55 protein-coding genes, 1 tRNA gene and 1 pseudogene (2 of these 57 cut by a window edge) are annotated in these 55786 nt (G+C 61.9%); 34 read left to right on the top strand and 23 right to left on the bottom strand.

Going from position 1 to position 55786, the window contains the following annotated elements; all coding sequences use genetic code 11:
- The 3 genes from NKH21_RS00575 to NKH21_RS00565 form a co-directional block, all read right to left on the bottom strand.
- Window positions 1-116 carry the 5' portion of a hypothetical protein gene (locus tag NKH21_RS00575; protein WP_352862886.1) on the bottom strand. It extends 259 nt beyond the left edge of the window, so the window shows 116 of its 375 coding nt (coding positions 1-116); its start codon is at window positions 114-116; its stop codon lies beyond the left edge, outside the window.
- A gap of 115 nt (window positions 117-231) precedes the next feature.
- Window positions 232-762 carry an O-acetyl-ADP-ribose deacetylase gene (locus NKH21_RS00570; RefSeq protein ID WP_352862691.1) on the bottom strand — a complete coding sequence of 177 codons (531 nt, stop codon included), beginning with the start codon at window positions 760-762 and terminating at the stop codon, window positions 232-234.
- 1 nt (window position 763) lies between these two features.
- Window positions 764-2371 (bottom strand): carboxyl transferase domain-containing protein, encoded by a 1608-nt coding sequence (locus NKH21_RS00565; RefSeq protein WP_352862690.1) that lies wholly within the window; start codon window positions 2369-2371, stop codon window positions 764-766.
- Between the two features lie 236 nt (window positions 2372-2607).
- Here NKH21_RS00565 and NKH21_RS00560 point away from each other — a divergent pair, with 236 nt between their 5' ends.
- On the top strand, window positions 2608-3021 hold the full coding sequence (locus NKH21_RS00560) for a hypothetical protein (protein WP_352862689.1): 414 nt from the start codon (window positions 2608-2610) through the stop codon (window positions 3019-3021).
- A gap of 17 nt (window positions 3022-3038) precedes the next feature.
- Here the strand turns inward: NKH21_RS00560 and NKH21_RS00555 are convergent, their stop codons facing one another.
- From NKH21_RS00555 to NKH21_RS00545, 3 genes are all read right to left on the bottom strand, one after another.
- The gene (locus NKH21_RS00555) at window positions 3039-4202 is read right to left on the bottom strand and encodes an isovaleryl-CoA dehydrogenase (protein WP_352862688.1); all 1164 of its coding nucleotides are present in this window, start codon (window positions 4200-4202) and stop codon (window positions 3039-3041) included.
- A gap of 46 nt (window positions 4203-4248) precedes the next feature.
- Window positions 4249-4911, bottom strand: coding sequence for a TetR/AcrR family transcriptional regulator (locus NKH21_RS00550; protein ID WP_352862687.1), 663 nt, complete (start codon window positions 4909-4911; stop codon window positions 4249-4251).
- A gap of 149 nt (window positions 4912-5060) precedes the next feature.
- Entirely contained in the window at window positions 5061-5339 is a 279-nt protein-coding gene (locus tag NKH21_RS00545; protein ID WP_352501806.1) for an acylphosphatase, read from the bottom strand.
- 202 nt (window positions 5340-5541) lie between these two features.
- Between NKH21_RS00545 and NKH21_RS00540 the strand changes: the two genes are divergently transcribed.
- The gene (locus tag NKH21_RS00540) at window positions 5542-6042 is read left to right on the top strand and encodes a MarR family winged helix-turn-helix transcriptional regulator (RefSeq protein WP_352862686.1); all 501 of its coding nucleotides are present in this window, start codon (window positions 5542-5544) and stop codon (window positions 6040-6042) included.
- A 32-nt stretch (window positions 6043-6074) separates the two neighbouring features.
- Here NKH21_RS00540 and NKH21_RS00535 read toward each other — a convergent pair whose 3' ends face one another.
- Complete coding sequence (locus tag NKH21_RS00535; protein WP_352862685.1) at window positions 6075-7181, bottom strand: pyridoxal phosphate-dependent aminotransferase; 1107 nt, start codon at window positions 7179-7181, stop codon at window positions 6075-6077.
- A gap of 122 nt (window positions 7182-7303) precedes the next feature.
- On the opposite strand from NKH21_RS00535, the gene NKH21_RS00530 reads away from it, so the two are divergent.
- Complete coding sequence (locus NKH21_RS00530; RefSeq protein ID WP_352862684.1) at window positions 7304-8956, top strand: tetratricopeptide repeat-containing sulfotransferase family protein; 1653 nt, start codon at window positions 7304-7306, stop codon at window positions 8954-8956.
- Window positions 8957-9192: 236 nt separating this feature from the next.
- Window positions 9193-10845 carry a tetratricopeptide repeat-containing sulfotransferase family protein gene (locus NKH21_RS00525; protein ID WP_352862683.1) on the top strand — a complete coding sequence of 551 codons (1653 nt, stop codon included), beginning with the start codon at window positions 9193-9195 and terminating at the stop codon, window positions 10843-10845.
- Between the two features lie 256 nt (window positions 10846-11101).
- On the opposite strand, the gene NKH21_RS00520 is transcribed toward NKH21_RS00525, so the two are convergent.
- A complete protein-coding gene (locus NKH21_RS00520; protein ID WP_352862682.1) occupies window positions 11102-12253 on the bottom strand; it encodes a porin in 1152 nt (383 codons plus the stop codon).
- A 449-nt stretch (window positions 12254-12702) separates the two neighbouring features.
- Here NKH21_RS00520 and NKH21_RS00515 point away from each other — a divergent pair.
- The 3 genes from NKH21_RS00515 (at window position 12703) to NKH21_RS00505 (ending at window position 15866) form a co-directional block, all read left to right on the top strand.
- Window positions 12703-12793, top strand: a tRNA-Ser gene (locus tag NKH21_RS00515).
- Window positions 12794-13380: 587 nt separating this feature from the next.
- Window positions 13381-14568 (top strand): porin, encoded by a 1188-nt coding sequence (locus NKH21_RS00510; RefSeq protein WP_352862681.1) that lies wholly within the window; start codon window positions 13381-13383, stop codon window positions 14566-14568.
- Between the two features lie 239 nt (window positions 14569-14807).
- A complete protein-coding gene (locus tag NKH21_RS00505; protein WP_352862680.1) occupies window positions 14808-15866 on the top strand; it encodes a tyrosine-type recombinase/integrase in 1059 nt (352 codons plus the stop codon).
- Between the two features lie 258 nt (window positions 15867-16124).
- Here NKH21_RS00505 and NKH21_RS00500 read toward each other — a convergent pair whose 3' ends face one another.
- Window positions 16125-17033, bottom strand: coding sequence for an alpha/beta fold hydrolase (locus tag NKH21_RS00500; protein WP_352862679.1), 909 nt, complete (start codon window positions 17031-17033; stop codon window positions 16125-16127).
- Between the two features lie 235 nt (window positions 17034-17268).
- Entirely contained in the window at window positions 17269-19308 is a 2040-nt protein-coding gene (locus NKH21_RS00495; protein WP_352862885.1) for a lytic transglycosylase domain-containing protein, read from the bottom strand.
- A gap of 227 nt (window positions 19309-19535) precedes the next feature.
- Here NKH21_RS00495 and dapA point away from each other — a divergent pair, with 227 nt between their 5' ends.
- From dapA to NKH21_RS00470, 5 genes are all read left to right on the top strand, one after another.
- Window positions 19536-20417, top strand: a complete 882-nt coding sequence (gene dapA / locus NKH21_RS00490; protein WP_352490891.1) for a 4-hydroxy-tetrahydrodipicolinate synthase — start codon at window positions 19536-19538, stop codon at window positions 20415-20417.
- 25 nt (window positions 20418-20442) lie between these two features.
- Window positions 20443-20922 (top strand): SsrA-binding protein SmpB, encoded by a 480-nt coding sequence (gene smpB / locus NKH21_RS00485; RefSeq protein ID WP_023768487.1) that lies wholly within the window; start codon window positions 20443-20445, stop codon window positions 20920-20922.
- Window positions 20923-21028: 106 nt separating this feature from the next.
- Window positions 21029-21757, top strand: coding sequence for a GH25 family lysozyme (locus NKH21_RS00480; protein ID WP_352862678.1), 729 nt, complete (start codon window positions 21029-21031; stop codon window positions 21755-21757).
- A 162-nt stretch (window positions 21758-21919) separates the two neighbouring features.
- Window positions 21920-22147: a hypothetical protein gene (locus NKH21_RS00475; RefSeq protein WP_352862677.1), complete on the top strand. Its 228-nt coding sequence runs from the start codon at window positions 21920-21922 to the stop codon at window positions 22145-22147.
- A gap of 110 nt (window positions 22148-22257) precedes the next feature.
- Window positions 22258-22779: a hypothetical protein gene (locus NKH21_RS00470; protein WP_352862676.1), complete on the top strand. Its 522-nt coding sequence runs from the start codon at window positions 22258-22260 to the stop codon at window positions 22777-22779.
- Window positions 22780-22805: 26 nt separating this feature from the next.
- Here the strand turns inward: NKH21_RS00470 and NKH21_RS00465 are convergent, their stop codons facing one another.
- Window positions 22806-23483, bottom strand: coding sequence for a uracil-DNA glycosylase (locus NKH21_RS00465; protein WP_352862675.1), 678 nt, complete (start codon window positions 23481-23483; stop codon window positions 22806-22808).
- A complete protein-coding gene (locus tag NKH21_RS00460; protein ID WP_023677774.1) occupies window positions 23480-24061 on the bottom strand; it encodes a LabA-like NYN domain-containing protein in 582 nt (193 codons plus the stop codon). Before NKH21_RS00460 ends, NKH21_RS00465 begins: the two co-directional genes overlap by 4 nt.
- Window positions 24062-24340: 279 nt before the next feature.
- On the opposite strand from NKH21_RS00460, the gene rpoZ reads away from it, so the two are divergent.
- The 9 genes from rpoZ (at window position 24341) to era (ending at window position 31846) form a co-directional block, all read left to right on the top strand.
- Window positions 24341-24742, top strand: coding sequence for a DNA-directed RNA polymerase subunit omega (rpoZ, locus tag NKH21_RS00455; RefSeq protein ID WP_023677773.1), 402 nt, complete (start codon window positions 24341-24343; stop codon window positions 24740-24742).
- A 111-nt stretch (window positions 24743-24853) separates the two neighbouring features.
- Entirely contained in the window at window positions 24854-27082 is a 2229-nt protein-coding gene (locus tag NKH21_RS00450; RefSeq protein WP_352862674.1) for a RelA/SpoT family protein, read from the top strand.
- Window positions 27083-27171: 89 nt separating this feature from the next.
- Window positions 27172-27750, top strand: coding sequence for an orotate phosphoribosyltransferase (pyrE, locus tag NKH21_RS00445; RefSeq protein ID WP_352862673.1), 579 nt, complete (start codon window positions 27172-27174; stop codon window positions 27748-27750).
- A 13-nt stretch (window positions 27751-27763) separates the two neighbouring features.
- Complete coding sequence (locus NKH21_RS00440; protein WP_352862672.1) at window positions 27764-28144, top strand: VOC family protein; 381 nt, start codon at window positions 27764-27766, stop codon at window positions 28142-28144.
- 230 nt (window positions 28145-28374) lie between these two features.
- Window positions 28375-28956, top strand: coding sequence for a DUF2062 domain-containing protein (locus NKH21_RS00435; RefSeq protein ID WP_352862671.1), 582 nt, complete (start codon window positions 28375-28377; stop codon window positions 28954-28956).
- Complete coding sequence (gene acpS / locus NKH21_RS00430; protein ID WP_023719885.1) at window positions 28953-29366, top strand: holo-ACP synthase; 414 nt, start codon at window positions 28953-28955, stop codon at window positions 29364-29366. The genes NKH21_RS00435 and acpS overlap by 4 nt, the downstream gene beginning before the upstream one ends.
- Before the next feature lie 77 nt (window positions 29367-29443).
- A complete protein-coding gene (gene lepB / locus NKH21_RS00425) occupies window positions 29444-30193 on the top strand; it encodes a signal peptidase I (protein WP_352862670.1) in 750 nt (249 codons plus the stop codon).
- 4 nt (window positions 30194-30197) lie between these two features.
- Window positions 30198-30923: a ribonuclease III gene (gene rnc / locus NKH21_RS00420; RefSeq protein ID WP_352862669.1), complete on the top strand. Its 726-nt coding sequence runs from the start codon at window positions 30198-30200 to the stop codon at window positions 30921-30923.
- Window positions 30920-31846: a GTPase Era gene (gene era / locus NKH21_RS00415; protein ID WP_352862668.1), complete on the top strand. Its 927-nt coding sequence runs from the start codon at window positions 30920-30922 to the stop codon at window positions 31844-31846. Before rnc ends, era begins: the two co-directional genes overlap by 4 nt.
- Before the next feature lie 44 nt (window positions 31847-31890).
- Here era and NKH21_RS00410 read toward each other — a convergent pair whose 3' ends face one another.
- Window positions 31891-33387, bottom strand: a complete 1497-nt coding sequence (locus NKH21_RS00410; RefSeq protein WP_352862667.1) for a winged helix-turn-helix domain-containing tetratricopeptide repeat protein — start codon at window positions 33385-33387, stop codon at window positions 31891-31893.
- A gap of 107 nt (window positions 33388-33494) precedes the next feature.
- Window positions 33495-34298 (bottom strand): CPBP family intramembrane glutamic endopeptidase, encoded by an 804-nt coding sequence (locus NKH21_RS00405; protein ID WP_352862666.1) that lies wholly within the window; start codon window positions 34296-34298, stop codon window positions 33495-33497.
- Window positions 34299-34318: 20 nt separating this feature from the next.
- Here NKH21_RS00405 and NKH21_RS32745 point away from each other — a divergent pair.
- Window positions 34319-35331, top strand: a pseudogene (locus NKH21_RS32745) (antitoxin Xre/MbcA/ParS-like domain-containing protein).
- Here NKH21_RS32745 and NKH21_RS00395 read toward each other — a convergent pair.
- Window positions 35264-35650 (bottom strand): hypothetical protein, encoded by a 387-nt coding sequence (locus tag NKH21_RS00395; RefSeq protein WP_352862664.1) that lies wholly within the window; start codon window positions 35648-35650, stop codon window positions 35264-35266. The pseudogene NKH21_RS32745 and the gene NKH21_RS00395 overlap by 68 nt on opposite strands.
- 41 nt (window positions 35651-35691) lie before the next feature.
- On the opposite strand from NKH21_RS00395, the gene NKH21_RS00390 reads away from it, so the two are divergent.
- The 8 genes from NKH21_RS00390 (at window position 35692) to NKH21_RS00355 (ending at window position 45186) form a co-directional block, all read left to right on the top strand.
- On the top strand, window positions 35692-36780 hold the full coding sequence (locus NKH21_RS00390) for a porin (protein ID WP_352862663.1): 1089 nt from the start codon (window positions 35692-35694) through the stop codon (window positions 36778-36780).
- Window positions 36781-36895: 115 nt separating this feature from the next.
- Window positions 36896-37684 (top strand): DNA repair protein RecO, encoded by a 789-nt coding sequence (gene recO / locus NKH21_RS00385; RefSeq protein ID WP_352862662.1) that lies wholly within the window; start codon window positions 36896-36898, stop codon window positions 37682-37684.
- 250 nt (window positions 37685-37934) lie between these two features.
- The gene (locus NKH21_RS00380) at window positions 37935-40652 is read left to right on the top strand and encodes a DUF2339 domain-containing protein (RefSeq protein ID WP_352862661.1); all 2718 of its coding nucleotides are present in this window, start codon (window positions 37935-37937) and stop codon (window positions 40650-40652) included.
- Window positions 40653-40805: 153 nt separating this feature from the next.
- On the top strand, window positions 40806-41318 hold the full coding sequence (locus NKH21_RS00375; RefSeq protein ID WP_292657948.1) for a sigma-70 family RNA polymerase sigma factor: 513 nt from the start codon (window positions 40806-40808) through the stop codon (window positions 41316-41318).
- Window positions 41319-41320: 2 nt separating this feature from the next.
- Window positions 41321-42115, top strand: a complete 795-nt coding sequence (locus NKH21_RS00370; protein ID WP_352862660.1) for an anti-sigma factor family protein — start codon at window positions 41321-41323, stop codon at window positions 42113-42115.
- A gap of 208 nt (window positions 42116-42323) precedes the next feature.
- The gene (locus NKH21_RS00365; protein WP_352862659.1) at window positions 42324-43430 is read left to right on the top strand and encodes a peptidase C39 family protein; all 1107 of its coding nucleotides are present in this window, start codon (window positions 42324-42326) and stop codon (window positions 43428-43430) included.
- Window positions 43427-44890: a RimK family ATP-grasp domain-containing protein gene (locus NKH21_RS00360; protein WP_352862658.1), complete on the top strand. Its 1464-nt coding sequence runs from the start codon at window positions 43427-43429 to the stop codon at window positions 44888-44890. Before NKH21_RS00365 ends, NKH21_RS00360 begins: the two co-directional genes overlap by 4 nt.
- 23 nt (window positions 44891-44913) lie before the next feature.
- Complete coding sequence (locus NKH21_RS00355; protein ID WP_352566187.1) at window positions 44914-45186, top strand: DUF3303 domain-containing protein; 273 nt, start codon at window positions 44914-44916, stop codon at window positions 45184-45186.
- A gap of 73 nt (window positions 45187-45259) precedes the next feature.
- On the opposite strand, the gene NKH21_RS00350 is transcribed toward NKH21_RS00355, so the two are convergent.
- The 3 genes from NKH21_RS00350 to ygfZ all read right to left on the bottom strand — a co-directional run bounded on the left by NKH21_RS00350 (window position 45260) and on the right by ygfZ (window position 48955).
- Complete coding sequence (locus NKH21_RS00350) at window positions 45260-47398, bottom strand: putative bifunctional diguanylate cyclase/phosphodiesterase (RefSeq protein WP_352862657.1); 2139 nt, start codon at window positions 47396-47398, stop codon at window positions 45260-45262.
- 64 nt (window positions 47399-47462) lie between these two features.
- A complete protein-coding gene (locus NKH21_RS00345) occupies window positions 47463-48095 on the bottom strand; it encodes an HD domain-containing protein (protein ID WP_352862656.1) in 633 nt (210 codons plus the stop codon).
- On the bottom strand, window positions 48095-48955 hold the full coding sequence (gene ygfZ / locus NKH21_RS00340; protein WP_352862884.1) for a CAF17-like 4Fe-4S cluster assembly/insertion protein YgfZ: 861 nt from the start codon (window positions 48953-48955) through the stop codon (window positions 48095-48097). Before ygfZ ends, NKH21_RS00345 begins: the two co-directional genes overlap by 1 nt.
- An 82-nt stretch (window positions 48956-49037) precedes the next feature.
- Between ygfZ and NKH21_RS00335 the strand changes: the two genes are divergently transcribed.
- Complete coding sequence (locus tag NKH21_RS00335; protein ID WP_352862655.1) at window positions 49038-50369, top strand: dihydroorotase; 1332 nt, start codon at window positions 49038-49040, stop codon at window positions 50367-50369.
- 34 nt (window positions 50370-50403) lie between these two features.
- Here the strand turns inward: NKH21_RS00335 and NKH21_RS00330 are convergent, their stop codons facing one another.
- From NKH21_RS00330 to NKH21_RS00315, 4 genes are all read right to left on the bottom strand, one after another.
- Window positions 50404-51207 carry a hypothetical protein gene (locus NKH21_RS00330; protein ID WP_352862654.1) on the bottom strand — a complete coding sequence of 268 codons (804 nt, stop codon included), beginning with the start codon at window positions 51205-51207 and terminating at the stop codon, window positions 50404-50406.
- 81 nt (window positions 51208-51288) lie between these two features.
- Window positions 51289-51546, bottom strand: coding sequence for a hypothetical protein (locus NKH21_RS00325; protein WP_023677749.1), 258 nt, complete (start codon window positions 51544-51546; stop codon window positions 51289-51291).
- 375 nt (window positions 51547-51921) lie between these two features.
- Window positions 51922-52299, bottom strand: coding sequence for a TIGR02301 family protein (locus tag NKH21_RS00320; protein ID WP_352667309.1), 378 nt, complete (start codon window positions 52297-52299; stop codon window positions 51922-51924).
- Window positions 52300-52347: 48 nt separating this feature from the next.
- On the bottom strand, window positions 52348-52773 hold the full coding sequence (locus NKH21_RS00315; protein ID WP_352862653.1) for an NUDIX hydrolase: 426 nt from the start codon (window positions 52771-52773) through the stop codon (window positions 52348-52350).
- A 123-nt stretch (window positions 52774-52896) separates the two neighbouring features.
- Between NKH21_RS00315 and NKH21_RS00310 the strand changes: the two genes are divergently transcribed.
- A complete protein-coding gene (locus NKH21_RS00310; protein WP_352862652.1) occupies window positions 52897-53658 on the top strand; it encodes an SOS response-associated peptidase in 762 nt (253 codons plus the stop codon).
- 57 nt (window positions 53659-53715) lie between these two features.
- Here NKH21_RS00310 and NKH21_RS00305 read toward each other — a convergent pair whose 3' ends face one another.
- Window positions 53716-53865, bottom strand: coding sequence for a hypothetical protein (locus tag NKH21_RS00305; RefSeq protein WP_023677745.1), 150 nt, complete (start codon window positions 53863-53865; stop codon window positions 53716-53718).
- A gap of 413 nt (window positions 53866-54278) precedes the next feature.
- Here NKH21_RS00305 and cysS point away from each other — a divergent pair, with 413 nt between their 5' ends.
- Both cysS and NKH21_RS00295 read left to right on the top strand, forming a co-directional pair.
- A complete protein-coding gene (cysS, locus tag NKH21_RS00300; protein ID WP_352862651.1) occupies window positions 54279-55748 on the top strand; it encodes a cysteine--tRNA ligase in 1470 nt (489 codons plus the stop codon).
- A protein-coding gene (locus NKH21_RS00295; protein ID WP_352862650.1) for a VOC family protein crosses the window boundary here: on the top strand, window positions 55745-55786 show its 5' end (the start). 345 nt of this gene lie beyond the right edge of the window; 42 of the gene's 387 nt are visible here — the first part of the coding sequence; it begins with the start codon at window positions 55745-55747; its stop codon lies off the right edge, out of view. The genes cysS and NKH21_RS00295 overlap by 4 nt, the downstream gene beginning before the upstream one ends.

Below are 55786 nucleotides of genomic sequence, written 5' to 3'. Positions count from 1 at the left end.
CGGGTCTCGCCCTTGCTTCCTGCCAACGACTCCGCTGCGCCGATGCCAGGGGTCACTAATATAAGCAACCCTGCAAGTAAATGCACAGTTGTTCTCTGAAGAACCCGCCGCCTCATCTTCGCCCAATCCCCATTGGTATTTGCGATGATCAATAGCCGCGATTCTTTCGTCTGGCCAGATCAAGAAGCAAAAAATAGTTATGGAGATGTGGACGGGGCCGCCGGCGCAGGGTCACACCCTGCCGAGTGCAGCAACGACCCGCCGATACAATTCGGCCGTCGGCTCGTCGAAGCAGCAGAAAATGACGATTTCCGGAACCGCGTGCTGGCCGATGAAGGCGCTCACGGTGCCAACGGCGATCTGCGTCGCCTGATCCTTCGGATAGCGGTAGGCCCCGGTCGAGATCGCTGGAAACGCCACCGTCCGGCAGTCCTTTGCGGCGGCGATTTCGAGCGACCGGCGATAGCAGGAGGCGAGCAGTTCGCTCTCTCCTTTGCTGCCGCCTTGCCAGACCGGCCCGACCGTGTGGATGACGTAGCGCGCGGGCAGCCTGTAGCCCTTGGTGATTTTTGCGTCGCCGACCTTGCAGCCATTCAAGGTCCGGCATTCTGCCAGAAGCTCGGGACCGGCCGCGCGGTGAATGGCGCCGTCCACGCCACCGCCGCCCAGCAGCGAGGTGTTGGCGGCGTTGACGATGGCATCGACCGCCAGCTTCGTGATGTCGCCGGTTTGAATGCGAATCCTCTGGCCGGTTTCGCTCATCTCACATCCTGAACACGCCGAAGCGTGTCTCCTCGATCTCGGCGTTGAGCGCGGCCGAAAGGCTGAGCGCCAGCACCTCGCGGGTCTTGGCCGGGTCGATGATGCCGTCGTCCCAGAGCCTTGCCGACGAATAGAGCGGGTGGCCTTCGTGCTCGTACTTCATCAGGATCGGCTTCTTGAATTTCGCTTCCTCCTCGGCGCTCCATTCGCCGCCCTTGCGCTCGATGCCTTCGCGCTTGACCACGGCCAGCACCGTTGCCGCCTGCTCGCCGCCCATCACCGAAATGCGGGCATTCGGCCACATCCACAGGAAGCGTGGCGAATAGGCGCGTCCGCACATGCCGTAATTGCCCGCGCCGAACGAGCCACCGATGATCATCGTTACTTTCGGCACCTTGGCGGTGGCGACCGCCATCACCAGCTTGGCGCCGTCCTTGGCGATTCCGCCGGCCTCGTATTTTCGCCCGACCATGAAGCCGGCGATGTTCTGCAGGAAAATCAGCGGCACCCTGCGCTGGCAGCACAGCTCGATGAAGTGCGCGCCCTTCAGCGCGCTTTCCGAAAACAGCACGCCATTGTTGGCGACGATGCCGACCGGCATGCCGCTGAGGTGAGCGAAGCCGGTGACCAGCGTGGTGCCGTAATTCTGCTTGAACTCATCGAACTCGGAGCCGTCGACGATGCGGGCGATCACCTCGCGCACGTCGTAAGGCTGGCGCAGATCCGTAGGCACGATGCCGTAGAGTTCATGTGGATCGTGAAGCGGCGGAATCGATTTCTGCAAGGCCAAGCTTACATTCTTGTTCCGATTCAGGTTTTTGACGATACGCCGGCATATGGCCAGCGCATGCTCGTCGTCGAGCGCATAATGGTCGGCAACGCCGGAAAGCCTTGTGTGCACGTCGGCGCCACCGAGGTCCTCGGCGGTGACGTCCTCGCCGGTGGCCGCCTTCACCAGCGGCGGCCCGCCGAGAAAGATGGTTGCCTGGTTGCGCACCATGATTGTCTCGTCCGACATCGCAGGCACATAGGCGCCGCCGGCCGTGCACGAACCCATGACGCAGGCGATCTGCGGAATGCCGGCGGCCGACATGTTGGCCTGGTTGTAGAAGATGCGGCCAAAATGATCGCGGTCGGGAAACACCTCATCCTGATTGGGCAGATTGGCGCCGCCGCTGTCGACCAGATAGACGCAAGGCAGATTGTTCTGTAGCGCGATCTCCTGTGCACGCAGATGCTTCTTCACCGTCAGCGGATAGTAGGTGCCGCCCTTCACCGTGGCGTCATTGACGACGACCATCACTTCGGTGCCTTCGACGCGCCCGATGCCGGCGATGAGGCCGGCCGAAGGGACGTCCTCGCCATACATCGACCAAGCGGCGAACTGGCCGATCTCGAGGAAGGGCGAGCCGGTATCCAGCAATTGGGCGAGGCGTTGCCGCGGCAGGAGCTTGCCGCGCGAGACGTGCCGTTCACGCGCTTCCTCCGAGCCACCGCGTTCGATGGCGGCAGCTTTTTCCGCAATATCGGCGACCAGCGCCCGCATGCGCTCGGCATTGGCGCGGAAGGCGTCGGAGGCGGACGAGATCTGGGTTTGCAGCGGGGCCATTGCTCTATCGTTTCCTAAAAATCCTTGATGCCGCTAGGTAATCAGTATATCAGCCGGCCCCTACCGTCGCGTGCCAAGCTCGGCATAGTTCGGTCCGGCGTCAATGACACTCTCAGGAGGCAGCGATGAAAGGCATGTACATGCATTTCGCAAGATGTCTCCCTTCGGCCATGGCCTGACGCCGCCGAAGGGCGGCCTTCCACATCCCGAATTTGAGCAAGAGGAACGCGGTTCGCGTGAGCACCGCGGGTGTCATCATGTATGTGCGGTTTGTCACGCCGCTGATCCATCCGGCGAGCCGTGTGGAGACCGGCTTCTTCCGGGCGTCCTGGTATCTGTACCGGAACGGCTGCCCGAACTGGATTCAAAGCGAACTGGAAGATCAGTTCGACTGGTTCAACCACCACCTGCCCAGTCCGGGAAGAGTTGGCCGGCATTTCAAGCGCCGCAACTCCATCTGGGGCGTCTGCTGGTTCAATCCGGACGCCAGAGAGGCGATCAGCCGGGCGCGCTATTGCGCCTGGTTGATCGAAGAAGGCGGCTTGCCGGTGCGGTCGATTACGTCTTCGCGCCAGCGCGAGGTTCTGTGGCGCGACGCGCACCAGATTGTTGCCAAGCCGACCGCCGATCTGCCGAAGGCATTCGTCTGAGAGGGGGGAGCGGAGCATCACACCCCCTCCGCGATGATTTCCCGCCCGATGAGCCAGCGACGGATTTCGCTGGTGCCGGCACCGATCTCGTAGAGCTTGGCGTCGCGCAGCAGCCGGCCGGTCGGGTAGTCGTTGATGTAGCCGTTGCCGCCCAAAAGCTGGATGGCGTCGAGCGCCATCAGCGTCGCCTTTTCGGCGGCGAAGAGAATACAGCCGGCAGCATCCTTGCGGGCCGTCTCACCGCGATCGCAGGCGGCGGCTACGGCATAGACGTAAGCACGCGCCGCGTTCATCGTCGCATACATATCGGCCAGCTTGCCTTGCACCAGCTGGAATTCGCCGATCGGCTGGCCGAACTGCTTGCGTTCATGCACGTAAGGTATCGCCACGTCGAGGCACGCTGCCATCAGCCCGATCGGGCCGCCGGCCAGCACGGCGCGTTCGTAGTCGAGGCCCGACATCAGCACCTCGACGCCGCGCCCTTCCTCGTGCAGCACATTGTCGAACGGCACTTCGACATTCTCGAACACCAGCTCGCCGGTGTTCGAGCCGCGCATGCCGAGCTTGTCGAGCTTTTGCGCCACCGAAAAACCGGCAAAGGCCTTTTCGACGATGAACGCGGTGATGCCGCGCGAATTGAGTTCCGGATCGGTCTTGGCGTAGACGACCAGCGTCTCGGCATCCGGCCCGTTGGTGATCCACATTTTGGTGCCATTGAGCACATAGCGATCGTTGCGCTTTTCAGCGCGCAGGCGCAGCGACACGACATCGGAGCCGGCACCCGATTCCGACATCGCCAGTGCGCCGACCTTCTCGCCGCTGCAGAGCGAAGGCAGATATTTTTCCTTCTGCGCCTGCGTTGCCCAGCGGTTGATCTGGTTGACGCAGAGGTTGGAATGGGCACCGTAAGAGAGGCCGACCGAGGCGGAGGCGCGCGAAATCTCCTCCATCGCGACAACATGGGCGAGGTAGCCCATGCCGCTGCCGCCGAAATCGGGATCGGCGGTGATGCCGAGCAGGCCGAGCCCGCCGAGCTCCGCCCACAGATATGCCGGGAATTCGTTCGAGCGGTCGATCTCGGCGGCGATCGGTGCGATCTTTTCCTGGGCAAAGCGCCGCACCAGGTCGCGCAGCGCCTCGATGTCTTCGTCAAGCCCGAAGTTGAGCGTATGCGTGTACATGCCGTTCCTCCCGGCGCACGACCCGAAATCGGGATCATGCGCGAAATCAAAGTGCTAGAGCGTCCTTTGCGCGCCCGAATAGAGGCGCGGCGTCGTAGCTCGTTGTCGCGCCGTCGTTCTTTGCTCCAACAAGGCGCATTGTCATTGCTAGATATGTAGCGGTGACTTCGGCGATCGACAGCCGTTCGCCTGGCCGGAACCAGACGATGACGCCGGTCATCATTTGGATCAGCGCCATGGCGGTGAGCCGGGTGTCTTCGATGCTGAACAAGTCCGCTTCGACGCCGTCGCGCAGGATGGCGCGCAACTCCTTCTCGTAGGCCGTGCGCATGCGCAGGATCTGCGTGAGTTTTTCATGCGACAGGCTGCGTAGCTCCATGTTCGAGACATGGGTGGAGTGGCGGCGTTCGATATGGAAAGCGATGTGGTTTTCGACATAGGCGGCGAGCCGCGTCGCCGGATTGGCGCCGACAGGGCGTGTTGCGCGCCACGCCTCGATCAAGCCTTCCATATGCTCGCGCATCAGCGTGAACAGAAGGTCCTGCTTGGTCGGGAAGTAGCGGTAAAGCGCCGCTGCCTGCACGCCAACCTCGGCTGCCAGCTGGCGCATCGACATCGCCTCGTAGCCGAGACGCGCAATCAGGCTGACCGCCGCCTCGCGGACCGCAGCTTCGGTCTTCTCTCCGTCGGAGCCGGTCGTACGCGCCATGACAAGCCGCCTTTTTGTAGACAATAAAACAAACGTTCAATTAATTCAAGGACGGAGGTATGTCGGGGCAGGGCGTTGGCTTCAGGTTTTCTCTATCTGCACCCTGGAGATTTTGTGCGATGGAAGTGAATGAGCAGGATCATGCCTTGCTAGGCAACAATCCTGAAATCGGCCGACGTGTCGCGAGCCTCGATCTCCTCGACATCTACTTTCGAAACCGCTGCCCCTGGCGGCCCTTGCCAAAGCCGTTCGATCATCGTCGAGACCGCCGCACCGGTCCCTGCAATCAAGGCTGTCACCGAGCCGTCAACTTCGTTGCGCACCCACCCGGCAAGGCCAAGCGCCGACGCCTCGCGCCGCGCCCAAACCCGGTAGCTGACGCCTTGCACCTTGCCATATATGCGTACCTGCACCGTCCGGTCGGTCATCGCGCTCTCCATCCTCTGAATCGAGTCTGGCGCATCGCCGTGCAAATTCAACCGCCGATACGTGCATCGAAGGTCTCTCTGCCGATCGCGGTCCGTGAGCTTCGCATGGCGAGATAGGCGGTGCCCTTCATCAAATGATTGACTAAGTCAAATAAATGGCGATCATGGTCCTTACGGAGCGATCAGCCCGAAGGAGGTCGACATGCCGGCCGAACGGAATGCCCTTGTCGCGGAGATCCGTGGCTTCAATCGCTTCTACACGCGCCTGATCGGGCTCCTCGGCGAGACGGTGACACATAGCGCCTATACGCTGGGCGAGGCGCGGCTGCTGTTCGAATTGGGCCGCCGATCCCGTGCTGCCGCCAATAGCGGCGGTGAGGCAGGGTTTCCGGCGCGGGCATTCCACCTCGATCTCGGGCCGGCGGCCGCCGAAATCGCCGCCGAGCTCCGGCTCGATCCGGCCCATGTCATACGCGTCCTGAGGGGGTTCGCCGCCGCCGGCCTGACCGAGATACGCACTAACCCAGCCGATCGGCGCAGACGCATCCTGTCGCTGACCGCTCGCGGAAGTGCGGAGCTCGCCAGGCTTCAGGCTTCGGCGGATCGCGACCTCGCGCGGCTGACGGCCGGCCTCGCCGATGAAGCGGCTGCCGAATTATCGGACGCCTTGAAGCGCGTCATGCGCCTGCTCGGGGAGAAATAGCGGGCAGCACCGGGATCCCGGCGTTGCGCTCTTCAATTCCCCCGCGCTGCTGCCAGTGCGCTAGGCAGTTCCTCGGCAAAGATGTCGAGTTCGTGGTCGAGGCCGACGCTGACGCGGATGCAGCGGTCGAGCACCGGCACCATCGGCTTGCGGATGAAGACGTCGCGCGACAACAGCGCCTGCAGCACTTTTAGCGCGAAAGCGCCGTCGCGGCCGCAGTCGATGGTGACGAAATTGGTCGCCGAAGCCAGCGGCTTCAGCCCGTTCGCCTCGGCTGTTCCGGCGATGCGCCGGCGCCCGGCGGCGACCCGCGCCACCACGCTCTCCAGCCAGGCCTGATCGGCAAGCGCCTCGACACCGGCGATCTGCGCCATGCGGCTGACGCCGTAATGATTGCGGATCTTTTCGAAATCGCGAATCACCTGGGCCTCGGCCACCGCATAGCCGCAGCGTATGCCGGCCAGCCCATAGGCCTTGGAGAAGGTGCGCATGCGGATGACGTTCGGCCGCGCGACATCGATCGGCGGCAGCGCTGAGGCTGGCCCTAATTCGCCATAGGCTTCGTCGAGCACCAGCATTGTGGTCTCCGGCAAGGCCTCGATGAAGCGGCCAAGCTCGGCGGCTTCCCACCAGCTGCCCATCGGATTGTCCGGATTGGACAGGTAGACCAGTGGCGCCTTTTCCCTGGCCACGGCCGCCAGCAGGCCGTCGAGGTTTTCCCGATCGTTCTCGTAGGACACTGCGACCAGCCGGCCGCCGACGCCGGCAACATGAAAGTTGAAGGTCGGATAGGCGCCGAGCGAGGTCACCACCGCGTCGCCGGGCGCCACATACATGCGCGCAACCAAGCTGAGCAGCCCGTCTATGCCTTCGCCGATGACAACATTTTCGGTGCCGACGCCGAGATGCCTGGCTACGGCTACCTTCAAATCGTGATTATCGGGGTCGCAATACATCCACATGTCGCCGGCAATCTCGGCCATGCGGGCAACGACGCGCGGCGAGGGGCCAAAGCTGCTCTCATTGGCGCCGATGCGGGCGCGAAAGGCGCGGCCGCGGTCGCGCTCCTGCGCCTCCGGGCCGACAAACGGCACCGTAGAGGGAAGCGCGTCGATGAGCGGCGTAAGGGGAGGGCGCATGGCAAAGGCTCGTTCAAAAAAGGGGCCTTCTTGCTAGCCTGCCGGCTTGGCCGGCGCAAGTTCCACGGCCGGCGGCAACAGTCAGGCTGGATTCTCCCGGACCATTTTGCTAGCGAGGCATGATGAGCAACCGACTGCCGCCCTCTTGGTCCAAACATATAAAGTCCCGTTCGGCGCCGAACGTGCAACCGCCGAAAGCGAAGCCGCCGTCGCGCGCGCAGGCCGACGATGCGCTGCTGAAACAGGCGTATGACTTGCAGCAGGCCAAGCGGTTGGCCGAGGCTCAGGAACTGTGCCGCCGCGTGCTGGAGCGCACGCCCAACCATCCCCTGGCTTTGTATATCATGGGCACGCTGTTCATCGCGCTCGACGATGAAATGGCCCTGCGATATTTGGCCAGAGCCGTCGGCGAGGAGCCTCAAAACCCCTTTTATCACCTTAGTTTGGGTGAAGTTTATTTAAAAGTCAGCGAATATTCGCCCGCAATCAGGCATATTCAGCAAGCATTGAAGTTGAAGCCCGATTTGCTGGAAGCGCTTTGCGCGTTGGGACGCGCTTACGTCGAATTCGACAAGGCTGACATGGCTCTGCCGGTTTACGAGAGAGCGCTCAAGATCAATCGCGATCATCCCCGTGTTCGGGCGGGATTGGCCAGCGCACTCATCGGTCTCGGCCGCATGGACGAAGCCGAAATCTATCTGAAAGAGGCGATCGAACGTCGCATCGCCATGCCCGCCGCCTATAATGAGCTTGTGCGCACGCGCAAATTCACTGAAGAGCCGGCGGAACTTAAGTCCATCCTGCGCGAGCTTGGCAACCCAAAGCTTGATCCGGACAGTGCGATGACACTTCATCACGCTGCCGGCAAGGTGCTGAACGACCTTAAGCGCTACGAAGACGCGATAGATCATTTCAAGAAAGGCAAGCAGGCCGCCGGCTATAAGTTCGATCTGGAAACCTATCGCCGCTGGGTCGACTCCACGATCGAGTTCTTCAACCCGGATATGTTGGCTGCCAAGGCAGGTTATGGAAGCCCATCGGAAGTGCCCGTGTTTGTATTGGGCATGCCCCGCTCGGGGACCACCCTGACCGAGCAGATTTGCGCGAGCCACCCGGATGTTCACGGCGCAGGAGAACTTAGCAAGCTAAGACGAACCGCAAATGCTATCGGCCTTACGAGGCTTTCGGCACAGGGCTTGAACCAATCGATCGTGCCGATCACCCCCGACCTAGCCAAGATGCTGACCGAGGGGCACCTGTCCTACCTTCGTGAGCGTGCGCCGACCGCACTTCGCATAGTCGACAAGATGCCCCAGAATTTCGAACTGATCGGTCTCATAGGCCTTCTTTTCCCCAACGCGCCGATTATTCACTGTCGCCGCGACGCCATCGACAATTGCCTCTCATGCTTTTTCCTGAATTTCTCCAAGGGACACAGCTACATCACCGACCTGCGGACACTGGGGCTGTACTATCGTGAATATGATCGACTAATGCGACATTGGGACAAGGTTTTTCCGGGACGCATCTTCGAAAGTCGCTATGAGACGCTGGTTGCGGATCAGGAGGCACAATCGCGCCGTCTGATCGATTATCTTGGATTGCCCTGGGACGATGCCTGCCTGCGCTTCTTCGAGAATGACGGTTCGGTCAACACGGCCAGTCGCTGGCAGGTTCGGCAACCCATCTATAACTCGTCCATCAAGCAATGGAAAAATTATGAGAGCAAGATCCAGCCGCTGATTGACGCCTTAGGCGACCTGGCCGAACTTTGAACAAGTAGGTGCGACACGGCCTGTTGGCACGAGCGCAAGCAGAGCATGCCGCCGACGCCGGCAATAAGAAAATTGAAGGTCGGGTATGCGCCGAGGTCACCGCCGTGTCGCGGGGCGCCCATACAAGCGCGCCACCAGGCTGCTTGCTAGCCGCCAGCCTGGCCTGCGCAAGTTCCGCGGCGCGTGGGGAATTCGTCAGGCTGGATTCTCGCGGATCATTTTGCTAGCGAGACATGATGAGCAACCGACTGCCACCCGCCTGGTCCAAACACATAAAGTCCCGCTCGGCGCCGAAAGTGGAACCGCCGAAAGCCAAACCACTGTCGCGCGCGCAAGCCGACGATGCACTGCTGAGGCAGGCGCTCGAACTGCAGCAAGCCAAGCGGTTCCCAGAGGCCGAGGAATTATGTCACCGCGTTCTCACCCGCACGCCCAACCACCCCCTTTCGCTATACATCCTCGGAACGCTGGGGCTTGATGTCGACGACGAACTGGCTCTCAAATATTTTGCGCGGGCAGTAAGCCAGACGCCTCAAAATCCATATTTCCACCTTAGCCTGGGAGAGGCCGGTCTGAAGCTTGGCGACAGCTTGCTTGCGATCAGGCACTTGCAGCGCGCCTGCGAATTGAAGCCCGATCTGGTGGAAGCGCTTTGCGGACTAGCGCGTGCCTACGTCAACTTCGACAAGGCCGAGATGGCTTTGCCCCTTTACGAGAAGGCACTAAAGATCAACGGCGACCATCCCATGGTCCGGATTGGTCTGGCCGGTGCGCTCACCAGCCTCGGCCGCATGGACGAAGCCAGAGCCTATCTCGATCAGGCAATAGAACGTCGCGTCGATGTTGGGGCAGCTTACAATTACCTGGTCGACACGCAAAAGTTCACCGAAAAACCTGCCGAGCTCGACTCTATCCTGCGCGAACTCTCCAATCCCAGGCTCGAACCCGTTGCTGCATCGCAGCTCCATCACGCCGCAGGCAAAGTGCTGAACGATCTTCAGCGCTATGAAGAGGCGATGGATCACTTCAAGAGGGCGAAAAAGGCCGCTGGTCACGATTTCGACCTGGAGTACTACCGCCGAAGCGTCGATTCTATGATCGAGATATTCAGCCCGTCACTATTGGAAGCCAAGGCTGGCCACGGCAGTCCGTCCGAAGTGCCTGTGTTTGTGCTGGGCATGCCCCGGTCGGGGACGACGCTGACGGAGCAGATCTGCGCGAGCCATCCGGATGTCCATGGCGCCGGGGAGCTTACGAAGCTGCGGCGAATCGCGAACTCGATGGGCTTTAGGACACTGTCGGATGAGGACCTGCGCAGTTCGATCATGTCGATGACGAGGGATCAGTCGAGGGCGCTGGCCGAAGAATACCTGTCTTATCTGCGCCAGCACGCGCCTGCCGCGCTCCGCATCGTCAACAAGATGCCGCACAACTTCGAGTTTATCGGCGTGATTGGAATTCTCTTTCCCAACGCGCGCATCATTCATTGCAGGCGCGATGCCATCGATAATTGCGTCTCCTGCTTCGTCTTGCATTTCACCAAGGACCACGGCTACAACGCCGACCTTGAGACACTCGGGTTGTACTACCGCGAATATGATCGCTTGATGCGGCACTGGGACAAGGTCTTTCCCGGACGTATTTTCGAAAGCCGCTATGAGACGCTGGTTGCGGATCAGGAGACGCAATCGCGCCGTCTCATCGATCATCTCGGCTTGCCTTGGGACGATGCCTGCCTGCGCTTTTTCGAGAGGAGCGGGTCGGTCAATACCCCCAGCCGCTGGCAGGTCCGGCAGCCGATCTATAGTTCATCCGTCAAACGCTGGAAAAAGTACGAGAGCACGATCCAGCCACTGATTCACGCCTTGGGCGACTTGGCCGAACTTTGAACAAGTAGGATGCGCCCGATCGGCCGAGGTCGATCGTGACTTGCTGTCGAGATACATTGATCCGGCAGGCCAGCTCTTCAGATCGGCCCAAGTTTTTCTTTTGCACGAACAAGCCTGCCGAGCGAGCATTGCATTCGACCAGCCCTGCGATCGGCTGCTCAGCAGCAGCCTGCATCGAGAGTTGACAGCTGCGTCGCGCCGATACGAAAAACCCGGCGGTTGCCCGCCGGGTGCAATCTCAATCTAGCTCGGACTGTTAGAATGAGCGCTGGAAGCGGAGCATGCCGCCGATGCTGTCCTTGTCGTCGGCATTGGTCCAGTTGCGATCGTAGGCTTTATCAAACTGACCGTCGTGGGCCCAATCGACTTCGGCGGTGATCGTGAAGCCGGGAACGATATCATAGGCGACGTTCGCGGCGACGCCGTAGTTCTTGTCGTCGTCAACCGACGCCTGGAGGTTGAGCGAGGTCTTCTCGTTGATGGTGTAGGTGCCACCACCCCAGACTGCCCAGTTGCCGCCCCACGGCTTGTAGAAGTTGCGGTCGATGTTGTCGTCCGAACCGTAACCGGCCATGAGGAACAGCGTCAGGTTCTGTATCGGCGTAACGTCGACGCGAACCTTGCCGGCCCACTCTTCCCAGGTGCTGTCGTAGGCGGCGACGCCGGTGATCGAGCCCCAGCCCTGCGTGTATTTGATACCGCCGACCACATACGGGACATAACTGTCGATGGAATCATTGCCGCTGTTACTGTCCTGGAAAATGCCAGGAGCCGCGGCGGCACTGCCCGAACCGGTTTCCAACGAAGCCACGGCCGAGAAGCCGTTTCCGGCATCGAAGTAATACTGGACGACATTGGTGTCGAAGCCGCCGTAGGGGACCAGCGTATCCTGGATGACGTTGCCGGCGTAGCCGATGAAGGTATCGAAGGCCGATTCGTCCTTACCGACGCGCAGACCACCGAGCTGGATCCAGGCAAAGTTCAGCGAAACGCTCGTACCGCCATTGAAGTTGTCATCAAGGTAATCGTTGTGGTTACCCCAGTTGAAGCGGGTCTCGGTGTAGGTCTTCAAGGTGCCGAGTTCGGTTTCCTGGCCGGTCCAGGTCTTTAGCGTGAAGCGGGCGTGCTTGTAGTAGGTATCCTGCGAGTCGCCGTCCTGCTGATCGGTGGTCTTTGCTCCGTCGAATGAGCCGACGTCGCCGATGCCGATGTCATAGCGAACATAGCCGCCGATGCGCAGGCAGGTTTCGGTGCCGGGGATGTAGTAGTAGCCAGCGCCGTAGACGTCGCAAATCTTGACGTATTCAGCGGGTTCCGGCTCGGCGACGACGACGGCGTCGGCGGCGCGCGCACCGGAAACTGCGACCAGTGCCGCAGCGGAGCCGAGAAGCAGGCTCTTGATGTTCATTTTCTGACCTCCAGTCAAAAGTTAAAAAACGGGTCTGGGTATTCTTTGCTGAAGGACAGCGTTCCCTGCCCCATCCCCACTACCGAAAAAGATGCGCACCGCGCCGCTCCTTCAAACCCGACATTACCCATGACACGGCTGCGTTCAACCACGTTCGTACCGGCAAAAGGTTTGTGTTGGCGCTATACCCCGGCGTTGTTGCACAAATGACACGATTTGGCCTCACTCCGAAAGCTCCCGTTAACCAACAGCCCTTCGCAAGCCGTTGCAAACAACGGATTCCGGCGATGGTCCGCCCGAAATGTGACTATTGCCCGAGTCGCGAACCAGGGAATTGCCGCAGAATCGCCACATCGCCGGGCGGCGCTTTGGCGAAGGGTCGATTTTTCAAGGATAATAGCGCCAGCTTGTTGATTGTGCCGGCGCTTTTCTTTATCCACCGGCGCAACGGAGAGGTGGCCGAGTGGTCGAAGGCGCTCCCCTGCTAAGGGAGTAGAGGTCAAAAGCTTCTCGTGGGTTCGAATCCCATCCTCTCCGCCACCCTACGCCCTGCGGGCTTCGGGTGGCAGGCCATCCTGCTTCGCGCTGCGCGCTTCGCAGGACAAGTCCAGCGAAAATCTCGCAAAAACAGAGGCTAACCGCCTTCGGGGCTTAGGCCGGGCAAGTTCACTCAAGCGTTAGGCAATGATCCTGTGGCGCTGAAGGTTAGCGAAATCCTTTGAGAGGGTATCCTTCTCCCCGTCACTATACGGGGAGAAGTGCCCGGTAGGGCGATGAGGGGCAGCGCAACCTGACGTGATTGCTCTGTTGGAAGCTCAGGGTTTCAGACAAGAGTCACTTCTGGATTATGCTGGAACGGCTAATTTTAGAGGCCGGCGCCGCCCCTCATCTGCCTGCCGGCATCTTCTCCCCGTATAGTGACGGGGAGAAGGGGCTGGCCGTGAGCTGGCACCCTCTTGCCGTTTTTTCACGCCCCGATTTTTGGCGTTGTCTCAAAATCCGAATCCGGCATGCTTTTGCCAGCAAATAGCTATCGTCCAAAATAACAACGCAATCTCAGCTACTTACTACAGAAACACACGGCGCCAACTCCGCTCTTTTGTTCGATTCTGACTGGAGGTCAGAAAATGAACATCAAGAGCCTGCTTCTCGGCTCCGCTGCGGCACTGGTCGCAGTTTCCGGTGCGCGCGCCGCCGACGCCGTCGTCGTCGCCGAGCCGGAACCCGCTGAATACGTCAAGATTTGCGACGTCTACGGCGCTGGCTACTACTACATCCCCGGCACCGAAATCTGCCTGCGCATCGGCGGCTATGTCCGTTATGATATCTCCGCCGGCCAGGCTGGCTCGTTCGACGGCGCCAGGTACGAGGACCTTAAGGATGCGTTGAATGGCGAAGACAACGACAACGACGGCTACTACAAGCAGGCTCGCTTCACGCTGAGGACCTGGACCGGCCAGGAAACCGAGATGGGCACCTTGAAGACCTATACCGAGACCCGCTTCAACTGGGGAACCGGTTATCAAACCGTGCCTGGGTTCGACGAGCACTTTTCGAACTTTGGTAGCAGAGGCGTTTCGCTGAACTTCGCCTGGATCCAGCTCGGTGGTCTCCGCGTCGGTAAGGACGAAACAGCCTTTAACACGTTCACCGGCTACGCCGGCAACGTCATCCAGGATACGCTGGTCCCCTACGGCGGCTTCGACACCAACGTCGTCCAGTACTACTTCGATGCCGGCAACGGCTTCTCGGCCGTGGCTTCGTTGGAAACCGGTGAAGGCTTTATCCTTAACGGTGCTAACACTGCCACCCATCTCGGCCACGACTCGATCGACAGCTATGTTCCGTATGTCGTTGGCGGTCTCAAATACACGCAGGGCTGGGGCTCCATCAGCGGTGTTGCTGCCTATGACAGCAGCCTGGAAGAATGGGCTGCCAAGGTTCGCCTCGACGTGACGCCGATGCAGAACCTGTCGCTGTTCTTGATGGCCGGCTACGGCTCCGACGACAATCTCCCGCGCAACTTCTATAAGCAGTGGGGCGGTAACTGGGCAGTCTGGGGTGGTGGCACTTACACCATCAACGAGAAGACCTCGTTCAACATCCAGGCGTCGTATGACGAAGCCAAGGAAGCTGGCGTCGCGGCCAATATCGCCTACGACATCGTTCCCGGCTTCACGATCACGGCCGAAGTCGACTGGGCTCATAACAGCCACAAGGCGGGCCCCCTCGGTACTGTATACAACTGGACGGGCATCCCGGGCGACAAGAAAAACGCCGTTGGTGGTATCCTCCGCTTCCAGCGCTCGTTCTAAGGGCTGGACTTAAAGCAAATGAAATCCAGCCCGGGCGCTTAACCGCCCGGGCTGTTTTTGTTTTCGCGACTGGTAGCAAACAGAAGGAAAAGGGGGTTCGGTAGCTGAACAGGGTTGTGGAACGATGTCGTTGGGATCCGCCAAGTGGTGGATGAGATCGGCCGCAGCGCTTAAAACTCTTGAAAGGGCACCGCCAAGCAGGTAGGTCTAGGCCTATCCACTCGGGGGTGTGGCGAATAATGACGAACGATGCGATTCAAGAGGGAGGAACCTCTGATCATTTTTCGATGTTTTCTTCTCAAGCTTCAAAAATAAAATACAGTTACAACAAGATACGAGAAGTAAAGTCGCACAGGATCGGAGAACTGTTTTCAGCATACCGGGACATACTTTGGGATGATGGGCGGCATAAATACAATGTCAGCTCCTTCATCGGCGAGATAGACGAGATCCTCCTTGGGGAGCGTTTCAGCGCCTTTGACCAAAGCACCCTCGACAATCTTATCGGCACCTTGCGCCAGCGCGGCAACAGCAACGCAACCATCAACCGGAAGATGGCTGCCCTCAGCAAACTGCTGCGCAAGGCTCACAAGATGGGAGATATCCACAGCCTGCCCGAGTTCCGCCGCCAGAAGGAGCGGGCGGGACGGATTCGTTTCCTCGAAAGAGACGAGGAGGCCCGGCTGTTCGCCGCCATCAAGAGCCGCAGCGAGGACGCTTATCGGCTTTCCGTCTTTCTCGTCGACACCGGCTGCCGCCTCGGCGAAGCGCTGGGCTTGATCTGGAACGATATCCAGGAGCACCGCGTCAGTTTCTGGATCACCAAATCCGGCCGCAGCCGTACCATCCCGATGACCGAGCGGGTAAAAGAGGTGATCAAGCTGCCGGCCACCGAGGGCCGCCGGCCCAAAGGCCCGTTCACCAAGCTCAGCCAGGCACAGTTTCGCGCCATCTGGAACGATGCCAAGGCCGAGGTCGGGCTTGGCGCCGACGATCAGGTCGTGCCGCATATATTGCGCCATACTTGCGCCTCGCGTCTCGTCCAGGGCGGCATCGATATCAGGCGTGTGCAGATGTGGCTCGGCCATCAGACGCTGTCGATGACCATGCGTTACGCCCATCTGGCCACCAACGACCTCGACGGCTGTGTCACCGTGCTGGAGACGCCGCGGTGCAGTGGCTCGGACAGCGGCGGTGCAAGCGCTTTGTCTCCTCCACCTCCGGCAAGGCGGCAACCAAAAAGCGAGCCGGCCGCAAGCAAGGCCCCTAAGCCTGCGAAGAGAAGCGCCAAATCCTGATGGTTTGAGTGAATCTGGCAGGCCAATACATCATGTCGGCGCTGCCCCTCACCCTTCCCCTCTCCCCGTGAAAAACGGGGAGAGGGGAGTTCGTCAGCGTTGCGGCCAGCCGCTTCTCCCCGTCACTACACGGGAGAAGGTGCCGGCAGGCGGATGAGGGGCGGCGCCGACATCCAACAATTATTCGCCGGAACGTCAGAGGAGCTGTTAGTCGCTGCCATAATGCTTCACATGTACAAGATAGGCCTACGATTTACTTCAACCTCCTGTGGCTTTACTTCCAGCCACCCGTCGCTCTGCCCGATCGAAAAAACCAGCGATCCTGTCCGGCAGGCCGCCGGTTTCGAGAAACGGGGCATGCCCCTGGTCGTCGGCGGTGATCGTCTCGATATCGGTATGACGCGTCCGCATCTGCTCGAGCGTTTCGGCGGACAGCAGCTTCGAGTTGGCGCCGCATATGACGAGCAAGGGGATCGCGGTCAGTGCGTCGAACTGCGGCCACAGATCGGGCAGCGGCTGGGTGAGGTCTAGGCCCGCCAGCGTCTCAACCAGTCTCGGGTCGAAATCAGGCAAAAATCCCTCCTCGGTCTTGCGGTAGAGGGCTGACGCCATCCGCTCCCAATCCGCATCTGTCAGCGCCGAAAAATCCGCGCCATGGGTGCTGCGCAGGTCGCGGACCACCTCTGCGTACGTCTTCGGCCTCGGCGCGGGGTCGAGGTAGGAGCGGATATGGGTGAGACCTTGCGACTCGATCACCGGGCCGATGTCGTTGAGGACGATGGCCTTCAGCACGGCCGGCCGCATCGCCCCAAGCACATGGATGATCAATCCACCGCGCGATGTGCCGATGAAGGCAGCCTGCTCGATGCCAAGTGCTGCCAGCCCGGCGAGAATATCGCCGGCTTCGATGCCGATATTGTAATGGCCGATATCGGCATCGTAGGCGGATTGCCCGCGCCCGCGATAGTCGAAAGCAACAACCTTACGCCTCGCCTGCGTCGACAGATAAAGCGCCAAATCGTGAAAATCACGGCAATTGCGGGTCAGGCCGGGAAGGCAAACGACTGGCCAGCGGCCGGAATTCGCTTCGCCGTAGATGCGGGCGTGCAGGGACAGCCCGTCCGGCGCGGCGTAGAAGAAATCGGAAAAACCCTGCTCGGTTGGCATGTACACTCGATTCCCTGCTGCTTGTCGGATCGTTTGCGACTGCTACAGGCGAGGGCAGGAGCGGTCAAATCGGGGGCTTTCCTTCTCCCCTTGTGGGAGAAGGTGGATCGGCGCGTTAGCGCCGAGACGGTTGAGGGGTGTTGGACGGAGCGCTGTCGGAACCAGGCTGGAGCACCCCTCATCCGACCGAGCTTCGCTCGGCCACCTTCTCCCACAACAAGGGGAGAAGGAAAGGCTAACCCCGGCCGTTCACCAGGTCTCCGACAATATCGTACTTGCCGGAGATACGCATCTTGTAGACCTCGTAATTCTCCATCACGCGCTGAACGTAACTTCTTGTTTCCGTATAGGGAATCCGCTCGATCCAGTCGACGACGGCGTCGACGTCCTTGCCGCGCGGGTCGCCGTATTTCGCGACCCACTGGGCAGCGCGGGCGGGGCCGGCATTGTAGCCGGCGAAGGTCAGCACGTAGGAGCCGTCGAAACGGCCGAGCTGCTCGCCGAGAAAGGCGGCCCCCAGCGTTGCATTGTAGCCGGCATCGGTGGTCAGCCGGGCTTGAGAAAATGTCATGCCGGCCTTCTTCGCCAATTGCTTGGCGGTGCCTGGCATCAGCTGCAGCAGTCCGCGCGCGCCGGCGCTGGAGACGGCGCCGATGTTGAACTCGCTTTCCTGGCGGGCAATCGCATAGGCCAGCGCCTTGCCCGAGCCGGAGACGTTGGCGGTGTCGGGAATGACGCCGAGCGGATGCGACAGCGCGCCTACGTCGATGCCGCGGGCGCCGGCGATCTTGCCGACCTTCAGCGCCATGAAATGGTTGCCTTGTCTTTCCGCCAGCGCCGCAAGCAGCGCCAGTTCGCCGGGGCTGTTCAGCTGCCCGGCAAGGTCACGGTAGAGTGTTTCGGCATAGCGGTCATAGCCGGCCTCCTGCAGCCGCTTGATGGCGCTGACTGCCTCGCGGGTGGCAAAGTTCTGGCGATCGGCGGCGCTTGGCTGCGGGTAGACGATGTTGAGGGTCTGCCGGCCGACACGCTCGCCGGCGAGCTGGCCGTAAAAGGTCGTGCCGTAGCTGGCGGCACGGCTGAAATAATCCTTGGCACTGCCGGGACCGCCGACTTCGGCGGCGCGGCCGAGCCAGTAATAGGCGCGCGACAGCGACATCGGTCCTTGGGCGAGCTCCGCGATTCGTGCAAAATGCTTGGCGGCGGTGCTCGGGTCGTTGAGGCCGCGCAGCGCGTACCAGCCTGCATGGAATTCCGCCTCGGCAGCATTGGCGGGACTTTCGGCAGCATGCGCGGCGACTATTCTGTAGGCGGTCTTCATGTCGCCCTGGTCGACCAGCTCGCGCGACAGCACCCGGCGTTCGACCCACCAGGCGTCCGGATCGACCAGAGCGTCACGGTCGCCCGGCGCTTTCAGCACCAGCGCGGCGGCGTCGGAAAATTTCTGTTGCTTGCGCAGATATTCGGCTTCGGCAAAGAGAAAGCCGGCCGCCCGCTGCGCTGCCGGCACCGCCTTCAGCAGCTTGGCCGCGTTCTTGTCGCCTTTGGTGACTGCCGCCCAGGCAGCCGCTAATTGCTGGGCGCCGGCGAGATCGGCGACGCGCAGCGCCGAAGCGACCCGGTCGGCATAGAACATGCGCTCCATGCGGAAGCGATGGTCGGCGGCCGGGATCAGCGCGCCGAACTCGCGGATGACCGCCGCCTCGTCCCTGGCTTCGAGCTTTTCGGTGCGCCAGAATGGCGACAGCACCGAGCGCGCCGCCTTGGTATCGCCCTGCGCTACATAGGAGCGGGCTAGGATCACCACGCCCTCGAAGGTCAGCGGCTGGCTGCCGTCGAACGCCCGCACCACGACTTGTGGCGTGGGGTTCTCGCGATAGAGCGCGCGCTCGCTGTTCTTGCGCAAGGCGATCGTGCCCGGCCAGTTCGGCAGCATCTTCGCGGCATCCGCGACGTCGCCGCTCGGCACCTGGTCGCCGCCATAGAGCGCAATCGCCCAGGCAAGGATGTGCCGGTCGAGCGATTTTGCCGGCAGCGCCTCGCGCAGCTGGCGCGCGCGCTGAATGTCGTTTGCCGCCAGCGCATCGAGACCGCTCTTCAGCGCCGCGACGCTGGCGGATGGCGACGGGAACTGCTGCAGTGCATTGTTCTGCGGCTCCGTCATCGGGATCGCCGACGTGACCTGCCCATCGACGCTGCCGCCGGTCGCCGCGCCGGGGATCAGCACAACGATCGCGCCGAGAAGCGCGAAAAGATGAGGCCGCCTGGTCGGCATGGATTTGGTCATTTCCTATTCTTTGACGCTACAACAGGCACAGATGAACTGAAGCCTATTCGTCTGTGATGAAGGGCCCGTAAAGAAAACCTTATCGAGGTCGTTCGAATTGCAATTACTGGCGCAATGCTTGCCGCGCAACAATGTCGAGACTATGGTGCGCCGCTTCGCTTTCGGCTAGAAGGCGCGCACGACAAAACCGACAGGTCCCAAGGAGTTGGACGACTATGCTGAGAGGCTCGCTGACCGCGCTCGTCACACCGTTCGAAAAGAGCGGCCGTTTCGACGAGAAAGCCTTTCGCGCGTTCATCGCCTGGCAGATCGCCGAAGGCACGACGGGCGTGGTCCCGGTCGGCACCACCGGCGAGTCGCCGACGCTGTCGCATGACGAGCACCGCCAGGTCGTCAAGGTTTGCATCGAGGTCGCCAAGGGCCGGGTTCCGGTCGTCGCCGGCGCCGGCTCCAACAACACCGACGAGGCGGTCGGCCTGGTCCAGTATGCCGAGAAGGCGGGCGCCGACGCGGCCCTTGTCGTCACGCCCTATTACAACAGACCGACGCAGCGCGGCCTCTATGCGCATTTCGCCGCCGTCGCCAAGGCGACCAGCCTGCCGATCATCATCTACAACATTCCACCGCGCTCGGTGGTCGACATGAGCCCGGAGACGATGGGGCAATTGGTGCACGACTTCAAGAACATCGTCGGCGTCAAGGATGCCACCGGCAAGGTCGAGCGGGTTTCGGAGCAGCGCGCCACCTGCGGCAAGGATTTCATCCAGCTCTCCGGCGAAGACGCCTCGGCGCTCGGCTTCAACGCGCATGGCGGCGTCGGCTGTATCTCGGTGACGGCAAATGTCGCGCCCAGGCTTTGCGCTGAATTCCAGGAGGCAACGCTTTCCGGTGACAGCGCCAAGGCGCTCGACCTGCAGGACCGTCTGTTGCCGCTGCACAAGGCGATTTTCATGGAGCCCGGCGTTTCCGGCGCGAAATATGCGCTGTCGAAGCTGGGTAAGGTCGAGAATGTGCTGCGCTCGCCGCTAATGACGGTCGAGCCGTCGACCGCCGAGAAGATCGACGCGGCGATGAAGCACGCCGGCTTGATAAACTAGGGATGAGGCGCCACCTCTCCGCATCATGAATCAAGTCAGAAAAGCCGATCCCAACAACAAGACCGTTGCGGAAAACCGCAAGGCGCGGTTTTCCTATGAGGTGCTCGACACGATCGAGGCCGGCCTGGTGCTGACCGGTACGGAAGTGAAATCGCTGCGCCAGGGCCAGGCCAATATCCAGGACAGCTACGCCTCGGTCGAGGGCGGCGAAATCTGGCTGATCAACTCCTATTTGCCGGAATATCTGCAGGCCAACCGCTTCAACCACGAGCCACGCCGCCGCCGCAAACTGCTGCTCAACAAGCGCGAGATGGCCAAGCTGGCGCAAAGCGTCGACCGCGAAGGCATGACGCTGGTGCCGCTGAAGATCTACTTCAACGACCAGGGCCGTGCCAAGCTGCTGCTCGCCGTTGGCCGCGGCAAGAAGCTGCACGACAAGCGCGAGACCGAAAAGCAGCGCGACTGGTCGCGGGAGAAGGGCCGGCTGCTGAAGGAGCGAGGGTGAAGAGCGGTCCGCGCAGCGGAGGAAAAGCCAGCGATTTGGCTTTTCGAGCGACGAACGCCCGGAGCCATAGCGGCGGGCAGGGCGGACCAAAGGGGATAGGTCTCGTTTGAAAAACCGGATCGTCTTGTGGGGCGCGGCCGGTCTGCTCCTGGCGGGCCTCGTCCTGGCCGGCGGCTATACCTACTTCCAGACGTTTTCTCCGGACCGCGGCAAATATCCGGTCAGGGGCATCGACGTTTCCCATCATCAGCGGCAGATCGACTGGCGGCGTGTTGCCGCCGACGATGTCGCCTTCGCCGTGATCAAGGCGACGGAAGGCGGCGACCATGTCGACGATGCCTTCGCCGCCAATTTGCGCGCGGCCCGCGCCGCCGGCCTTGCCGTCGGTGCCTATCATTTCTTCACCTTCTGCAGGCCGGGTGCCGATCAGGCACGCAACTTCATCTCGGTGGTGCCGCGCGATCAGCCTTTGCTGCCGCCGGTGGTAGACATCGAGTTCGGCGGCAATTGCCCGCAGCGGCCAACCCCCGAACAGCTGAGCGCCGAACTGTCCGCCTTCCTCGGCCCGGTCGAGGCGGCGTTCGGCAAGACGGCGATCCTCTACGTGACCGACGAGGCGGCGCAAGCCTATGCCGGGCAGCTAGCGGGCCGCCCGCGCTGGCTGCGTTCGCTGGCGCTGCGGCCGGGCCATGACGACTGGATCTACTGGCAGTACCACAACCGGGGCCGCGTCGACGGCATCAGCGGCGACGTCGACCTCAATGTTCTCCAGGGCGGACCTGCGACGCTGGCCGCGTTGTTTGCCGCAGCGCCTGAAGCGACGTCGAAGAATTGACGCTATTCCCGTCCACTAAAACACCCTCAATGGCCCGAAGACGGAACGACGAAACAAATACGGCTATTCGATAGCGTCTCAGTTTTGAGTTCAGCTTACGACTGTTTGCAGACTTCATCGACGGAGATACGCTAGCGTGGCCGCATACTTTTGGATTAGCCAATGGCCGCAGCACCAAAAAAATCTTGGATAGTCGCAAGCGACGTAGCCGACCGGGACGGAATCGGCATCGAGCTTTGGATTGAAGGCGACCTCGTGTTGGAGATTTTCCGTGACGACACAAGGCGAACCCGAGAGGTAACCCTCTACCGGAAGGAGATTCCTTTGGAGTTAGTCGAGGAGGCCATTGCGAGGTTCAAAGGTGACATTCCAAGGGATTTTGTAGATTGATCAATCGCCGCCCGATTCATTGTTTCCCCTAAAAGTTGAACGTCACCGTCCCGCCTTTTACGCTTCCACTACTATTCATATCGCAGGCGGCGCCGTGCTAAGTGCATTTGATGCCGGAGCGCCCTTCATCAACCAATGACAGCAACGCCCCGCCTGCTGCGACGGATGGCGGCGACCCCCGCCTGGCATTTGTCTATGCGGAGGCGGTGCGTGGCCTCCAACATCAGCAGGGCGTGGTTGAAAGTCTCAATGCGCGCGCCGGCAATCTGATCTTCGCAACGGCGTTCGCGAGTTCTCTCCTTGGAGGCAGGGCGCTCCAGGATGGCGTAGGGCCTTGGGACTGGCTGGCGCTGACATTGCTTCTTCTTATCGGACTGCTGGTCGCGATTATGGTGTGGCCATATTATAACTATACGTTCCGTTTCGATCCCGAGAAGCTGCTCCAGGACTTCGTCGATCAGCATCCTCCCGCAACCATGGACGGGATGCATCGAGCGCTTGCGCTGCGCATCAAATCCGACATGGCCAGCAATTGGCGGATCATCCAACGCCTGCGCGTTGCGCTGCAGCTTGCACTGTTTCTATGGTTGCTGGATCTCCTGGCCTGGTTGTTCGCGATTGCCCGAATCTAGGGCTTGCCGGCGGGCCTCGTCCGATTCTATGTCTTCAAAAAAGCTTCTATCTGACTGAAGACGTTGACGAACATCGCTTCCGTCAACACGCCGGTATTGGTGTTGTAGCGCGAGCAATGATAGCTGGAAAACAGCGTGATGCCATTGGCCTGCTGCTGCCCACCATGCCGGAACGGAAAGGCGGCGACGCGCTGGCCGAGCGCCCGCACGGTCGACTGGTGCGCGATCGAGCCCAGCGCCAGCACAGCGCGCAGATTTGGAAACCGCGCGATCGTCGGCACCAGGAACGTTCGGCAGGTCGCTATCTCGGCGCCAACCGGCTTGTTATCCGGCGGCACGCAGCGCACCGCATTGGTAATCGCCGAACCGACAAGCTCCAGCCCGTCATCTGGTCGCGCTTTGAATTCGCCGCGCGCAAAGCCGTGCGCGATCAGTGTGTTGTAGAGCAGGTCGCCGGCAAAATCGCCGGTGAAGGGGCGCCCCGTCCGGTTCGCGCCGCGCAGGCCAGGCGCCAGCCCGACGATCAGCAGACGCACCGCATCCTCGCCTTCCGGCGGCAAAAAAGTCGGCACCGGCGCGTTGAACCAGGACGGCTCACGCCGCCGCCACTCGGCGATGAAGTCGTGCAGCCGCGGGCAGAGCGGGCAATCGCGATCGGGTTCGGGCAAGACGACCAGGGGCGCGGTCAAGGCAACGACCGTCAATAGTCTTCCTCGTCGACTTCGGCCGGCTCGGGCCGACGCACCGGCCGCTCCGACGGATCGCGGCCGACTTCATTCTTGAGCGTCATCAAGTCGATGAAATGGTCAGCCTGGCGGCGCAGATCGTCGGAGATCATCGGCGGCTGCGAAGCCATGGTCGAGACGATCGACACCTTGCGTCCACGCCGCTGCAGCGCCTCGACCAGCGTGCGGAAATCGCCGTCGCCTGAGAAGATGACATAATGGTCGACGACGTCGGCAAGCTCCAGCGCATCGACGGTCAGCTCGATATCCATATTGCCCTTGATCTTGCGCCGGCCGGTCGAGTCGGTGAATTCCTTGGCCGGTTTGGTCACCACTTTGAAGCCGTTATAGTCGAGCCAGTCGATCAGCGGCCGTATCGAGGAGTATTCCTGATCCTCGACCAGCGCGGTGTAGTAATAAGCGCGCAGCAGATAGCCGCGTTTTTGGAAGCTCGCCAGAAGTTTGCGGTAATCGATGTCGAAGCCCAGCGCGCGCGAAGTGGCGTAGAGATTGGCACCGTCGATAAAGAGAGCGATTTTTTCACGAGGATCGAACATGGAAAAATGTCCTTTTTCGAAATAAGCGGTCGTCTAAATGCGTGGCGACTATCGGCCGATCTGATAATAGACCTGTTGGCCTTCATCGTTCGAGATAACGCCAGTTTTACGGCAATCCAAGGCACCATGCCGCACCGCAAGCAATTGTGATCGGCGCTGTGTCGTCGCAGGCGGGCCGCGTCAGAGCTGCGCATCGCCATAAAAGCTTGTATTTTGGCGGCGTTCGGGTTATGGACCGCGCCTGTTTTCCATCAAATCCAGGCATGAAAGGGGCAACTCATGGCCCGCGTAACCGTTGAAGATTGCATCGACAAGGTCGACAACCGCTTCGAGCTGGTGCTCCTGGCCGGCCACCGCGCCCGTCAGATCAGCCAGGGCGCGCAGATCACCGTACCGCGCGACAACGACAAGAACCCAGTCGTTGCGCTTCGCGAAATCGCCGAAGAGACGCTGTCGCCGGACGACCTCAAGGAAGATCTCATCCATTCGCTGCAGAAGCATGTCGAGGTCGATGAGCCGGAAGCCGATGGCGAGGCGATTGCCGACCAGACCGGCAGCGCCGTTGCGGCCACCGATGCCGACGACGCCGAGGACAACGTCACCTTCGATCGCATGACCGAAGAAGACCTGTTGGCCGGCATCGAAGGCCTGGTGCCGCCGGAAAAAAGCGACGATTATTGATCTTAGCGACAACTGCCGACACTTTCGCGTCGGCAGTTTCGTGGCTATCTATGACATGCGCCGTACGCCAGTGCGGCGCATGATTCATTTCAGCATTGCGAGATCCCGCCCATGATGCGTCAGTATGAGCTTGTCGAGCGCGTGCAGCGCTACAAGCCTGACGTCAACGAGGCGCTGCTCAACAAGGCGTATGTCTACGCCATGCAGAAGCATGGCCACCAGAAGCGTGCCTCCGGCGATCCCTATTTCTCGCATCCGCTCGAAGTCGCCGCCATCCTCACCGAAATGCACATGGACGAGGCGACGATTGCTGTTGCCTTGCTGCACGACACGATCGAGGACACCACGGCGACCAGGGCCGAGATCGACGAATTGTTCGGCCCGGAAATGGGCAAGCTGGTCGAAGGCTTGACCAAGCTGAAGAAGCTCGACCTCGTCTCGAAAAAGGCCGAGCAGGCGGAGAACCTGCGCAAGCTGTTGCTGGCGATCTCGGAAGACGTGCGCGTGCTTCTGGTCAAGCTCGCCGACCGCCTGCACAATATGCGCACCCTCGACCATGTGCCGGAAGCCAAGCGCCTGCGCATTGCCGAAGAGACGATGGACATCTACGCGCCGCTGGCCGGCCGCATGGGCATGCAAGGCATGCGCGAGGAGTTGGAAGAGATCGCCTTCCGCTTCATCAATCCGGAAGCCTACCGCGCCGTCACCGCACGGCTCGCCGAAATCTTCGAGCGCAACAAGGGCGTGCTGTCCGAGATCGAGAAGGCGCTCTCCACGCTGTTCGACAAATATTCGATCAAGGCCGAGGTCAAGAGCCGGCAAAAGAAGCCGTGGTCGGTATTCCGCAAGATGGAGGCCAAGGCGCTGTCGTTCGAGCAGCTGTCCGACATTTTCGGCTTCCGCGTCGTTGTCGAGACGGTCGAGGACTGTTACCGCGCGCTCGGCGCCATCCACACCACCTGGTCGATGGTGCCCGGCCGCTTCAAGGATTACATCTCGACGCCGAAGCAAAACGACTACCGCTCGATCCACACCACCATTGTCGGCCCGTCGCGCCAGCGCGTCGAATTGCAAATCCGCACCTACCAGATGAACAAGATCGCCGAATACGGCGTCGCCGCTCATTCCATCTATAAGGATAGCGGCGGTAAGATGAACGGCGCCGCCCATGCGATCTCGAAGGAAACCAATGCCTATGCCTGGCTGCGGCGCACCATCGAGCAGCTTGCCGAAGGCGACAATCCCGAGGACTTCCTCGAAAACACCAAGCTGGAACTGTTCCAGGACCAGGTATTCTGCTTCACGCCGAAGGGCATGCTGATCGCGCTGCCGCGCGGCGCCACGCCGATCGACTTTGCCTATGCCGTCCACACCGACGTCGGCGACACTTGCGTCGGCGCCAAGGTCAATGGCCGCATCATGCCGCTGATGACGGAGCTGAAGAATGGCGACGAGGTCGAGATCATCCGCTCGAAGGCGCAGGTCCCGCCGGCGGCGTGGGAATCGGTGGTCGTTACCGGCAAGGCACGCTCGGCCATCCGCCGCGCCACCAAGAACGCTATTCGCAAGCAATATTCGGGTCTCGGTATCCGAATTCTGGAGCGCGCCTTCGAACGGTCCGGCAAGATTTTCACCAAGGAAAATCTGAAGCCGGTGCTGCACCGGCTGGCGCGCAAGGATATCGAGGATGTGCTGGCCGCGGTCGGCCGAGGCGAACTTGCCTCCACCGATGTCATGAAGGCGGTGTTTCCCGACTACAAGGACGAGCGTGTCACGCTGGTCGCGCCCAAGCAGCGCGAGGAGGGCTGGTCGAAGATCCGCAACGCCGCCGGCATGCTGTTCCAGATTCCGGGCCGCGCCGCGCGCAAGGACAAAAACCAGCCGCGTGACGATGCGGTGCCGATCCGTGGCGTGCGCGGCGATCTGCCGGTGCGCTTCGCGCCGGAAGGGGCAGTGCCTGGCGACCGCATTGTCGGCATCGTGCAGCCGGGAACCGGTATCACCATCTATCCGATCCAGTCGCCGGCGCTGCAGGCCTTTGACGACCAGCCCGAGCGCTGGATCGACGTGCGCTGGGATATTGACGAGCGCACCAAGGAGCGGTTCCCGGCGCGCGTCTCTGTCACCGCCATCAACGCACCGGGTTCGCTCGCCGACATTGCGCAAGTCGTCGCATCCAACGATGCCAACATCCACACCTTGTCGATGGTGCGCACCGCGCCTGATTTCACCGAAATGCTGATCGATCTCGAAGTGTGGGACCTCAAGCACTTGAACCGGCTGCTGTCACAGCTAAAGGACAATTCGAGCGTCAGCGACGCGCGACGCGTGAATGGGTGAATAGTGTGAATAGTGAATAGTGAATAGTGAATAGTGAAAGAGAGTGCTCTCACTACCATTCACCATTCACCATGGGCATGGAGCGAACAATGAACACCGATGAAGTGCTGGGCATTTTCCGCGAGGCCGGCGCCGTTCTCGAAGGGCATTTCATCCTGACGTCGGGCCTGCGCAGCCCGGTCTTCCTGCAGAAGGCGCGCGTTTTCATGCATGCCGACAAGACCGAGCGCTTGTGCAAGGCGCTGGCCGAAAAGATCCGCGCTGGCGTGCCCGGCAGGATCGACTACGTCGTCGGTCCGGCAATCGGCGGGCTGATCCCGGCCTATGAGACCTCGCGCCATCTTGGTGTGCCGGCGATCTGGGTCGAGCGGGAAGGGGGCGAATTCAGGCTGCGTCGTTTCGAGATCCCCAAGGGATCGCGCGTTGTCATTGTCGAGGACATCGTCACCACCGGCCTGTCGATCCGCGAGGCCATCGACTGCCTGCGCGGCCTTGGCGCCGAGGTCGTTGCCGCCGCATGCATCATCGACCGCTCGGCCGGCAAGACCGATGTCGGCGTGCCGCTGATCGCGCTCGCCGAATATGAAGTTCCGGCCTATCCGGCCGACAGGCTGCCGCCCGAACTCGCCGCCATACCGGCGATCAAGCCCGGCAGCCGCAATATATGACGGAGGCGCTGCCGTGATTGCCGGCATCGATCATTTCGTGCTGACAGTTCGTTCGGTGGACGATACCTGCGCCTTCTATCAGCGCGTGCTTGGCTTCGAGCGCCTCGACGAGCCGGACCGACCAACGGCGCTGCTGTTTGGAACGCAAAAGATCAATGTGCATCAGGTCGGGCGTACCTTCGAGCCGAAGGCCAAGGCGCCGACGCCGGGTTCCGGAGATTTCTGCTTGATTGCTGCCCGTCCGCTCGCCGAGATATGTGCCAGCCTCGCCGCCAATGGCGTGGTGATAGAAGTCGGCCCGGTCGAGCGTGCCGGCGCTCGTGGCGCGATGATATCGGTCTATTTCCGTGACCCGGATGGCAACCTCGTCGAGGTCAGCGAATATCGATCCTAAGCGGCGCTCCTTAAATTCGCCGCGATCATACCCTGTTCAGATCGGCGATACCCAGGGCTGGCGCGACCGGCCACCGAGCGGATGCCCTCGGCCTCGTTGTTCTTCGGCCAGCGCATCGCTATATCAACGTCGTAGTTGCTTTTCGGCGACCGCAGAGCGCAGCATGGGCTGTCGCGCCTGGCTGGAAAAGCCGGCGTGAAGCCATCGATGGAACTAGGAACAGGAACAGAGTGCTTTTTCGACGGCGCAAGCCTGATGCTTTTTTCGAGCGGGTGCGTACTTATTTGTGGCCGCGCCGCTCGTTCTCGCGCTCGCTGCGGTATTTCTCCAAGCGCATCCTGCGGCTTAGGGCCACGCCGCACGCCGTGGCCGCCGGTGTTGCGGCGGGCGTATTCGCGTCGTTTTTCCCGCTTGGCTTCCACTTCATCATTGCCGCCATCCTGTGCTGGCTGATCGCCGGCAATCTGGTCGCGGCAGCACTTGGCACGGTCTTCGGCAATCCCCTGACCTTTCCGCTGCTATGGGCCGCCTCCTGGGAGGTCGGCAAGCTGATCCTGCATGAACACCTGCCGGCGCATGGCCCACCGGCCCATCTTGGCGACATGCTGCATAATCTTTCATTTTCGCAATTGTGGGGACCGGTGCTGAAGCCGATGACCATTGGCGCGATACCGCTCGGCCTGGTTTTCGGGCTGCTGTTTTACGGCATCACCCGCTGGGGCATGGTCACTTTCCAGGAGCAGCGCTGCAAGCGGCTGGCCGATAGAGCCGCAAAGGCTGGAAAAACCGGGCCGGAAGTTCCCGCCGAATGATTATCGGTATCGGCAGCGACCTCATCGACATCAGACGCATCGAGAAGTCGCTGGAACGCCATGGCCAGCGCTTCATCCAACGCATCTACACCGAGATCGAACAGGCGCGCTCCGAAAACCGCGCGGCGCGTGCGGCCTCCTACGCCAAGCGTTTCGCTGCCAAGGAGGCCTGTGCCAAGGCATTGGGCACCGGTCTGGCGCAGGGTGTGTTCTGGCGCGACATGGGGGTCGTCAACCTGGCCAGCGGCAAGCCGACCATGGCGCTGACCAACGGGGCGGCAGCGCGGCTGGACGAAATCCTGCCTGAAGGGCATCGCGCCGTGATCCACCTCACCATCACCGATGATTTTCCGCTCGCTCAAGCCTTTGTGATCATTGAAGCGTTGCCGGTCGAAGAAGCGCCACATTGATTGCATCTGACCACCGGCATGACGTTGCCCAGCGCGCGCCGAGACTCTATACCATCCAACGCACAATCGAGGACGACATGAGCGTGGCTGAAAAAACCCAGAAGAAATCCGGCGGACTTGGCGAAACCGTCAGCGTCATCGTCCAGGCCCTGCTGCTTGCGCTGGTCATCCGCACGCTCCTGTTCCAGCCGTTCTCGATCCCGTCCGGGTCGATGCGGCCGACTTTGCTCGAAGGCGACTATCTCTTCGTCACCAAGTGGTCCTACGGCTTCTCCCGCTATTCACTGCCGTTCGGGCCGAACATCTTTTCGGGCCGCATCTGGGACTCAGAGCCGAAGCGCGGCGACGTGGTGGTGTTCAAGTTTCCGCCGGATCCTTCCGTCGACTACATCAAGCGCGTCGTCGGCCTGCCGGGCGACAAGATCCAGGTCAAGGATGGCCAGCTCTTCATCAACGACGTGGGCGTGCCGCGCGTCAAGGTCGGGCAGATCGACAACCGCGACATCACCGAGGAGAACGGGCCGGTCGATGTCTATCGCGAGACGCTGCCGAACGGCGTCAGCTACGACACGCTCGACCTGACGCAGGCTTCGATCGGCGACAATACCAAAGAGTTCAAGGTTCCGCCCGGTCACTATTTCATGATGGGCGACAATCGCGACAACTCGTCGGACAGCCGCTTCACCGTCGGCTTCGTGCCGGACGAGAATTTGGTCGGCCGCGCCAACCTCATCTTCTTCTCGATCGGCGGCAGCGCCAGCCCGCTCGAAATCTGGAAATGGCCATCGCTGATGCGCGCCTCGCGCCTGTTCCATTTCGTCAATTAGGGCCATGGCGGCGACGAAACGGCTGACCGCCGATGCGCTCGCCGATGCGCTCAAGGAGCGCACCGGCCACAGTTTTGGCGACCACCAGCGCCTGCAGCGGGCGCTGACCCATGCCAGCGCTCGCGGCAGTCATGCCGGCATCGACTACGAACGTTTCGAATTCCTGGGCGACCGCGTTCTCGGCCTTGTCGTTGCCGATATGCTGCTGGCGGCATTTCCCGACGCTGCCGAGGGTGAGCTATCGCTGAGATTGAACGCGCTGGTCAACGCCGAGGCCCTGGCGGAAATCGCCGAGGAGATCGGCCTGCCGGAACTTATTCGCGCCGGTTCGGACGTACGCGGCCTCGATGGGCGCAAGCGCGTCAATCTGCGCGCCGATGCATTGGAATCTTTGATCGCCGTGCTCTATCTCGACGGCGGGTTGGAAGCGGCCCGTGCTTTCATCCACAAATACTGGCAGCCGCGTTCGCAAGCCATTGACGCCGCCCGTCGCGATGCGAAAACCGAACTCCAGGAATGGGCGCATCAGGCGGCAGGCGCAGTGCCGGTTTACATAATCGACAGCCGCGAGGGACCGGACCACGATCCGCTGTTTACCGTCAGCGTCAAGGTCGGCGCCTATCCGCCGGCGACCGGCAGCGGGCGCTCCAAGCGCGAGGCGGAGCAGGCTGCAGCCGCGGCACTTCTGCAGCGGGAAGGCGTCTGGCTCAATCAAGGGAGTGCCGCATGACCGCCACCGAAGCTCCGGCAACAGAAGCTCCCGCTACCCGCTCCGGCTTCGTCGCGCTGATCGGTGCGCCCAATGCGGGGAAATCGACGCTGGTCAACCAATTGGTCGGCGCCAAGGTGTCGATCGTGACGCACAAGGTGCAGACCACGCGCGCCATCGTGCGCGGCATTGCCACCCACAACAACGCGCAGATCGTCTTCGTCGACACGCCGGGCATATTCAAGCCGAAGCGCCGGCTGGACACCGCGATGGTGACCACAGCCTGGGGCGGTGCCAAGGACGCCGATGTCGTGCTGCTCTTGATCGACGCCGAGCGCGGCATCCGGGGCGATGCCGACGCCATCCTCGAGCGGCTGAAGGATGTCCGGCAGCCGATGGTGTTGATCCTCAACAAGGTCGATCGGGTCAAGCACGAGACGTTGCTGGCATTGTCGGCGGCAGCCAACGAAAGGGTGCCGTTCAAGCGCACCTTCATGGTTTCGGCGCTGACCGGGTCCGGCTGCAAGGACCTGCTCGACTATCTCGCCGAGACCTTGCCGGCCGGCCCCTGGTACTATCCGGAAGACCAGATCTCCGACTTGCCGATGCGCCAGCTCGCGGCCGAGATTACCCGCGAAAAGCTCTATCTCAGGCTGCATCAGGAACTGCCCTATTCCTCCCACATCGAGACCGAGAAATGGGAAGAGAAGAAGGACGGCTCGGTGCGCATCGACCAGACCATCTATGTCGAGCGCGACAGCCAGAAGAAGATCGTGCTCGGCCATAAGGGCGAGACGATCCGCGCCATCGGCCAGGCCGCGCGCATGGAAATCGCAGGCATACTCGAGCAAAAGGTGCACCTCTTCCTGTTCGTCAAGGTGCGCGAGAACTGGGGCGACGATCCCGAGCGCTACCGTGAAATGGGGCTCGAATTTCCGCACTGAGCCTATTGGGCGATCCGCCGAGCGGCCTGTTGGCCGCCTCAGGATTACCCAAGTGCCAGCGACACGCCGTCGGCAAGATGTTCGGCGTCGGAGGCGTTTTCGAACGGGATGCCCGTTCTTGCATAGTCGAGTGGCGAGAAATCGGAGCCGTCGGCGTTGATCAGCGCAGCCTGGCGCCTTGCCGCCTGCATGTCGCCGAACTGAGCGTAACAGGCGGCAAGCCGAGTGCGGATCCACGGCGTCGGTCGCGTCGCCAGCTCCAGCGCCTCGGCAGCCGTGCGGTATTCGCCCCGCATGTATAGCGCAAGCGCGCGATCGTACTGATACCAGTGAGGATGCAGCGGGTTGATGCGGATGGCACGCGCCAGCCAGGCGAGCGCGTCGAGCGGCCGGCCGCGCATCGTCAACAGATGCCCCATCTGCTCGATACAGTCTGCGTCGCCCGGATTGAGCTCGAGCGCGATGCGCAAATGATGCTCGGCCGCCTCGTGGTCGCGCATATTGAGCCGCACCAGCGACTGGATGCGGTGTGCCGTTGCCTGGTCCGGCGACAATGCGATGCCCCGGTCGGCCAGGTCGCGGGCCTTCGTCAGAACGGCGTCGCTGATGGGCCCGAATTCGCTGTTAAGTACATGCGACAGCGCCAGATAGGTGTAAGCAAGGCCATAGGCCGGGTCCCTGACGATCGCCGCTTCGAAAAACGCTGCCGCTTCTTCCAGTTCGCTTTGCGCCGGATCGCGCAGCAAAGCGACGCCGCGCAGCACCAGTTCATGGGCGGCGAGGCTGGCTACCGGCTGCCGCGAGGCACGTTGCAGGCCGGCATTGTTCACCCGAACCACCAGCCGGCCGACGATCTTTTCGACGATCTCCTGCTGGATGGCGGACAGCCCGGCGTAATCGGCCTGGTAGCGATCGCCCCAGAGCTGGGAAGCGCTGGCTGCGTCAACGAGATTGACCGCACAGACGATGCTGCCTGCCTGCCGCCGCACCGAACCCTCGACGAGATAATCGGCGCCGATACGCGAACGCACGACAGGCCATTCACTGGGCGAATAGGAGGCAAACGAGAAGCTCGAATTGCGCGCCAGCACTGTCAGCGTGCCGAAGCGGGCGAGACCGTTGATAATGTCTTCGGCGATACCGTCGACGATCGCTTCGTCGGCCGGATCGGCGCCGTCATTGCGGAACCTGAGCACCGCCACGATCGGCTGCGCGCCGGGTTCGGGCACCGGTTCAATTTCAGGGATCAGCATGTAGCCGCGCTTCGATACGGTCCGTATCGTTTCCTCGCCGAGCACCCTGCGGATCTCGCGAATCGACTGCGTCAGCGAGTCCTCGGTGACGAAAACACCCGGCCAGACCGCATCCATCAATTCCGACTTCGGCACCACACGGCCGATGTGGCGGGCGAGATGCGTCAGCAATGCGTAGGCTTTCGGCCGCAGGAAGGCCGGCTGTTCGGCCCGGCCGAGCGTGCCTTTGCCCAGATCGAGCGTGAAACCGCCGAACTGAAAAACCTGATCAGTGGCCGAAACCGCCATCGAAATGGCCCGCTCCCTGAAGCCGTGCCTGTATTGGCCTACGGCTGGGGGGCTGGGTCAAGGTCTGTCGCCGCCGAAAGCGGTGCTTTGGATTTGGGCGCCGCAAATTAGACGGCGCCAGCGAGGGCGGGCTGCATTGCCGACCTGCGGACGAAGCTCTCGGTGCCGTAGACGGCAACGATGGCGACCGCAGCCACCGCCCAGATCGCAACACCGATCCATTGCTGCTGCACATGGTCGGCGTCGATGAACACCTTGCCCAGGAAGCGTACGCTGTTCTGATGGGTGACATGCATCAGAATGGCGAGAAGCACACTACCGGTGTTCTGATAGAGCCAGGTGAACACCACTGCCGCCAGTAGGACGTTAATCGTGCCGTAGACGCTGAGATCGCCGACCAGGCCGAGCGGAAAATGCCAGATCGCCCAGATCGCGCCGAGGATCAGGCTTCCGGCCAGCGCCGAATGCTTGGCCAGAAGACGCGGTGTCGCAAAGCCGCGCCATCCCGGCTCTTCGCCAAGCGGGCCGCTGAACACCGCATAGAGCGCGATGATCGGCAGTATCTCAGTGACGGCTGGAATATTGCTCCAGGCCGGCGTCGCCGAGCCAAACAGCGGATTGACCAGGATCGAGGCAAGCTGCGTGCCCAATGGCAGGCCGAATGCCACCAGATACCACAACGGAGATACCCGCCACTTCACCATGGAAGCGAGAATGGCCTTGACCGAAGTCCAGCCTCCGGAAAGGGCTGCGACAACGAATCCGGAGATCATCGGGCCGAAGGTAAACCAAGGAATGCTATCGCCGCTCGACAGGTAGAACGGGATATAGGCAAACCAGGTAAGGGCAAGCGCCAACGAAAAGAAGGCAGTCAACTGATGCTGCCGCACCAGGCGCAGGAACGAAGTCATGTCGGGCCTCTCACGGGCAGATGACAATGAGAGGTCGCCGGACTGCCCAATCGGTCGACTTGCATCTTGAACCGCCGGCCGAATCCCTCCGGGAGGCCATGCGTCGACCACCCTCGGTCGACCCGTTTCTTATTGGCACCGGCGCGACACGAAATCCTGAGCGGGTTCTGAGAAATTTCCGATATTTCATGCAGAACCGGACCGGCTGGAGCACCTGCCGACATTGCAATCGTGCACGGTTCCCGTTTGTCGTCTCTCCGTCATACACCCTGCCTATACGCTGTTCGAAAGACCCGCTTCCGAGCAAACCGGAACCGGCAGGCAAGCAGCCAGATCAGGACATGACCGGGACTTGGAATCGCATCGACCCCATCCGTCAGATCGAGTTTGCAAACGCCGTCGCTGTTGAGATCGAGCGCGTGCTGGCGCGGCAAGGCAAGGTGACGAACAGCGATGCGGTCGTTGCAGCGGGCAGGATCGCCGGGGCCGTTGCCGCCGCCGTCGCCCTGCTTGCACCGACCGACATCAGGGCGATCGACACCATGCAGGAAAGATTGCCCGGCATGGCCTCGCGGTTCGTGCGGATATTGGCGGCCGAAGCTGCGGAACGCAGTGCCCGGACGCGTCTGTCGAGCGCACACCGAGCCCAAGGGACGGACGTCCAACCGGTTGGAAGCGGCGACCTTGACGCGATGCGGGTCGAGGACTGGGCCGGTCGGGTCGCCGGGTCGACGTTCCTGCAGCAAAATCTCGGCATATCGCGCTCGACCCTGCATCGCTGGCAGCGGTCGTTGCGTTGCGCACCGGTGGCCGCAAACATGTATTTCCCCTGGCCCAGTTCGTCGACGGCAGGCCGGCTCCGGGTATCAAGGAAGTCTTGTCCGCGATGCCCGAGCCACGGCATGCCTGGGCGTGGCTGATCGGCCCCGCGCCCGGCCTCGCCGGACGTACTCCCATTGAAATGCTCAGGCAGGATCTGGTGGCGGAAGTCGTTCTTGCCGCACAGAACGCAGCGATGGCGAAGTTGGCTTGATCTCGCTGCCAACGTTAGAAGTCCATTCCAAAAAAAGAACACGTAAAAGGAATGTCTGTCGGATTCCGATCGGTTTGCCGGCTAATGGCACAAGTATATTTTCGTACAATTGTGACAATGTCTCGTTTGTGCCGGGAGCGATTATGAAGAAAATATGAAGTGATATTTGTGCAACATGGATTTCTTCTGTTATTAAAACATTGATTATTTTTATAATCGTCATTGAGACTGGAATGCCGATGAGTATGTTCGCCGCCTGAAGAGGGGGTGCAGTGCGCGCCTTTTTCGACGTGGGTGAGGCGTTCAGCCGTTCAACCATGGGTTCAAAGCCATTTTAACTTTGACTGGAGAGGTCAGAAAATGAATATCAAGAGCCTTCTTCTCGGCTCAGCCGCGGCATTCGTCGCGGTCTCCGGCGCGCGCGCCGCCGACGCTGTTGTGGTCGCCGAGCCGGAACCCGCCGAATACGTCAAGATTTGTGACGTCTACGGCGCCGGCTACTACTACATCCCCGGCACCGAGACCTGCCTGCGCATCGGCGGCTATGTCCGCTATGACGCCAGCTTCGGCGACGGTGGCCGCGTTTTCGACGGCGCGACGACACACGACCTTATGGACGGTGACGAACAGCAGACCTGGAACAAGAATGCGCGCTTCAATTTGAAGACGTGGACAGGCCAGGAAACCGAGCTCGGCACTTTGAAGACCTACACCGAGACCCGTTTCAACTTCGGCAATACCAAACGCACCGTGAGCGGTGTTGATTTCAGCGTGCAGGACAACAAGGCGGTTACCCTGAACTTCGCCTGGATCCAGCTTGGAGGTTTCCGCGTCGGCAAGGATGAAACTGTCTATGATTCGTTCATCGGCTACGCCGGCAGCGTCGTCCAGGACACTATCATTCCTTACGGCACCAAGGACACCAACCTGATCAGTTACTATTTCGACGGCGGTAATGGCTTTACGGCAGTCGCCTCGGTCGAAACGGGCTCCGGCGCTGACCAGTCGATCGACAGCTACGTTCCGTTTGTCGTCGGCGGCGTGAAATACAAGGGTGACTGGGGTGCGATCACCGCGGTCGGCGCCTATAACAGCACGTCGGAAGAATGGGCCGGCAAAGCCCGCCTCGACGTCAAGCCGATTGCTGACCTGACCCTGTTCGTGATGGCGGGCTACGGCAGCGACGACAACGTCGCAAAGAACTTCTACAAACCGTGGACTGGCAACTTTGCCGTCTGGGGCGGCGGCAGCTATGCCGTCAACAAGAAGACCGCTTTGAACGCCCAGGTCTCCTATACCGACGACAAAGACTTCGCCGTTGCGGCCAACGTCGCCTACACGATCGTTCCTGGTTACACGATCACCGCCGAAGTCGACTATTACGACAATTTCGATGCCGACGATGCCGACGCAATCGGCGGCATCTTCCGCTTCCAGCGCTCGTTCTGATCAAACGACGATCTCGCCGAAACGGCCCGTAGCGATACGCTACGGGCCGTTTCGGTTTGCGGCGGATAGGTCGCTCATCTTGATTTCGCCATCCAATCGGTGACAAGCTCTCGTCATGGAATGGCGCGACGAGGGAATCATTCTCGGCACCCGCAAGCATGGCGAAACCAGCGCCATTCTCGAGGTGATGACACGTGCGCATGGCCGCCATCTCGGTCTCGTGCGCGGCGGCCGTTCGCGCAAACAGCAGCCTGTCTTGCAGCCCGGCAATCGCGTCGACCTGTTGTGGCGGGCGCGGCTCGACGAGCATCTCGGCACCTTTCAGGTCGAGGCCATCGAGATGAACGCCGCCCGGCTGATGGACAGCGCCGTTGCCGTCTATGGCCTGCAGACGATGGCCGCGCATTTGCGTCTTCTGCCTGAGCGTGACGCCCATGGCGGCCTTTACGAGACGCTTGCGGTGATGATCGCTCATCTCGACGATGCCGATGCCGCCGGCGAGCTGGTAGCCCGCTTCGAGCTGCTGGTCCTCGACGAACTCGGCTTCGGCCTCGATCTCAGCCAGTGTGCGGCGACCGGCACCAGGCAGGATCTTGCCTATGTCTCGCCGAAATCCGGCCGCGCCGTGTCGCGGGCGGCGGGCGCGCCGTGGCGCGACAAGATGCTGGCGCTGCCTGCCTTCCTGCAGCGCGGTTCGGGCCTGCGCGCCGATCCGGCGGCGATCGAGGACGCGTTCCGGCTAACCGGCTTCTTTTTGACCCGTCACGTCTACGAACCACGCGGCATCGAACCTTCCGGCGCCCGCGCCGGCTTCCTCGCCGCCTTGCGCAGGCACCATGCGCCCGGCCATGGATCCGGCAAGCCGAGCGCCGCAGAAACCGCCGCCGGGGAAACCACCAGATGAGCGACGCTGAACCTTATCCCGGCAACGTTTCGCCGCTCGGCCTTGGCACAAGGGCCGCACGCTGGCCGTTTCGGAAGCGGCGCTGAAGGACGCCAATGGCAAGCTGCTGGCTTTCGGCACCGAAACATGCTCGATCTTTCCGGCGGCCAATCTGGCGGCACGTTGAATGGACCGGCCGTTTGGCCGCCGCATTTGAATGTCACTGAAGATTGAATGTCAGTGACAACTGGCCTGGTTTGGGGGAACCGCCATGTTTGAAAGCCTGATTGGCCTCGTCGCCATCATCGCGCTGTTCGTCATCATTTCACGCCAGCAGAGCCGCATCGGCCTGATCGAGCGCGAGCTTGGCGCCTTGCGCAGCCTTGTGCTTTCGGGCACGCCTGCGCTGCCGCCGCAAGCCAAGGAACCGGCTGCAAACGATAGCAAACCGGCTGATGCCGCAATCCCACTTGCGGCCGCAGCCGACATGACCGTATCGCCGGGGACCGCAGCGGTCGTGTCAGCCACAGAGGCCGATGCCGATACGACGGCGCCGTCCGCACCGGAGTCGGCGCAACCGGCGGCAGCGGCGAAGGCAGCTCGCCAGTCCGACGTCGAAACGGCTCTCGGTACCCGCTGGGCGGTATGGGTCGGCGGCATCGCGCTGGCGTTGGGTGGGTTGTTCCTGATCCGCTACACCATCGAGGCCGGCATTTTCGGGCCACGCGTGCGGCTTGCCATGGCGGCGGCACTCGGGCTGGTGCTGGTCGCCGGCGGCGAGTTCATCCGGCGCACCGGCTTCAGGGTGCCGGTGCAAGGTGCCGCCGGTGCCTATATCCCGGCGATCCTGACGGCGGCCGGCGCCTTCATCCTGTTCGGTACCGTCTACGCCGCGTACAGCATTTACGGCTTCATCGGCCCGACGCTCGCTTTCACGCTGCTCGGCGCCATCGGGGTGGCGACGATCGCGGCAAGCCTGGTCCACGGTCAGGCGCTGGCCGGCGTCGGCCTGCTCGGTGCCATGGTGACGCCGCTGCTGGTCGCCTCGCAGGCGCCCAATCCGTGGGCGCTGTTCGGCTATCTGGCGATCGTGCTCGCCGCCACCGGCGTCATTGCCCGCATCCGCGACTGGAGGCTTTTGATGGCCGCAGCCTTCGTCGCCACGGGCATCTGGACCATCTTCTACATGACCGACGCGCCGGGGGCGAACCTTGCCGTCATCCTCTTTATCGACGGGACGACACTGGCCGTGCTCGCCTTCGTCTGGCTTGGCCGCCGCGGCGAAGCGGTCGCCGGCAGCAGCTTCGACTGGCCGTCGATCGCGCCGGGCTTCTTCGTCGCGCTTTCGGCGCTGGCCCTGTTCGTCGATCCGGTCTTTGCCGCCGCCGGCGATGCCTTGCAGGGCGCAGCCCTTGTCGCAGCCCTGGTGGCGGTGGCGCTCTACCGGCCGCGGGCGCTTGCACTGCTGCACGCCGCCGGGCTGGCGACTGTACTGGTCTATCTCGGCATCATTCCGCCGACCACGATCGCTTCCGATTTTTCGAGTGGCGCTCTCGGCGTCGACGGCATGCCGGTCGTGGCGTCCGATGCCTTGATGCTCAGGGTCGGCATCGCTCTCGGCCTGGTCTTCATCGGCGCCGGCTTTTGGGCGGCGCGCCGTTTTGCGGCCTCTGGCTGGCTGCGCGCCGCCACATGGGCGGCCTGGAGCGCTGTCGCGCCGCTGGTCATCCTGCTGGCGCTCTGGTCTACCTTCGGCAATCTCGACCGCGACCTTGCTTATGCGGCCGTCGCAGCCGTTTTGGTCGGCGTCTTCGTCGCCGGCGGCGAATGGATAGCGCGCGGCGAAGCGCCGCCGCTGACCGGCGGCGCTGCTGTCTCCTTCGCGCTCGGCGGGGCGGCGATTGCCTGCCTGCTGATGCTGCATATGGCCTTTGGTTCCGGCTGGACAACCATCCTGCTCGGAGCAGCCGCCGCCGTGCCGGCGCTGGCGACGCGCTGGCGTAGCTATCCGGTGCTTGGCTGGATTTCCGTTGGTGCGGTGATTGCAGTGCTCGGCCGCGTTGCCTTCGACCCGACCATCGTCGGTGCCGAGTTCCTGTCGAAGACGCCGGTGTTCAACTGGCTGCTGCTTGGATATGGCGTGCCGGCGCTCGCTTTCGGTTTTGCCGCCTGGCAGCTTGCCCGAACCACCAATGGCCGACCGCGCCTCGCCATGGAGGCCGGCGCCGCGTTGTTTTGCCTGCTCACCGTCGCCATGCTGGTGCGCCATGCCATGCATGGCGGCGTCATCGATACCGCTGCTGCAACGCTTGCCGAACAGGCGATCTACACGCTGATCGCCATCGGTGCCGGTGCCATCCTGGTCGCCATAGACATGCGCTCGCCAAGTTCGGTGCTGCGCTACGGCTCGATTGCAGCGGGCGTAGTCTCGGTCGCCTTCATCGTCCTCCAGCATTTTCTGGCGCTGAACCCGCTGCTGACGGATGAATCGACCGGCAGCATCCCGGTGTTCAACCTTCTGTTCCTCGCCTACCTCTTGCCGGCGGTTGCGGCAGGCGCATTGGCACTCTATGCCCGTGACAAGCGGCCGAAATGGTATGCGGCGATGCTGGCGGTGGTGGCGGCGGTGCTCGCCTTTGCCTATGCCACGCTGTCGGTCAGGCGCCTGTTCAAGGGCGAGTTCATCGGGCTGTGGAGCGGTCTCGGCCAGCTCGAGACCTATACTTATTCGGCACTGTGGCTGGTCATCGGCGTGGTGCTGCTCACCGCCGGTGTCTGGCTGAAGTCGCAGGTGCTGCGCATAGCGTCGGCGGCGCTGATCTCGATCGCCGTGCTCAAAGTCTTCATCTTCGACATGTCGGAGCTAGAAGGCGTGTTGCGGGCGCTGTCCTTCATCGGCCTCGGCGCGGTGCTCATCGGCATCGGCTTGTTCTATCAGCGGCTGCTGACAAGGGCGGCGAAAGCAAAGCTCGAGACGAGCAATAGCTGACGATTTCAATTTGGCCGGGAATAAACCTGCCACTGGCAGCGTTACTTAGTTGCTTGGGTGACCGGGGCGGCGGACCGCTTCGCGCTGGCCGCTTGCGCCGCGCTGCAAAGGCGCGTTCAATCACCACGGACAGGGGCCCCAGAACCAGCGGTCATGGACGAAAAGAAGGCAGCAATCCTTGGCGAAATACCGCGTCTGCGCCGCTATGCACGCTCGCTGTTGCGCGACCGCGATTCCGCTGACGATCTCGTCCAGGATTGTCTCGAGCGCGCGCTTGTGCGGCTCGACAACTGGCAGACAGGAGAAAGCCCCAGGAGGTGGCTGTTTACGATCATGCACCATTTGTTCATCGACCAGATGCGCAAGGTGAACCGGCGCGGCGAGGCGGCGATGCTACCGCTCGAGGCAAGCGAGGCGCAGGCAGCACCCGCCGAGCAGGTCGAGAGCATCGCTTCGCGCGAGATCGTGGACGCGCTGCAGGCGATCAGCCCTGACCGGCGGGCGGCACTTGTGATGGTCGCCATCGAAGGGTTTTCCTACGCCGAAGCCGCCAACATCCTTGGGGTTCCCGCCGGCACCTTGATGTCGCGCATCGCGCGCGGGCGTGAGGAACTGCGCGCGCTGCTGGATGATACCGCGCGCCGCCGCTCGATAAGGATCGTCTAGAAATGAGCCGGCGCGATTTTTCCGAACGCGACATCCACATGGCTCTCGATGGCGAGTTGCCGGGCGACGAGCGGACGGCCTATGAGGCGTGGCTCGAGGCCAATGCCGAGATGAAGGCCAAGAGTGCACGCTACGCCGCCGACCGGGCAGCATTGCGCGCAGCCTTTAACGGCGTGCTGGACGAACCCGTCCCGGTGCGGCTGAGCAAGGTGGTGCTTGGCGAGACGCCAGCGGTCAGAGCGTCGCCGTCGCGCTCGCGTTGGTGGCTTGCGGCCGCCGCTGCCGCCATCCTGGCGATTGGCGGTGCTGGCGGCTACCTTGCCGGCATCGGTCGCCTTGGCCTGGAAAATACGGCCGAGGACCAGCTTGCCGAAGAGGCGATCGCCGCCCACGTCATCTATGCCGCCGAAAAGCGGCATGCGGTGGAAGTGCCGGCAAGCGACAAGGATCATTTGCAGAGCTGGCTGTCGAACCAGGTGGGTTTGAAGCTGGTCGCGCCGGATCTGGCGGCGCAAGGATTCCAACTGGTCGGTGGCCGGCTGCTGCCTGCCGGCCAGGGCAAAGCCGCGATGCTGCTTTATGAGGACGTCAAGGGCGAGCGCATATCGCTCTTCGTCACCGCCGAATCAGCGGCCAAGGCCAAGGGCACCTATGGGTCTGAGGAAGATGGTCCTGAGGCCGTCTATTGGCTGGACAAGGGTTATGGCTGCGCCGTCGTCGGCTCGCTGCCGCGCGAGCAATTGGCCGCGGTGGCCAAGAGCGCCTATGGCCAGCTTCTGGCGGGCTTGCAAAGCTGAGCAGGCGCTTGTTTTTCCGGAGCCGCGCCGACGCCGAAACACGGTGGTCGTCCAAAGCCTTTGCGCGACCTGCCTGCCGTCAAAACTGTCACAATTCGGCCCTAATCGAGGTGCGATAGCGCTTGCTGAATGCTGGCACTTCGGCTGGTGTGACCGATGTTTAGTCTAGGGCCTTTTCCACAACCCAATCGAGGTTTTCTGAGCCCGCATGCCTGCCGAGATTCGCAAGGCCCGCGCGTCCGACGTCGATGACCTCGCCGCCATCGAAAAAGCCGTTTTCTCGAGCGATCGCATTTCTCGCCGCTCCTTTCGCCAACTGATCGAACGCGACACCGCCGAACTGCTGGTTGGCGAAAACGATGGCCGCGTCGCCGGCTATGCAGTCGTGCTGTTTCGCAAGGGCAGCGGGGTCGCGCGGCTTTATTCGATCGCCGTCGGTCCATTTTTCGGCGGCCGCGGCGTTGGCCGCCTGCTGCTGGAAGAGGCCGAGGCTGCCGCTTTCGAGCACGGCCGCATGATGCTTCGTTTGGAAGTCCGCGAGGACAATCCGCGCGCGATCCAGATCTACGAGCAGAGCGGCTACCGCAAGATCGACCGCGAACCGGACTATTACGAGGATGGCGCCACGGCGCTGCGCTATGAAAAGACCTTGCGCGGCGACATTCCGGTCGCCACCGAAGTGCCGTTTTATCAGCAGACTTGCGAATTCACCTGCGGACCATGCTGTCTGATGATGGCGATGGCTTACTTCGGCCCCGGATTCGTGCCGGACCCGGTGATGGAAATCCGGCTGTGGCGTGAGGCGACGACCGTTTTCATGATGTCGGGGCCGGGCGGCTGCGAACCGTTCGGGCTGGCCGTCGCCGGCTATGAGAGCGGGCTTGCTGCTGAGATCTATGTCTCCTTCTACGGAGCGCTGTTCCTGCAGTCGGTGCGCAGCGAGGACAAGCGCCGGGTCATGGAGCTGGCGCAGGTCGACTTTCGCCGCCGCGCGGAACTTTACGGCATCCCGGTGAATTACCGTCCATTCGGGCTTGACGACATTCGTACCGCGATCGCAGAGGGAAAACTGGTGCTGGTCCTGATCAGCGGCTTCCTGATGTTCGGCAAGAAGGTTCCGCACTGGGTATTGGCCATCGGTGACGACGGCGACCATATCCTGATCCACGACCCCTGGGTCGAGGACGAGCGGCAGGAGACAATCCTCGATGCTGCCAATATTCCCGTGCCTTACGGCATCTTCATGAACATGGCGCAATTCGGCCGCGACGGATTGCGCGCCGCCATCACTCTCGGAAAGCGCGACAGCCAATGACCTGGGTCATCCTTACCGGCCGGCAGAACGATCTCGACCAGGTGGCGACGCCGCACAAGATCATCACCAATCGCGACTACCTTGCCCATCCGGCACTGTTTCGCGGTCAGCGGCCGAAGGTCATCAACCTGTCGAACAATTACGGCTACCAGAGCCGCGGCTATTACGCGTCGCTGCTTGCCGGTTCGCGCGGCCATAAGGTCATCCCGACGGTCGAAACGATGATCGACCTGTCGGAGCGCAAGCTCTATGAGCACGCGTTGCCGGAACTCGAACTCGCACTCAACAAGTGCCGCAAGGACCTGGGCGGCGCCTTCCCGCAGAAGGTCTGCATCTTCTTCGGCATCGGACCGTCCAGGATCTGGGACCGCTTCGCCAAGCTGCTGTTCGACTGGTTTCGTGCCCCGGCGCTCGAGGTCCACATCAGGGACAGCGCCGAATGGGCCTCGATCCGCAAGATAGGCTTCCATCCCCTGGCCAGGATGACCGAGGACGAGGAAGCGCACTTTCTCCAGTGCCTGGAGACCTACACCAACCGCGAGTGGCGCGACACCAAGGGCCGCACGCCGGCGCGCTACACTTTCGCCACGCTGGTCGATCCGCATGAGGAACTGCCGCCGTCGGAAATTTCGTCGCTGCGCCACTGGGCCAAGATCGCTGAAAAGATGGGTGTCGAAATCGAGCCGATCACCAAGCGGGATCTGGCCAAGCTCGCCAACTACGACGCGCTGTTCATCCGCGAGACCACCTCGATCTCCAATCATACCTACCGCTTTGCCCGCCGCGCACAGCAGGAAGGCATGCCGGTCATCGACGATCCGCTGTCGATGATCCGCTGCACCAACAAGGTCTATCTTAACGAGCTGATGACCTACAACAAGGTACCGGTGCCGCCGACGGTGATGATAGCCGGCATCTCTGATCTGGACGTTGCGGCGCAGACACTGGGCTTCCCCCTGGTGCTGAAGATCCCGGACTCCTCGTTTTCGCGCGGCGTCAAGAAATGCGGCACCTTCGAAGAGTTGAAGTCGCTCGCAACCGAATGGCTGGAAGATTCCGACCTCCTGATTGCGCAAAAATTCATTCCGACGGAATATGACTGGCGCGTCGGTGTCCTCGGCGGCCAACCTTTGTTTGCCGTCCATTATCTGATGGCCAAGAAACATTGGCAGATCGTCAATCATAAGGCCAACGGCAAGCCCGACCAGGGCGGCATCAAGACCTTCACCCTGAAGGAAGCGCCGGCGCATGTCGTCGAGACGGCGGTGAGCGCGGCGCGCTGCATTGGCGACGGCCTCTACGGCGTCGACCTCAAAGAAACCAGGGACGGCGTTTTCGTCATCGAGGTCAACGATAACCCCAACCTCGACCACGGCTGGGAAGACTCCGGCGAGAAAGACGAGGTCTGGGTGCGGCTAACGCAGTGGTTCCTGGAGCGGCTGGACCGGCCGGGGCGATAATATCCGAACTGAGGGCAAAAAAGATGCTGTTCTTCGTAACCGAGGATTTTCGCGGCTGCGACCGCAAGGAGATCTACCGCCGTTTCCGCGACCAGGGCCGCCTGAAGCCGGACGCGCTTGTCGTGCACCACAGCTGGATCGCAGCGGATATGAGCCGCTGCTTCCTGCTGGTGGAGGCTGCTGACGTCACGCTCCTGCAGCGGTGGGTCATCGAATGGGCGGATCTGGTCGAATTCGAGATCGTTCCCGTGGCGACGAACAAGGATATGGTGGAGGCATTGAGCGGGCACCTCTGACCCGCGCGCTTCGACGAGTAATATCCGGAAATTGTATTGATGGCTGAGCCGCCGGCTCGCCAGGCTGCCGTACTCAGCCGGATTGCCTGATCGTCGCGCTCGACCTCAGCAGCCGGTTGATGTCCGACGCCTTTGACGGCATGCCGATCAAATAGCCTTGAGCCTCGACACAGCCCTCCTTTTGCAGGAATTCAAACTGCGCTTCGGTCTCGACACCTTCGGCAGTGACGGTGATGCCCAGCTGTGCGCCAAGCCCGATGATGGTGCGCACGATCGCCGCGGTATCGCGGCCGTCGATATCGCTGATGAAGGAACGATCGATCTTGATCTTGTCGACGGGAAAGCGCCTGAGGTAGCCCAGCGAGGAATAGCCGGTGCCGAAATCGTCCAGCGCGATGCGGACACCCAGATCGCGTAGCTGCCCGAGTGTCTTGAGCACCAGATCGCTCTCGTCCATCAGCACCGTTTCGGTGATTTCCAGTTCAAGCCGGTTGGCCGGCACGCCCGAGAACGCCAGTGCCGAAATGACGCTGCGGGCAAAGGTACCGCTTTTGATCTGCACGGCGGAGACATTGACTGCGATGCGCCAAGGCGCCCAGCCTGACGCGGTCGTGCAGGCTTTTCGCAGCGCCCATTCTCCAAGCGGCACGATCAGCCCGGTCTCCTCGGCGGCCGGAATGAAGTCGTCCGGCCGTACCAGGCCGCGCACCGGCGAACGCCAGCGCATCAAGGCTTCGGCACCGACGATTTCGCCAGAGGCGATGTTCATGATCGGCTGGAAATCCAGCTCGAATTCGCGGCGCGACAACGCTGCCCTGAGATCGATTTCGAGCGCCCGGCGTGCCCGCACCATCGCGTCCATGGCTGGTTCGAAGAAGCGGTAGAGGTTGCGCCCTTCGCTCTTTGCCCGATAGAGCGCCATATCGGCGTTTTTCAGCAACGTGTCAGCGTCCTTGCCGTCATTCGGAAATAGCGCGATGCCGAGACTGATGCCGACGCGCATGTCGTGTCTTTTGTCGCGAAACGGCTTTCCAATGATCTCGACGATACGTTTGGCCAGCTTTTCCGCATCGCCCGGGCTTTTGAGATTGAACTGGATGATGACGAATTCGTCGCCGCCGAAGCGGGAGACAACGTCCGTTTCATTGCGCAGGCACCGTTGCAGCCGTTCGGCCACGCATTTCAGCAGCCAGTCGCCGGCGGGGTGTCCCCAACTATCATTGACTGCCTTGAAGTGATCGAGGTCGAGCGAGAATATCGCCAGCGATCCGCCTCTCGTCTCGCTGAGGGCTTGGTCGAGCCTTTCGCGAAGCATCGAGCGATTGGGCAGGTTGGTCAGTGTGTCGTGGTGCGCAAGATGGGTCATGCGCTCTTCCACGCGCCTGCGCTCGGTGACGTCGTCGAACGTCGCTACCCAGCCGCCGCCGCTCATCGGCCGGCGTGCAACCAGCAGCGTCCTGCCGTCGGCGAGATGGCGATGCGTTACGTGTGTTTTCCCCGCCCGCAGGCAGGCTTCGATTTGCGAGATTTCGCTGTCGGGGTCGAGCTTTGTGTAAATGCCCAGTTCCAGCAGCCGCTTGAACGCATCATGATGGCTCATGCCGAGCGGGAAGTCGGCCGGCCTGACATGATAAAGTTCCAGGAAACGTTCGTTGCGCACGATCAGCTTGCCGTCGGCATCGTACATCAAAAGGCCTTGCGACATGTTGGCAAGTGCCGCGTCGAAACGGCGGTGCTGCTCCTTCAACTCCTGCTCGGCGCGCCGTTGCTCGGTGATGTCCTCGTAGATCGAGACCCAACCACCTGACGCCAGCGGCCGGTGCGAAATGTTGACGATGCGCCCGTCTGCAAGCGTTTCCTCATAGGTGGAAGGTTTTGCCTGGTCGATATAGGGCTTGCGGATGGCATAGAGTTGCTCAGCGCTTTGCGAGGCAATGCCGATATCCACGCTGTGCTGGAGGATGTCGAAAAACCGGATGCCAGGCCGCACCACTTCGGTGTCGAGGCGAAAGATGCTGATGTAGTTCCTGTTGCAGATGATCATCCGCTCATCGGCATCGAACATGCACAGGCCATGCGACATGTTCTCGACCGCTGCCGAAAAACGCTCGTTCTGTTCGCGCAGCTCGTCTTCGATCCGTCGCGGCAGACCAACGCCTTTGGCCCTCCGTCGGCGGACGGATGAACCAGCCTTGATACCGGCAACGGGCATGAGGCAAGCCTATGGACCATGGTTAACCACGGCACTGTTGTCCCTGCCGGTTAATTTACCGTTTTCAGCCGGCTGGAACGGCAGTCTGGCGTCGCGACTTTTCGATCGCCGCAAACCGTTTGAGAAACGCATTCTGCGCCCAGGTCACCGAGCGCGGCGTGACATCGAAGCGCTCGGCGTTGAAGCCGCGCGGCCTGCCGAAGAACTCGGTCGCCTCTGCCGTCGAAAATCCTGCAAGCAGCGTTGCTTCGAAATAAGCGGCGATCTGATCCGCTCGCTTGATCTCCCTGCGCAGTCCCGCGTCGAGTTCGGCCGGCAGTGAAAAGCGCAGATGGATGGCGCGCTGCAGCCTGATCTCGCAATCCCTGTAGCTGCCGCCCATCACGGACTTGAATGGCGAGATCATATCGCCGATGACATATTCCGGCGCGTCGTGCAGCAGCGCCGCCAACCGGGCGTCGGCGTCGGCATCCGGCATCAGCTCGCCGACAAGCGTTTCGACCAGCAGCGAATGCTGGGCGACCGAAAAGGCGTGATCGCCTCTGGTCTGGCCGTTCCAGCGTGCGACGCGGGCAAGGCCGTGAGCGATATCCGAGATCTCGATATCGAGCGGCGAGGGGTCGAGCAGATCGAGCCGTCGGCCGGACAGCATGCGCTGCCAGGCGCGCGGAGGCGCCCCGGCGCGATCGGCAGCCATCAGGCGTCCTCCGCGCCGACGGCTTCCTGCGGAAAGCTGAATTTCGCCCAGGACGGGATAGCGAGCGACACGGCGACGTCCTCCGCCAGGATCGGCTGGCCGGCATCGAGCGCTGCCTTGACCCGGTCGATGCGGGCAATGGCAAGGCCGGTCCTGCCGGCAGTCGAGCCAAGCGTACCGACCGGTCGCCCCTCCACGGTCAACTCTGCGCGCGAACTGGGCAGCTGGCGTTCGGCCGCGACAATCAACACTCGGCGCCTGGCAGTGCCGCGATGCTGCATGCGCGAGACGACCTCCTGGCCGACGTAGCAGCCTTTCTTGAAGCCGACACCGCCGATCTCGTCGAGCAGCACGTCATGCGGAAACGCGTCGCCGAGATGATAGTCGCTGCCGCTTTCGGCAATGCCATGGGCGATGCGAAAGGCTTGCCATGCGGCAAGGTCGCCGCCATCTGCGGCGCCACCATAGAAGCGCTTGACGGCAGTATCGACAAACCGCGCATCGGCAAACGGTGCTGATTCAAATTGCGAAGTGGTTGAATCGCCTCCCCATGCGACGGCCACAACCGGCTGATCCAGCTTGGCAATTTCGACTTTGGCGCGCAATTTGTAGAGCGTCAGCCGGCGCATGAAATCATCGGCGGTCTCGGTACGGCATTCAAGTCGGAAAGCATTTTCGCCGGCGCGCGAGATCAGGAAGTCGAAAAGGATCTTGCCTTGCGGCGTTAGCAGCGCGCCTGGCTTTGCTTCGCTGCTGCCGAGCACGTCTAGGTCGGTGGTCAGGATGTTCTGTAAAAAGTGCTCGGCATCCGGCCCGGACACGGAAACGAGTGCGCGATCTCTGAGCGAGGCAAAGGGCATGGTGGGAAACGAGCCTGATCTTGCAAAACTATCGGCCATTACGTAAGCCCCTGGCACTTCCCCCGCAAGAGACCGGATCCGCATGGCCCCCATCTACGATCTCATCCTGACAGGCGGCATCGTGATCAACCATGACGGCGAGGGTTTTCGCGACGTTGGCATCAATGGTGGGCGCATCGCTGCCATCGGCGACCTCCGCCAGGCGTCGGCCGGTGAGACGATCGACTGCCGCGGGCTGCACATCCTGCCGGGCGTCGTCGACAGCCAGGTGCATTTCCGCGAGCCGGGCCTGGAGCACAAGGAAGATCTCGAGACGGGCTCGCGGGCAGCGGTGCTCGGCGGCGTCACCGCCGTCTTCGAGATGCCGAACACCAATCCGCTGACCACCAGCGAGGCAACCCTTGCCGACAAGGTGCGGAGTGCCACCGGCCGCATGCATTGCGACTTTGCCTTCTGGGTCGGCGGCACCCGCGACAATGCGAAAGACGCCGGCGATCTCGAGCGGCTGCCGGGTGCGGCCGGCATAAAAGTGTTCATGGGCTCGTCCACCGGCGACCTGCTGGTCGAGGACGACGAAGGCGTTGCCTCGATCCTGAGGAACACACGCCGCCGCGCCGCCTTTCACTCCGAGGACGAGTTCCGGCTGCGCGAGCGGCTTGGCGAGCGCATCGCGGGCGATCCGTCTTCCCATCCGGTGTGGCGCGACGAGATCGCTGCGTTGCGCTGCACGGAGCGCCTTGTGCGAATCGCGCGCCAGGTCCGCGCCCGGATCCATGTGCTGCACATCTCAACCGCCGAGGAGATAGGCTTCCTCGAACAGCACAAGGATGTCGCGACCTGCGAGGCGACGCCGCATCATCTGACGCTGAGCGCCGATGATTATGCGCAGTTGGGCACCCTGATCCAGATGAACCCGCCGGTGCGCGCCACGCGCCATCGCGACGGGGTCTGGCACGGTGTTGCGCAAGGCATCATTGACGTGCTCGGCTCCGACCATGCGCCGCACACGCTGGCCGAGAAGGCAAAGCCTTATCCGGTGTCGCCGTCCGGCATGACCGGGGTGCAGACTTTGGTGCCGATCATGCTGGACCATGTCAACGCCGGCCGGCTGACCTTACAGCGCTTTGTCGACCTGACCAGCCACGGCCCGCAGCGTATTTTCGGCATCGCCAGGAAAGGCCGTATTGCCGCTGGCTATGACGCCGATCTGACCATCGTCGATCTGAAGCGCCGCGAGACCATCGCCAACGCCCAGCAGGGCTCCAAGGCCGGCTGGACGCCTTATGACGGCAGGCAGGTGACCGGCTGGCCGGTCGGCACCATCGTTCGCGGTCGGCGCGTGATGTGGGAAGGCGAGATCGTCGTGCCGGGCCAGGGTAGGGCGGTGGAGTTTTCCGAGGCGTTGGCGGGCTAAGCTCCCCGCCTCGATAACGGCCAGGCTAAACCACTCAATCCCCAGCGACGAAGAACGTCCATTGTCCGGTCGGCGTGATGCCGACTCGGTAGAAAATGTACGCACCGAACTGCTTCATATCGTCATAGTCGCTGGCGGTGACGATCTTGAACAGCTCGACCCGCTGCCTTGCATCGAGCTTGTCCAGCGGCAGGGCGAAAAAATAGGGCCAGACATAGAGATCCTGCGGCGTGCCGGCATCGACATGGACAAAACCGGCATTGAGCACCTCTTCCAGGATGGCGAGGATCTCCTGGCCCTCCGTGTCGCCGGAAAGGCCTTTCAGGAAGGCGATCGGGTCGCCCTCCATGTCGCCCAGCGACAATTGGGTCATCATGTTACCCGTGCCAATCAGCGGCCGCAGTCTTTCGATGTCGCCGCTCTTGCAGGCCTCGACGATCAGATCGTGCATGCGCCTGACCGGTTCCGGCAACTTGGCAAGGTCGTAGACGACTTCGGGCACAGGCGCATCCGGATCGACATGCGGATTGGCCATGCCGCCATCGTCCGCTGGCCCTTTCGGTTCGGTTTGCTCCGGCTCGTCGGACGGAGTCGGCTGGCTGGCTGCAGGTGGCGTCGTGCCGAGCGGGCCGGGCATCGGCACGGTACTTCCAGGCGGCGACATGTCGCCGTCGGGCGGAAGCGTGACCGGCGAGGGCAGGTCTTCGCGCTTGATCTCGCTGAGGGCGTGAGCGGGACTGCTCGCAAGAAGCAATGCAAGGGGAATTGTGGCGCATGAAGCAGTAAGCCAAATGCTGAGGACCAGGCCGCGCGGCTTGCCTGATATCGAAAAATTCACCGCCTGCTACTCCCTGGTTCCAGCCCATCCATGTGCCCGGACATGATGTCCGGGCGGCGCGCCGTCGTCAAAGAACCGGGGTCAGTGCCGCAGTCTTTCGGGCTCGAAGGCGCCGGCAATCACCTTTTCACGCATGCGATCCAGCAGGGCAAGCGCCGAGGTCTCGCCATTGGTGCGCAGCATTTCGCCGAATGCCGTTTCGAGGGCTGCCTCGGCGATGATTTCCGGCTCGATCCCGGCCGACAATCCTTCTGCCCAGGCTTCGCTGTGGCTTTCCACGGCGGTCAGGCGCTTTTCTTCCCTGACCAGCGCGTCGATGTCGTTGACGCCATGTTCCATTGCGATGTCCACCCTTTCAAGCGGTGATCCGTTGGACAGGGATCAAGCTTGAGTTGTCCCTATTTACACGCAGGCGCAGTAAGTATTTGTAAATGCGACATTTTTTTGGTCGTCTTCTACAAATTCTGTCGCGTCCGGCAAACCTGCGTCCGATCCGTTTCAAACTTAGCCGATTAGGACGGCCAAGGGGACGGAAACCTTCAGTTTGAGTTAATTCCACATCTGCGCGCTAACGTTTCGTTAACATAGTTGCAAAAGTGCAACATCAGGTTTGCACCAAGACCTCACCTGAGGCAAGCGGAGAAGTGTCGAACGCGTCCGCCGCCCACAGCGCCGGCGCTTGATGCCGGTTTGCCGGAACGGCAGCTGCCGCCGTCAGTTTCCGTAGCGAGAGGCTATGTCGCGAGACAGCGTCTCGCCTTCCTTCATGTAGCGGCTGATGGCTTCCGTCGCCGATGCCGTGCATTGCGTATAAGTGCCGCCGAACGACCGGTAGCCGCGGTTGAAGCTGGCGATGAAGCGGGCGCGCCGCTCCGGGTTCGGATTTTCCGATGCGATCAGTTTTTCCATCTCGGCTCGCCACCGGTCTCCCTTCTCGCCACACAGATTACGCAGGAAATGCAGCGAGCCGAGCACTTCCGCCAGCCGCATCAGGCCGGGCTCGAACGGGGCCTCGGCGGCAATCGCCGGGCGCGCACCGACAACCACACTGATGGCGAGGCATGCGGCGAGAAACGAAGACGTGCGGCTCATGAGTCCTTGTGCTGAAACAATTTGTCGCCTGCAAGGCGATTCTCTGGCTCAGGTCTCGCCGTCTTTGTTGGGACCGAGTAGATCGTCCGCAATTTCAAACACCGCATCGGCGAGCGGCATCGCTGTCATTTCGGCCAGCGTATAGAAAGCCGCGGTTTCGGCGTCGTCGCTGGCCACCGCCTCGCCGCCGGCATACTCGGCCCCAAACACCGTCAGCCAGTAGTCGACCGGATGCCCGTCGCCGCTGCCGTCGATGTGGATTTCCCGCAGCGGCCGGTAGCTGCGCGCCAGCAATCCAGTCTCTTCCAGCAATTCGCGCCGTGCTGCCTGTTCCAGCGTCTCGCCGGCTTCGACCTTGCCGCCGGGAAAGGCATGGAGGCCCTGCGAGGGCGGCCTGGCCCGCTTGACCAGCAGCACCGTGTCCTCGCGCACGACGCAGACCGAGACTGCTGGAATGATCTTGCGTGCTTCCATGGGCTCAGGATCGCTCGATTGGCACAGCCCGTTGTGGACGGGCTATCGGCGAACAGCTTTAGCGGTTGCGAAAGGCGGGTTCCATGGCCACTTTCACATGCCACCAATTCGAGAGCTGAATTCATGTGCGGACGCTTTGCTTTGACAGCCACTCCGGACCAGACCGCCGCCTTTCTCGGCCTGGCGGAACTTGAGGAGTTTCCGGCCCGCTACAACATCGCGCCGACGCAGCCGATGCTGGTGGCGCTCGCCGGATTGCCGCAGGCGCCGGGCTCGAACCTGCCCGACCGCCGCTCGATGCTGGTGCGCTGGGGCCTGATCCCGGCCTGGGTCAAGGATACGCGTAACTTCCCGCTGCTGTTCAACGCGCGTTCTGAGGGGGCTTCGGAAAAGGCGTCGTTTCGCGTTGCCATGCGCCATCGCCGCGCCCTGGTGCCGGCTTCGGGATTCTACGAATGGCACCAAACCGGTGGCAGAAGAGGGCAGCCCTATTGGGTGCGGCCACGGCGTGGCGGGCTTGTCGCCTTCGCCGGGCTGATTGAGACCTATGCCGAGCCGGGCGGCTCGGAAATGGACACCGGCGCCATTCTGACCGCCCACGCCAATGCCGATACTGCCCATATCCACGACCGCATGCCGGTGGTGATCCATCCCAAGGATTTCGCGCGCTGGCTGGATTGCCGCACGCTCGAGCCGCGCGATGTGGCCGATCTGCTGAGACCCGCCCAGCCCGATTTCTTCGAAGCGATCTCGGTTTCCGACCCCGTCAACAAGGTCGCCAATACCGGGCCGGAGATTCAGGAGAAGGGCGTCGTCGAGCCTGAGCCCGAGAAGGTCAAGCGCCAGAAGTCCGGCGCGAACGACAGTCAGATGAGTTTATTTTAGCCAAAGCTACTATTACTGGTTCGCCGTGAGCGCCTCAATCTTTTCCCGACGGCATTGTCAGGCAGCGCGCGGCGAAACGATCTTCTGCGCCGGCTTCTTCTTCTTTGCGGTGTGCAGAAGAGCTGCGACGATTGCTGCCGGGCCGATCGCCCGGTAGTGGCTGGCGAGCGCCGGTTGCTTGGCACGGTTGGATTCTTGCTTAGGCATTGTTCTCTTCCCTGGTAACGTCTTCGTGTCTGCGTTTGCTGGCCGAATCCGACCAAATCGTGACGCTTGCTGATCTAGCCGGCGAAAGTTTCATGACAGTGCCGACCTGTTTAATAAAATGTTTCAACGGCTCAATTCCTGTGAGCCAACGATATTTTTGGCGAAGGTAGCGACTTGACGGCAACACCGGGCAAGGCGATAAAGCCGGCCATGAGAACGTCTTTCGCCATTTGTGGCATTTGCATTATCGGCTAGCCTCGCGCTGGTCCTGGACGTTTTCGCCTCATCTCCTCCCAGATTGGACAAACGCCCCGGCCAGCAGGCTGGACCCCGATTTGCGCCTCGGCGTAACCGACTCCATCCAGAGCACGATCCCAAAAGATCATGCCAAAGTACGCACCGGGAACGCACGTATGTCTGACGCATCGAAGAGCCTGCGCCTCTACAACACGCTAACGCGGAGCAAGGAGGATTTCTTCCCGATCGATCCGCGCAACGTGCGCATGTATGTCTGCGGCCCGACGGTCTATGACTTCGCCCATATCGGCAATGCGCGGCCGGTGATCGTCTTCGACGTGCTGTTCCGTTTGCTGCGCCATCTCTACGGGCAAGCGCACGTCACTTACGTCCGCAACATTACGGACGTCGACGACAAGATCAACGCCCGCGCACTGCGCGATTTCGGCGGCGAGATTGCCTCTGGCAAGCTGTCGCTGAACGAAGCGATCAGGCGGGTCACCGAAAAGACCGCCGACCAGTTCCACAAGGACGTTGCGGCGCTCGGTTGCCTGGAACCGACGGTCGAGCCGCGCGCCACCGAGTTCGTCGAGCCCAGGCCCGACGGCAAGGTCGACATGATCTTCTTGATTCAGCGCTTGATCGAACGCGGCCATGCCTATGTCGCGGCTGGAGAAGTCCTGTTCGACACCGCTTCCATGCCGGACTACGGGCAGTTGTCGAAGCGCAATCTCGACGAGCAGCAGGCCGGCGCCCGCGTCGCCGTCGATGCGCATAAGAAAAACCCGCAGGATTTCGTGCTGTGGAAATTGTCTTCGCCCGAGGAACCGGGCTGGGACAGTCCCTGGGGCAGGGGTCGGCCGGGCTGGCACATCGAGTGCTCGGCGATGTCGGCCGCCTATCTCGGCGAAGTGTTCGACATCCATGGCGGTGGTCTCGACCTGATCTTTCCGCACCACGAGAACGAGATCGCGCAGTCGCGTTGCGCCCACGGCACCGAAACGATGGCCAAGGTGTGGATGCACAACGGCTTTCTGCAGGTCGAAGGGCAGAAGATGTCCAAGAGCCTGGGCAATTTCTATTCGATCACCGAATTGCTGGAGACGGATACCTTTGGCGGCCGCAAATGGCCGGGCGAGGTGCTCAGGCTGGCGATGCTGATGACGCACTATCGCGAGCCGATCGACTTTTCCGTGCGCAAGCTGGAAGAGGCGGAGAATACGCTGCGCAAATGGAAGCGGGCGGCCGATCTGGCGCCGCCGACGGCAAAGCCGGTGCCGGCGGATGTGATCGAAGCGCTGTCGGATGACCTTGCCAGCTATGCCGCATTCCAGTTGCTGACGCAGTTGGCTGGCGATGCTGTTGATTTCAACACTGGTAGTGGCAACGCAGCCGCCGAAGGCAACGATGCTGCCGCTTCGCTGAAGGCATCGCTGTTGTTCCTCGGCTTCGATGTCGAAACAGCCAAGGTGGATGAAGAAGCTATTGCCAAGGCGATCGCCAAACGCCTCGCGCTGATCGCCGCCAAGAACTGGGCCGGGGCCGACCGCATCCGCGACGAGTTGCTGGCGCACGGCATCCAGTTGAAGGACGGCAAGGACCCCATCACCGGCGAACGCATCACCACCTGGGAGGTAAAACGATGATCGATCATCTCGGCATCACCGTTTCAGATTTCGACGTG

The sequence above is a fragment of the Mesorhizobium sp. M1329 genome (genome assembly GCF_040318035.1).
Classification (GTDB): Bacteria; Pseudomonadota; Alphaproteobacteria; order Rhizobiales; family Rhizobiaceae; genus Mesorhizobium.
Note: the sequence above shows the minus strand (reverse complement) of the source record. Positions and strands in the feature narration are given on the sequence as shown.

Excerpts from the sequence above, each read along its gene's own strand:
- rpoZ (WP_023677773.1), top strand. The coding sequence starts at position 24,341 with ATGGCCCGCGTAACCGTTGAAGATTGCATCGACAAGGTCGACAACCGC.
- recO (WP_352862662.1), top strand. The coding sequence starts at position 36,896 with ATGGAATGGCGCGACGAGGGAATCATTCTCGGCACCCGCAAGCATGGC.
- NKH21_RS00570 (WP_352862691.1), bottom strand. The coding sequence starts at position 762 with ATGAGCGAAACCGGCCAGAGGATTCGCATTCAAACCGGCGACATCACG.
- NKH21_RS00320 (WP_352667309.1), bottom strand. The coding sequence starts at position 52,299 with ATGAGCCGCACGTCTTCGTTTCTCGCCGCATGCCTCGCCATCAGTGTG.
- dapA (WP_352490891.1), top strand. The coding sequence starts at position 19,536 with ATGCTGAGAGGCTCGCTGACCGCGCTCGTCACACCGTTCGAAAAGAGC.
- pyrE (WP_352862673.1), top strand. The coding sequence starts at position 27,172 with ATGAACACCGATGAAGTGCTGGGCATTTTCCGCGAGGCCGGCGCCGTT.
- NKH21_RS00500 (WP_352862679.1), bottom strand. The coding sequence starts at position 17,033 with ATGCCAACCGAGCAGGGTTTTTCCGATTTCTTCTACGCCGCGCCGGAC.
- NKH21_RS00315 (WP_352862653.1), bottom strand. The coding sequence starts at position 52,773 with ATGGAAGCACGCAAGATCATTCCAGCAGTCTCGGTCTGCGTCGTGCGC.
- NKH21_RS00550 (WP_352862687.1), bottom strand. The coding sequence starts at position 4,911 with ATGGCGCGTACGACCGGCTCCGACGGAGAGAAGACCGAAGCTGCGGTC.
- NKH21_RS00450 (WP_352862674.1), top strand. The coding sequence starts at position 24,854 with ATGATGCGTCAGTATGAGCTTGTCGAGCGCGTGCAGCGCTACAAGCCT.
- NKH21_RS00520 (WP_352862682.1), bottom strand. The coding sequence starts at position 12,253 with ATGAACATCAAGAGCCTGCTTCTCGGCTCCGCTGCGGCACTGGTCGCA.
- NKH21_RS00565 (WP_352862690.1), bottom strand. The coding sequence starts at position 2,371 with ATGGCCCCGCTGCAAACCCAGATCTCGTCCGCCTCCGACGCCTTCCGC.
- NKH21_RS00370 (WP_352862660.1), top strand. The coding sequence starts at position 41,321 with ATGAGCCGGCGCGATTTTTCCGAACGCGACATCCACATGGCTCTCGAT.
- NKH21_RS00460 (WP_023677774.1), bottom strand. The coding sequence starts at position 24,061 with ATGTTCGATCCTCGTGAAAAAATCGCTCTCTTTATCGACGGTGCCAAT.
- NKH21_RS00345 (WP_352862656.1), bottom strand. The coding sequence starts at position 48,095 with ATGGCTGCCGATCGCGCCGGGGCGCCTCCGCGCGCCTGGCAGCGCATG.
- cysS (WP_352862651.1), top strand. The coding sequence starts at position 54,279 with ATGTCTGACGCATCGAAGAGCCTGCGCCTCTACAACACGCTAACGCGG.
- rnc (WP_352862669.1), top strand. The coding sequence starts at position 30,198 with ATGGCGGCGACGAAACGGCTGACCGCCGATGCGCTCGCCGATGCGCTC.
- NKH21_RS00375 (WP_292657948.1), top strand. The coding sequence starts at position 40,806 with ATGGACGAAAAGAAGGCAGCAATCCTTGGCGAAATACCGCGTCTGCGC.
- lepB (WP_352862670.1), top strand. The coding sequence starts at position 29,444 with ATGAGCGTGGCTGAAAAAACCCAGAAGAAATCCGGCGGACTTGGCGAA.
- acpS (WP_023719885.1), top strand. The coding sequence starts at position 28,953 with ATGATTATCGGTATCGGCAGCGACCTCATCGACATCAGACGCATCGAG.
- NKH21_RS00475 (WP_352862677.1), top strand. The coding sequence starts at position 21,920 with ATGGCCGCAGCACCAAAAAAATCTTGGATAGTCGCAAGCGACGTAGCC.
- NKH21_RS00470 (WP_352862676.1), top strand. The coding sequence starts at position 22,258 with ATGCCGGAGCGCCCTTCATCAACCAATGACAGCAACGCCCCGCCTGCT.
- NKH21_RS00510 (WP_352862681.1), top strand. The coding sequence starts at position 13,381 with ATGAACATCAAGAGCCTGCTTCTCGGCTCCGCTGCGGCACTGGTCGCA.
- NKH21_RS00410 (WP_352862667.1), bottom strand. The coding sequence starts at position 33,387 with ATGGCGGTTTCGGCCACTGATCAGGTTTTTCAGTTCGGCGGTTTCACG.
- NKH21_RS00555 (WP_352862688.1), bottom strand. The coding sequence starts at position 4,202 with ATGTACACGCATACGCTCAACTTCGGGCTTGACGAAGACATCGAGGCG.
- era (WP_352862668.1), top strand. The coding sequence starts at position 30,920 with ATGACCGCCACCGAAGCTCCGGCAACAGAAGCTCCCGCTACCCGCTCC.
- NKH21_RS00380 (WP_352862661.1), top strand. The coding sequence starts at position 37,935 with ATGTTTGAAAGCCTGATTGGCCTCGTCGCCATCATCGCGCTGTTCGTC.
- NKH21_RS00335 (WP_352862655.1), top strand. The coding sequence starts at position 49,038 with ATGGCCCCCATCTACGATCTCATCCTGACAGGCGGCATCGTGATCAAC.
- ygfZ (WP_352862884.1), bottom strand. The coding sequence starts at position 48,955 with ATGCCCTTTGCCTCGCTCAGAGATCGCGCACTCGTTTCCGTGTCCGGG.
- NKH21_RS00530 (WP_352862684.1), top strand. The coding sequence starts at position 7,304 with ATGAGCAACCGACTGCCGCCCTCTTGGTCCAAACATATAAAGTCCCGT.
- NKH21_RS00395 (WP_352862664.1), bottom strand. The coding sequence starts at position 35,650 with ATGGTTGAACGGCTGAACGCCTCACCCACGTCGAAAAAGGCGCGCACT.
- NKH21_RS00305 (WP_023677745.1), bottom strand. The coding sequence starts at position 53,865 with ATGCCTAAGCAAGAATCCAACCGTGCCAAGCAACCGGCGCTCGCCAGC.
- NKH21_RS00350 (WP_352862657.1), bottom strand. The coding sequence starts at position 47,398 with ATGCCCGTTGCCGGTATCAAGGCTGGTTCATCCGTCCGCCGACGGAGG.
- NKH21_RS00390 (WP_352862663.1), top strand. The coding sequence starts at position 35,692 with ATGAATATCAAGAGCCTTCTTCTCGGCTCAGCCGCGGCATTCGTCGCG.
- NKH21_RS00535 (WP_352862685.1), bottom strand. The coding sequence starts at position 7,181 with ATGCGCCCTCCCCTTACGCCGCTCATCGACGCGCTTCCCTCTACGGTG.
- NKH21_RS00405 (WP_352862666.1), bottom strand. The coding sequence starts at position 34,298 with ATGACTTCGTTCCTGCGCCTGGTGCGGCAGCATCAGTTGACTGCCTTC.
- NKH21_RS00355 (WP_352566187.1), top strand. The coding sequence starts at position 44,914 with ATGCTGTTCTTCGTAACCGAGGATTTTCGCGGCTGCGACCGCAAGGAG.
- NKH21_RS00545 (WP_352501806.1), bottom strand. The coding sequence starts at position 5,339 with ATGACCGACCGGACGGTGCAGGTACGCATATATGGCAAGGTGCAAGGC.
- NKH21_RS00525 (WP_352862683.1), top strand. The coding sequence starts at position 9,193 with ATGAGCAACCGACTGCCACCCGCCTGGTCCAAACACATAAAGTCCCGC.
- NKH21_RS00365 (WP_352862659.1), top strand. The coding sequence starts at position 42,324 with ATGCCTGCCGAGATTCGCAAGGCCCGCGCGTCCGACGTCGATGACCTC.
- NKH21_RS00495 (WP_352862885.1), bottom strand. The coding sequence starts at position 19,308 with ATGCCGACCAGGCGGCCTCATCTTTTCGCGCTTCTCGGCGCGATCGTT.
- NKH21_RS00310 (WP_352862652.1), top strand. The coding sequence starts at position 52,897 with ATGTGCGGACGCTTTGCTTTGACAGCCACTCCGGACCAGACCGCCGCC.
- NKH21_RS00325 (WP_023677749.1), bottom strand. The coding sequence starts at position 51,546 with ATGGAACATGGCGTCAACGACATCGACGCGCTGGTCAGGGAAGAAAAG.
- NKH21_RS00360 (WP_352862658.1), top strand. The coding sequence starts at position 43,427 with ATGACCTGGGTCATCCTTACCGGCCGGCAGAACGATCTCGACCAGGTG.
- NKH21_RS00505 (WP_352862680.1), top strand. The coding sequence starts at position 14,808 with ATGACGAACGATGCGATTCAAGAGGGAGGAACCTCTGATCATTTTTCG.
- smpB (WP_023768487.1), top strand. The coding sequence starts at position 20,443 with ATGAATCAAGTCAGAAAAGCCGATCCCAACAACAAGACCGTTGCGGAA.
- NKH21_RS00540 (WP_352862686.1), top strand. The coding sequence starts at position 5,542 with ATGCCGGCCGAACGGAATGCCCTTGTCGCGGAGATCCGTGGCTTCAAT.